Source organism: Clostridium sp. TJA085 (assembly GCF_058310235.1).
The window spans coordinates 922,744-980,414 of the sequence record NZ_JBZEEZ010000001.1 but is presented as its reverse complement, the minus strand read 5'-3'; the positions used below and the strand labels follow the sequence as shown (position 1 = coordinate 980,414).

The 57,671-nt window shown below is 26.9% G+C and carries 60 protein-coding genes and 1 other annotated feature (2 of these 61 only partly in view); of the genes, 47 read left to right on the top strand and 13 right to left on the bottom strand.

Annotated elements, in window-relative coordinates:
• The 9 genes from pyrB to pflA form a co-directional block, all read left to right on the top strand.
• Nucleotides 1-196, top strand: partial view of an aspartate carbamoyltransferase gene (gene pyrB / locus AC4FQW_RS05090; protein ID WP_491147629.1) — the 3' portion only. 728 nt of this gene lie to the left of the window's left edge; only the last 196 of its 924 coding nucleotides appear in the window; its start codon lies beyond the left edge, outside the window; it ends in the stop codon at nt 194-196.
• Between the two features lies 1 nt (nt 197).
• A complete protein-coding gene (locus tag AC4FQW_RS05085) occupies nt 198-623 on the top strand; it encodes an aspartate carbamoyltransferase regulatory subunit (protein ID WP_303128893.1) in 426 nt (141 codons plus the stop codon).
• A gap of 15 nt (nt 624-638) precedes the next feature.
• Nucleotides 639-1,835, top strand: a complete 1,197-nt coding sequence (locus AC4FQW_RS05080) for a dihydroorotase (protein ID WP_303128889.1) — start codon at nt 639-641, stop codon at nt 1,833-1,835.
• 13 nt (nt 1,836-1,848) lie between these two features.
• Nucleotides 1,849-2,721 (top strand): orotidine-5'-phosphate decarboxylase, encoded by an 873-nt coding sequence (gene pyrF / locus AC4FQW_RS05075; protein ID WP_491147626.1) that lies wholly within the window; start codon nt 1,849-1,851, stop codon nt 2,719-2,721.
• An 11-nt stretch (nt 2,722-2,732) separates the two neighbouring features.
• Nucleotides 2,733-3,473: a dihydroorotate dehydrogenase electron transfer subunit gene (locus AC4FQW_RS05070; RefSeq protein ID WP_303128886.1), complete on the top strand. Its 741-nt coding sequence runs from the start codon at nt 2,733-2,735 to the stop codon at nt 3,471-3,473.
• Between the two features lie 14 nt (nt 3,474-3,487).
• Nucleotides 3,488-4,384: a dihydroorotate dehydrogenase gene (locus AC4FQW_RS05065; RefSeq protein WP_303128885.1), complete on the top strand. Its 897-nt coding sequence runs from the start codon at nt 3,488-3,490 to the stop codon at nt 4,382-4,384.
• Nucleotides 4,385-4,413: 29 nt separating this feature from the next.
• Nucleotides 4,414-5,097, top strand: a complete 684-nt coding sequence (gene pyrE, locus AC4FQW_RS05060; protein WP_491147623.1) for an orotate phosphoribosyltransferase — start codon at nt 4,414-4,416, stop codon at nt 5,095-5,097.
• Nucleotides 5,098-5,312: 215 nt separating this feature from the next.
• Nucleotides 5,313-7,541, top strand: coding sequence for a formate C-acetyltransferase (gene pflB / locus AC4FQW_RS05055; protein ID WP_303128882.1), 2,229 nt, complete (start codon nt 5,313-5,315; stop codon nt 7,539-7,541).
• Nucleotides 7,542-7,665: 124 nt separating this feature from the next.
• Nucleotides 7,666-8,373 carry a pyruvate formate-lyase-activating protein gene (gene pflA / locus AC4FQW_RS05050; protein ID WP_303128880.1) on the top strand — a complete coding sequence of 236 codons (708 nt, stop codon included), beginning with the start codon at nt 7,666-7,668 and terminating at the stop codon, nt 8,371-8,373.
• A 53-nt stretch (nt 8,374-8,426) separates the two neighbouring features.
• On the opposite strand, the gene AC4FQW_RS05045 is transcribed toward pflA, so the two are convergent.
• Nucleotides 8,427-9,041, bottom strand: a complete 615-nt coding sequence (locus AC4FQW_RS05045) for a 3'-5' exonuclease (RefSeq protein ID WP_491147621.1) — start codon at nt 9,039-9,041, stop codon at nt 8,427-8,429.
• Nucleotides 9,042-9,245: 204 nt separating this feature from the next.
• On the opposite strand from AC4FQW_RS05045, the gene AC4FQW_RS05040 reads away from it, so the two are divergent.
• Complete coding sequence (locus AC4FQW_RS05040; protein WP_303128878.1) at nt 9,246-10,196, top strand: L-lactate dehydrogenase; 951 nt, start codon at nt 9,246-9,248, stop codon at nt 10,194-10,196.
• 95 nt (nt 10,197-10,291) lie between these two features.
• A complete protein-coding gene (gene asnA / locus AC4FQW_RS05035; RefSeq protein WP_491147618.1) occupies nt 10,292-11,305 on the top strand; it encodes an aspartate--ammonia ligase in 1,014 nt (337 codons plus the stop codon).
• A 31-nt stretch (nt 11,306-11,336) separates the two neighbouring features.
• On the opposite strand, the gene AC4FQW_RS05030 is transcribed toward asnA, so the two are convergent.
• Nucleotides 11,337-12,299 (bottom strand): biotin--[acetyl-CoA-carboxylase] ligase, encoded by a 963-nt coding sequence (locus AC4FQW_RS05030; protein ID WP_491147616.1) that lies wholly within the window; start codon nt 12,297-12,299, stop codon nt 11,337-11,339.
• 250 nt (nt 12,300-12,549) lie between these two features.
• Between AC4FQW_RS05030 and AC4FQW_RS05025 the strand changes: the two genes are divergently transcribed.
• Nucleotides 12,550-14,064 carry an LCP family protein gene (locus AC4FQW_RS05025; protein WP_491147614.1) on the top strand — a complete coding sequence of 505 codons (1,515 nt, stop codon included), beginning with the start codon at nt 12,550-12,552 and terminating at the stop codon, nt 14,062-14,064.
• A 97-nt stretch (nt 14,065-14,161) separates the two neighbouring features.
• The gene (locus tag AC4FQW_RS05020) at nt 14,162-14,806 is read left to right on the top strand and encodes a site-2 protease family protein (RefSeq protein ID WP_303128871.1); all 645 of its coding nucleotides are present in this window, start codon (nt 14,162-14,164) and stop codon (nt 14,804-14,806) included.
• Between the two features lie 40 nt (nt 14,807-14,846).
• On the opposite strand, the gene AC4FQW_RS05015 is transcribed toward AC4FQW_RS05020, so the two are convergent.
• Nucleotides 14,847-16,358: a Ppx/GppA phosphatase family protein gene (locus tag AC4FQW_RS05015; protein WP_303128870.1), complete on the bottom strand. Its 1,512-nt coding sequence runs from the start codon at nt 16,356-16,358 to the stop codon at nt 14,847-14,849.
• A gap of 147 nt (nt 16,359-16,505) precedes the next feature.
• Nucleotides 16,506-16,730: a binding site (T-box leader), on the top strand.
• A 55-nt stretch (nt 16,731-16,785) separates the two neighbouring features.
• Between AC4FQW_RS05015 and argS the strand changes: the two genes are divergently transcribed.
• Nucleotides 16,786-18,480 (top strand): arginine--tRNA ligase, encoded by a 1,695-nt coding sequence (gene argS / locus AC4FQW_RS05010; protein WP_303128868.1) that lies wholly within the window; start codon nt 16,786-16,788, stop codon nt 18,478-18,480.
• Between the two features lie 190 nt (nt 18,481-18,670).
• Nucleotides 18,671-19,789, top strand: a complete 1,119-nt coding sequence (locus tag AC4FQW_RS05005) for an AI-2E family transporter (RefSeq protein WP_303128866.1) — start codon at nt 18,671-18,673, stop codon at nt 19,787-19,789.
• Between the two features lie 34 nt (nt 19,790-19,823).
• Here AC4FQW_RS05005 and AC4FQW_RS05000 read toward each other — a convergent pair whose 3' ends face one another.
• The 3 genes from AC4FQW_RS05000 to AC4FQW_RS04990 are packed head-to-tail and all read right to left on the bottom strand — an operon-like array spanning nt 19,824 to nt 21,987.
• Nucleotides 19,824-19,955, bottom strand: coding sequence for a FeoB-associated Cys-rich membrane protein (locus AC4FQW_RS05000; protein WP_491147611.1), 132 nt, complete (start codon nt 19,953-19,955; stop codon nt 19,824-19,826).
• Between the two features lie 16 nt (nt 19,956-19,971).
• The gene (gene feoB / locus AC4FQW_RS04995; protein ID WP_491147609.1) at nt 19,972-21,735 is read right to left on the bottom strand and encodes a ferrous iron transport protein B; all 1,764 of its coding nucleotides are present in this window, start codon (nt 21,733-21,735) and stop codon (nt 19,972-19,974) included.
• A 30-nt stretch (nt 21,736-21,765) separates the two neighbouring features.
• Entirely contained in the window at nt 21,766-21,987 is a 222-nt protein-coding gene (locus tag AC4FQW_RS04990) for a FeoA family protein (protein ID WP_303128860.1), read from the bottom strand.
• A 206-nt stretch (nt 21,988-22,193) separates the two neighbouring features.
• Here AC4FQW_RS04990 and AC4FQW_RS04985 point away from each other — a divergent pair, with 206 nt between their 5' ends.
• Both AC4FQW_RS04985 and AC4FQW_RS04980 read left to right on the top strand, forming a co-directional pair.
• A complete protein-coding gene (locus tag AC4FQW_RS04985; protein WP_303128859.1) occupies nt 22,194-22,925 on the top strand; it encodes an HAD-IB family hydrolase in 732 nt (243 codons plus the stop codon).
• Nucleotides 22,926-22,939: 14 nt separating this feature from the next.
• Complete coding sequence (locus tag AC4FQW_RS04980; RefSeq protein ID WP_491147606.1) at nt 22,940-23,683, top strand: ribonuclease H-like domain-containing protein; 744 nt, start codon at nt 22,940-22,942, stop codon at nt 23,681-23,683.
• Between the two features lie 32 nt (nt 23,684-23,715).
• Here the strand turns inward: AC4FQW_RS04980 and AC4FQW_RS04975 are convergent, their stop codons facing one another.
• Nucleotides 23,716-24,585: a ComEC/Rec2 family competence protein gene (locus AC4FQW_RS04975; protein WP_491147605.1), complete on the bottom strand. Its 870-nt coding sequence runs from the start codon at nt 24,583-24,585 to the stop codon at nt 23,716-23,718.
• Between the two features lie 135 nt (nt 24,586-24,720).
• On the opposite strand from AC4FQW_RS04975, the gene AC4FQW_RS04970 reads away from it, so the two are divergent.
• The 6 genes from AC4FQW_RS04970 (at nt 24,721) to feoB (AC4FQW_RS04945) (ending at nt 30,417) form a co-directional block, all read left to right on the top strand.
• Entirely contained in the window at nt 24,721-25,434 is a 714-nt protein-coding gene (locus tag AC4FQW_RS04970; protein ID WP_303128854.1) for a lysophospholipid acyltransferase family protein, read from the top strand.
• A gap of 267 nt (nt 25,435-25,701) precedes the next feature.
• Nucleotides 25,702-27,447 (top strand): phosphoenolpyruvate carboxykinase, encoded by a 1,746-nt coding sequence (locus AC4FQW_RS04965; protein ID WP_303128853.1) that lies wholly within the window; start codon nt 25,702-25,704, stop codon nt 27,445-27,447.
• A gap of 228 nt (nt 27,448-27,675) precedes the next feature.
• Nucleotides 27,676-27,927 carry a FeoC-like transcriptional regulator gene (locus AC4FQW_RS04960; protein WP_491147602.1) on the top strand — a complete coding sequence of 84 codons (252 nt, stop codon included), beginning with the start codon at nt 27,676-27,678 and terminating at the stop codon, nt 27,925-27,927.
• Nucleotides 27,928-27,946: 19 nt separating this feature from the next.
• Nucleotides 27,947-28,165, top strand: coding sequence for a FeoA family protein (locus AC4FQW_RS04955; protein ID WP_303128851.1), 219 nt, complete (start codon nt 27,947-27,949; stop codon nt 28,163-28,165).
• 12 nt (nt 28,166-28,177) lie between these two features.
• Nucleotides 28,178-28,393, top strand: coding sequence for a FeoA family protein (locus AC4FQW_RS04950; protein ID WP_491147599.1), 216 nt, complete (start codon nt 28,178-28,180; stop codon nt 28,391-28,393).
• Between the two features lie 17 nt (nt 28,394-28,410).
• On the top strand, nt 28,411-30,417 hold the full coding sequence (gene feoB, locus AC4FQW_RS04945; protein ID WP_491148159.1) for a ferrous iron transport protein B: 2,007 nt from the start codon (nt 28,411-28,413) through the stop codon (nt 30,415-30,417).
• A gap of 42 nt (nt 30,418-30,459) precedes the next feature.
• On the opposite strand, the gene AC4FQW_RS04940 is transcribed toward feoB (AC4FQW_RS04945), so the two are convergent.
• A complete protein-coding gene (locus tag AC4FQW_RS04940) occupies nt 30,460-30,663 on the bottom strand; it encodes a DUF378 domain-containing protein (protein ID WP_303128846.1) in 204 nt (67 codons plus the stop codon).
• 72 nt (nt 30,664-30,735) lie between these two features.
• Nucleotides 30,736-31,203, bottom strand: coding sequence for an Lrp/AsnC ligand binding domain-containing protein (locus AC4FQW_RS04935; RefSeq protein ID WP_303128844.1), 468 nt, complete (start codon nt 31,201-31,203; stop codon nt 30,736-30,738).
• 267 nt (nt 31,204-31,470) lie between these two features.
• Here AC4FQW_RS04935 and AC4FQW_RS04930 point away from each other — a divergent pair, with 267 nt between their 5' ends.
• Nucleotides 31,471-31,794, top strand: coding sequence for a hypothetical protein (locus AC4FQW_RS04930; RefSeq protein ID WP_491147596.1), 324 nt, complete (start codon nt 31,471-31,473; stop codon nt 31,792-31,794).
• Between the two features lie 28 nt (nt 31,795-31,822).
• On the opposite strand, the gene AC4FQW_RS04925 is transcribed toward AC4FQW_RS04930, so the two are convergent.
• The gene (locus tag AC4FQW_RS04925; RefSeq protein ID WP_491147594.1) at nt 31,823-32,809 is read right to left on the bottom strand and encodes a histidinol phosphatase; all 987 of its coding nucleotides are present in this window, start codon (nt 32,807-32,809) and stop codon (nt 31,823-31,825) included.
• A 119-nt stretch (nt 32,810-32,928) separates the two neighbouring features.
• Between AC4FQW_RS04925 and AC4FQW_RS04920 the strand changes: the two genes are divergently transcribed.
• Complete coding sequence (locus AC4FQW_RS04920) at nt 32,929-33,429, top strand: gamma carbonic anhydrase family protein (RefSeq protein ID WP_303128840.1); 501 nt, start codon at nt 32,929-32,931, stop codon at nt 33,427-33,429.
• A gap of 13 nt (nt 33,430-33,442) precedes the next feature.
• Nucleotides 33,443-34,276: a CvfB family protein gene (locus AC4FQW_RS04915; RefSeq protein WP_491147592.1), complete on the top strand. Its 834-nt coding sequence runs from the start codon at nt 33,443-33,445 to the stop codon at nt 34,274-34,276.
• 29 nt (nt 34,277-34,305) lie between these two features.
• On the opposite strand, the gene AC4FQW_RS04910 is transcribed toward AC4FQW_RS04915, so the two are convergent.
• The gene (locus AC4FQW_RS04910) at nt 34,306-36,918 is read right to left on the bottom strand and encodes a calcium-translocating P-type ATPase, PMCA-type (RefSeq protein ID WP_491147590.1); all 2,613 of its coding nucleotides are present in this window, start codon (nt 36,916-36,918) and stop codon (nt 34,306-34,308) included.
• A gap of 205 nt (nt 36,919-37,123) precedes the next feature.
• On the opposite strand from AC4FQW_RS04910, the gene AC4FQW_RS04905 reads away from it, so the two are divergent.
• From AC4FQW_RS04905 to AC4FQW_RS04880, 6 genes are all read left to right on the top strand, one after another.
• On the top strand, nt 37,124-38,116 hold the full coding sequence (locus AC4FQW_RS04905) for an ABC transporter substrate-binding protein (protein ID WP_491147588.1): 993 nt from the start codon (nt 37,124-37,126) through the stop codon (nt 38,114-38,116).
• Nucleotides 38,091-38,852: an ABC transporter permease gene (locus tag AC4FQW_RS04900; protein WP_303128833.1), complete on the top strand. Its 762-nt coding sequence runs from the start codon at nt 38,091-38,093 to the stop codon at nt 38,850-38,852. Before AC4FQW_RS04905 ends, AC4FQW_RS04900 begins: the two co-directional genes overlap by 26 nt.
• Nucleotides 38,845-39,516 (top strand): ATP-binding cassette domain-containing protein, encoded by a 672-nt coding sequence (locus tag AC4FQW_RS04895; protein WP_491147585.1) that lies wholly within the window; start codon nt 38,845-38,847, stop codon nt 39,514-39,516. Before AC4FQW_RS04900 ends, AC4FQW_RS04895 begins: the two co-directional genes overlap by 8 nt.
• 152 nt (nt 39,517-39,668) lie before the next feature.
• Complete coding sequence (gene trxA, locus AC4FQW_RS04890) at nt 39,669-39,983, top strand: thioredoxin (RefSeq protein ID WP_303128829.1); 315 nt, start codon at nt 39,669-39,671, stop codon at nt 39,981-39,983.
• A gap of 10 nt (nt 39,984-39,993) precedes the next feature.
• Nucleotides 39,994-40,848, top strand: a complete 855-nt coding sequence (locus AC4FQW_RS04885; RefSeq protein ID WP_491147583.1) for an NAD(P)/FAD-dependent oxidoreductase — start codon at nt 39,994-39,996, stop codon at nt 40,846-40,848.
• A gap of 96 nt (nt 40,849-40,944) precedes the next feature.
• On the top strand, nt 40,945-41,079 hold the full coding sequence (locus AC4FQW_RS04880) for a hypothetical protein (protein WP_303128827.1): 135 nt from the start codon (nt 40,945-40,947) through the stop codon (nt 41,077-41,079).
• Between the two features lie 319 nt (nt 41,080-41,398).
• On the opposite strand, the gene AC4FQW_RS04875 is transcribed toward AC4FQW_RS04880, so the two are convergent.
• Nucleotides 41,399-42,970, bottom strand: coding sequence for a DEAD/DEAH box helicase (locus AC4FQW_RS04875; RefSeq protein ID WP_303128825.1), 1,572 nt, complete (start codon nt 42,968-42,970; stop codon nt 41,399-41,401).
• Between the two features lie 273 nt (nt 42,971-43,243).
• Here AC4FQW_RS04875 and AC4FQW_RS04870 point away from each other — a divergent pair, with 273 nt between their 5' ends.
• Both AC4FQW_RS04870 and AC4FQW_RS04865 read left to right on the top strand, forming a co-directional pair.
• Nucleotides 43,244-43,900, top strand: coding sequence for a deoxynucleoside kinase (locus AC4FQW_RS04870; protein ID WP_491147580.1), 657 nt, complete (start codon nt 43,244-43,246; stop codon nt 43,898-43,900).
• Between the two features lie 28 nt (nt 43,901-43,928).
• Nucleotides 43,929-44,306, top strand: a complete 378-nt coding sequence (locus AC4FQW_RS04865) for a PH domain-containing protein (RefSeq protein WP_491147578.1) — start codon at nt 43,929-43,931, stop codon at nt 44,304-44,306.
• A 138-nt stretch (nt 44,307-44,444) separates the two neighbouring features.
• Here the strand turns inward: AC4FQW_RS04865 and AC4FQW_RS04860 are convergent, their stop codons facing one another.
• Entirely contained in the window at nt 44,445-46,352 is a 1,908-nt protein-coding gene (locus tag AC4FQW_RS04860; protein WP_491147577.1) for an NAD(+) synthase, read from the bottom strand.
• Nucleotides 46,353-46,626: 274 nt separating this feature from the next.
• Between AC4FQW_RS04860 and AC4FQW_RS04855 the strand changes: the two genes are divergently transcribed.
• From AC4FQW_RS04855 to AC4FQW_RS04795, 13 genes are all read left to right on the top strand, one after another.
• Nucleotides 46,627-47,058: an NfeD family protein gene (locus tag AC4FQW_RS04855; RefSeq protein WP_303128818.1), complete on the top strand. Its 432-nt coding sequence runs from the start codon at nt 46,627-46,629 to the stop codon at nt 47,056-47,058.
• Between the two features lie 2 nt (nt 47,059-47,060).
• The gene (locus tag AC4FQW_RS04850; RefSeq protein WP_491147574.1) at nt 47,061-48,005 is read left to right on the top strand and encodes an SPFH domain-containing protein; all 945 of its coding nucleotides are present in this window, start codon (nt 47,061-47,063) and stop codon (nt 48,003-48,005) included.
• A 144-nt stretch (nt 48,006-48,149) separates the two neighbouring features.
• A complete protein-coding gene (locus AC4FQW_RS04845; RefSeq protein WP_491147572.1) occupies nt 48,150-48,482 on the top strand; it encodes a hypothetical protein in 333 nt (110 codons plus the stop codon).
• A 98-nt stretch (nt 48,483-48,580) separates the two neighbouring features.
• Entirely contained in the window at nt 48,581-49,390 is an 810-nt protein-coding gene (locus tag AC4FQW_RS04840) for an amino acid ABC transporter substrate-binding protein (RefSeq protein WP_491147570.1), read from the top strand.
• Nucleotide 49,391: 1 nt separating this feature from the next.
• Nucleotides 49,392-50,030, top strand: coding sequence for an amino acid ABC transporter permease (locus AC4FQW_RS04835; protein ID WP_491147568.1), 639 nt, complete (start codon nt 49,392-49,394; stop codon nt 50,028-50,030).
• A gap of 12 nt (nt 50,031-50,042) precedes the next feature.
• Nucleotides 50,043-50,705 carry an amino acid ABC transporter ATP-binding protein gene (locus AC4FQW_RS04830; protein WP_491147566.1) on the top strand — a complete coding sequence of 221 codons (663 nt, stop codon included), beginning with the start codon at nt 50,043-50,045 and terminating at the stop codon, nt 50,703-50,705.
• A 106-nt stretch (nt 50,706-50,811) separates the two neighbouring features.
• Entirely contained in the window at nt 50,812-51,234 is a 423-nt protein-coding gene (locus AC4FQW_RS04825; RefSeq protein ID WP_491147564.1) for a flavodoxin, read from the top strand.
• 146 nt (nt 51,235-51,380) lie between these two features.
• A complete protein-coding gene (locus AC4FQW_RS04820; RefSeq protein ID WP_491147562.1) occupies nt 51,381-51,806 on the top strand; it encodes a flavodoxin in 426 nt (141 codons plus the stop codon).
• 18 nt (nt 51,807-51,824) lie between these two features.
• A complete protein-coding gene (locus tag AC4FQW_RS04815; protein ID WP_491147560.1) occupies nt 51,825-52,460 on the top strand; it encodes a DUF3793 family protein in 636 nt (211 codons plus the stop codon).
• 271 nt (nt 52,461-52,731) lie between these two features.
• On the top strand, nt 52,732-54,321 hold the full coding sequence (locus tag AC4FQW_RS04810; protein ID WP_303129297.1) for a ClC family H(+)/Cl(-) exchange transporter: 1,590 nt from the start codon (nt 52,732-52,734) through the stop codon (nt 54,319-54,321).
• A 101-nt stretch (nt 54,322-54,422) separates the two neighbouring features.
• Nucleotides 54,423-55,196 (top strand): nuclease-related domain-containing protein, encoded by a 774-nt coding sequence (locus AC4FQW_RS04805; protein WP_491147557.1) that lies wholly within the window; start codon nt 54,423-54,425, stop codon nt 55,194-55,196.
• Between the two features lie 563 nt (nt 55,197-55,759).
• Nucleotides 55,760-57,130 carry a peptide MFS transporter gene (locus AC4FQW_RS04800; RefSeq protein WP_303129294.1) on the top strand — a complete coding sequence of 457 codons (1,371 nt, stop codon included), beginning with the start codon at nt 55,760-55,762 and terminating at the stop codon, nt 57,128-57,130.
• 164 nt (nt 57,131-57,294) lie between these two features.
• On the top strand, nt 57,295-57,671 hold the 5' portion of the coding sequence (locus AC4FQW_RS04795) for an ECF transporter S component (protein ID WP_303129292.1). The gene runs 151 nt beyond the window's last position; only the first 377 of its 528 coding nucleotides appear in the window; the start codon lies at nt 57,295-57,297; its stop codon lies beyond the right edge, outside the window.

Sequence of the window (57,671 nt, the reverse complement as noted above, 5' to 3'; positions counted from 1 at the left end):
TAAAGATAGTTATATTTTAGATATGGAAAAAATGGACCTTGCAAAAGAGGATATGATAGTTATGCATCCACTTCCAAGAGTGAATGAAATTGCTGTAGAAGTTGACGGTGATAAAAGAGCAGCTTATTTTAAGCAAGCTGAGTATGGAATGTATGCAAGAATGGCATTAATATGTAAACTTTTGGGGGTATGTTAATATGTTAGAAATTACAAGTATAAAAAATGGATTAGTTATAGATCACATAAAAGCTGGAGTTGGAATTAAAATATTTAATCATTTAAACCTAGAAAAATCAGATTTAAGTGTAGCCTTAATAATGAATGTCCCAAGTAATAGATCAGGAAAAAAAGATATTATAAAGATTGAAGATATAGAAAAAATAAATTACGAAGTTTTAGCTATGCTTTCTCCTAATGTTACAGTAAATGAAATTAGAAATGAAAAAATAGTTAATAAGATAATACCAGAATTACCTCAAACAGTTGAAGGAATAATAACTTGTGATAATGTAAGATGTATAACAAGTGATGAAAAGTATGTTCCTCAAATATTCAATTTAGTAGATAGAAGCGAAGCTACTTATAAATGTGAATATTGTGATCATATAATGACACTTAAATAAGATGAGGTGTTTAATTTGAATATATTAATAAAAAATGCAAATATAATAGATTCATGTCAAAACTTTTATGGAGATATTTATATAGAAAAAGGGAAAATAAAGGAAATAGGAACAGAAATAAATATAGATGGAGTAGAAGTTATTGATGCTAAAGAATTAACATTAATGCCAGCGTTTATAGATACACATGCACATTTTAGAGATCCAGGACTTACTTATAAAGAAGATTTAGAAACTGGATCAAAGGCTGCATTGAGAGGAGGATATACAGGGGTTTGCCTTATGGGAAATACAAATCCTGTATGTTCTACTAAAGAAGTATTAGATTATGTAAAAGATAAAGAAAAAACTTTAAATCTTATAGACTTACATCAATGTGTAACTATAACAAAAAATTTTGATGGCAAAACAATATCACATCTAGAGTGTTTTAAAAATGATGATAGAGTGAAGGCTATCTCAGATGATGGTGTTGGAGTGTCAGATTCGAGAGTTATGATGGAAGCTATGAAAATTGCAAAAGAAAATAATTGGGTAGTTATGTCTCACGCAGAATCAGGTGAATTTTCAGATATAGATATGAGACTTGCTGAGAATATGATGACTTGGAGAGATATAACATTAGCAAAAGTTACAGGTGCAAAACTTCATATGGCTCATGTAAGTACAAAAGAAGCTATGAAGTATATAATTGATGGAAAATGTGAAGGTGTGAATGTAACTTGCGAGGTAACACCACATCATATAGCGCTTACTAATGATGTAAATAATTATAGAGTTAATCCACCTATAAGAGAACATGAAGATGTAGAATTTTTATTAAAGGCTATAAAGCATGGAGATGTTGATTGTATAGGTACAGATCATGCACCGCATACAAAGAAAGATAAGGAAAATGGATCTCCAGGAATGGTAGGGCTTGAAACTGCATTTCCTATATGTTATACAAAATTAGTTAAGGATGGAATTATTTCGATAAACAAGTTATCAGAAATGATGTCAAGAAATCCAGCTAATATTTTAGGGATGAATAAAGGAAATATTAGTATAGGATTAGATGGAGATGTTGTTTTATTAGATTTAAATAAAGAGATAGTAGTAAATTCAGATGACTTTCAATCAAAGGGGAAAAATACTCCATTTGAAGGAATGAATTTTTATGGAGAAGTTGTAATGACTATAAAAGGTGGAAAAGTTTTATATAAAAAGTAGTGAGGGTCAAATTATGAAAAGTAAGATTATAGATAAATTATATGATAGAGTTTTAGAAAGAGGAGTAGTTTGTGTTGGGCTTGATACAGCACTTGATTATATACCCTCATTTATAAGAGAAGGGAAAAGTGATAAAGAGGCGATTGTTGAATTTAATAAAGCTATCATAGATTCAACAAGAGATGTTGTTGCATGCTTTAAAGTTCAAATAGCATATTATGAAGCTTTAGGTATAGAAGGTTTAAAAGCATACAAAGAAACATTAGAATATCTTAGAAGTTTAGATGAGATAATAATTGCAGATATAAAAAGAGGGGATATAGAAGCAACAGCAAAAATGTATGCTAAAGCTCATTTTGAAGGAGAGTTTGAAGCAGACTTTATAACATTAAATCCTTATATGGGAATGGATAGTATAGCACCATATATTCCATATATAGAAAGTGGAAACAAAGGTATATTTAGTTTAGTAAGAACTTCTAATGAGGGAGCATTTGATATAGAGTATATAAAAGCTAAATCAGGAAGAAATGTTTATGATATAGTTGGAGAAAAAGTCTTACAATTAGGAGAGCCTTTTAAAGGAGAATGTGGATATACACCTATAGGAGGAGTTATAGGTTGTACTCATATAGAAGAAGGTGCAAAAATTAGAGAAAATCTAAAAGATATGTTCTTTTTAATACCGGGATATGGAGCACAAGGTGGAAAAGCTAAAGATGTTGCCATGTATTTAAATAATGGTAATGGAGGAGTTGTAAATTCATCAAGAGGAATTCTTTTAGCATACAAAAATAAAGGTGAAGATGAAAGAAATTTTGCTAAATGTGCAAGAGAAGAAGCGATGAAAATGAGAGATGAGATAAGATTAGCTTGCAACAGATAGGAGGAAATTTAATGGGCATAAACTACAAAAAAGCTAAAGTAATAAGCAATGATGAAATATCAAAAGGGATATTTAAATTAGTAATAGAAGAAAACCAAGATATAAAATGTGGTCAATTCTATATGCTTAAGGTTGACTGTGCATTACTTCCAAGACCTATAAGTATATGTGAAAAGAGTGAAAATAATTTAACTTTTCTTTATTCAGTAGTTGGAAAGGGAACAAAAGAAATAAGTAAATTAAAAAAGAATGAAGAAATAAATATTACAGGTCCCCTTGGAAATGGATTCAATGTAAATGAAAAGCTTGGAAAAGTTGCATTAGTTACGGGAGGAATAGGAATAGCACCTATGCTTCAAGTTGCTAAGGAATTAAAACAAAATGGAAATAGTGAAGTTATAGATTTATATGCAGGATTTAGAGATGAAGTATACTTAATAAATGATTTTGAAAAGTATGTTGATAATATAAATTTAGCAACTAATACAGGAAAGCATGGGATAAAAGGGGTTGTAACGGATATTTTAGATGCTAAAAAATATGATGTAGTATTATGCTGTGGTCCTGAAATAATGATGAAAAAGGTTATAGAATTATGTAAAGATGCAGGTATTAAAGTATATGTATCAATGGAAAAACATATGGCCTGTGGAGTTGGGGCATGTCTTGTTTGCACTTGTAAAACGAAAGATGGTCATAAAAGAACTTGTAAAGATGGTCCTGTCTTTGATGGATATTATGTGGAGCTTTAAGGAGGAAAATCATTATGTTGAATGTAAATATAAATGGAGTAGATTTTAAAAATCCTGTTATAGCAGCCTCAGGCACATTTGGATTTGGACAAGAGTACAATAATTTTTATGATGTTAGTATTTTGGGGGGGATATCTACTAAGGGTTTAACTTTAAGGAAAAAGGATGGAAATACTGGAATAAGAGTTTATGAAACAAAAGGTGGAATGATGAATTCAGTTGGCCTTCAAAATCCTGGGGTAGATCATTTCATAGAGTATGAATTAAAAGATATGAAAAAATTAAATACAAATATAATTGCAAATGTTGGTGGCGGTTGTATAGAAGATTATGAAACAGCAGTAAGCAAGTTAAATGAAACTGATATAGATATGATAGAACTTAATATATCATGTCCTAATGTAAAATCTGGTGGGATGGCATTTGGAATAAAATCTAATGTAGCATTTGAAGTTGTGGATAAAATAAAAAAGATAACAAATAAGCCTTTAATGGTTAAACTATCTCCAAATGCTGAAAATATAGTGGATATGGCTTTGCAATGTGAAAAAGCAGGTGCAGATTCTATTTCATTAATAAATACTATAAAAGGTATGGCTATTGATATAAATAAGAGAAAGCCTGTATTTGATAATATATATGCAGGACTTTCAGGACCAGCAGTAAAGCCAATAGCTTTAAGAATGGTTCATGAAGTATCAAAAGCTGTAAATATACCTGTTATAGGGCTTGGTGGAATAAGTACTGCAGAGGATGCGATAGAATTTATGATGGCTGGTGCAAGGGCCATACAAATAGGAACGGTTAATTTTAATAATCCATTAGCTGGAAAAGAAATAGTTCAAGGAATAGAAGATTTTCTTTTAAAAGAAGGTATAAAGGATATAAATGAAATTATCGGAATTGTCTAAAAATTAACGAAATTTTGGAGGTTTTCAATATGAAAGAATATAAAAAAGAGTTTATTGAATTTATGGTAGAGTGCGGTGTGCTTACTTTTGGAGATTTTGTAACTAAAAGCGGAAGAAAAACTCCATTTTTTGTTAACACTGGAAACTATAAAAAAGGAAGTCAATTAAAACGACTTGGAGAGTTTTATGCAAAGGCTATAAAGGAAAATTTTGATAATGATTATACTGTTTTATTTGGACCTGCTTATAAAGGAATTCCTTTAACAGTAACAACATCAATAGCTTTATCAGAGCTTTACAATATAGACGTAGATTATTGTTCAAATAGAAAAGAAGTGAAAGATCATGGAGATAAGGGAATACTTCTTGGAGCAAAATTAAAAGATGGAGATAAAGTTTTAATAGTAGAAGATGTAACAACAGCAGGTACGTCAATATATGAAACAATGCCTATTTTAAAGGAACAAGGTAATATAAAAGTAGAGGGACTTATAATTTCTGTAGACAGAATGGAAAGAGGGCAAGGAGAAGCATCTGCTTTAAAAGAGATTAGAGAAAAATTTAATTTTAAAACATGTGCAATAGTTACTATGGAGGAAGTTATAAAATATTTATATAATCGAGAGATAAATGGAAATATATTAATTGATGATGAGATGTTAGAACGAATAAATGATTATTATAAGAAGTATGGCGCTAATAATAAAAAATAAATAATAAATAATAAATAACAAAATACTAAAATTTGTTAATCAAAAGGACTTTATGTTAAAAAAAAATTTACATTTAGTCCTTTTTAATTTAAAATAATAAGTGGAAGAAGAAATATATTATGAGAATTTATATCAGTTGAAAATAATTATTGACTGTTAAATTTTTATCATATATAATCTAAATATATTATTAATTGAAAGGGAGGCGACGTATAGTGTTTAATCAATGGGAAGGCTTTAAAGATGGAAGCTGGAAAGAACAAATAGACGTTAGAAATTTCATACAAAATAACTACACTCCATATGAAGGAGATTCTTCATTCTTAGCAGGAGCTACAGAAAATACTAAAAAATTATGGAATGAAGTTAGTGAATTATTTAAAAAAGAAAGAGAAAATGGGGTTTTAGACGTTGACACTAAAACAGTATCAGGTATCGATGCTTACGAGCCAGGATATATAGATAAAGCAATCGAAAAGATTGTTGGAGTACAAACAGATTCTCCTCTTAAAAGAGCTGTTATGCCACAAGGTGGTATAAGAATGGCTGAAAATGCAGCTAAAGCTTATGGATATGAAGTAGATCCAAAAATATCTGAAATATTTACAAAGTATAGAAAGACACATAATCAAGGTGTGTTTGATGTATATACAGATGAAATGAAATTAGCTAGAAAATATGGTATAGTTACTGGACTTCCAGATGCTTATGGTAGAGGAAGAATTATAGGGGATTACAGAAGAGTTGCGCTATACGGTGTTGATAGATTAATAGAAGACAAGCTAGAACAAAAAAAGAGTTTAGAAGTAGGAACAATTGATTCTGATATTATTCAACTAAGAGAAGAAATAACAGATCAAATAAATGCATTAAAAGAGCTTAAATCTATGGCTTTAAGTTATGGATTAGACATATCAGTACCAGCTAGTAATGCAAGAGAAGCTGTTCAATGGTTATACTTTGGATACTTAGCAGCAATTAAGCAACAAAATGGTGCAGCAATGTCACTTGGAAGAACATCAACATTTTTAGATATATATATAGAAAGAGATTTAAACTCAGGAGTTATAACAGAAGAAGAAGCTCAAGAGATTATGGATCATTTCGTTATGAAGCTAAGATTAGTTAAGTTCCTAAGAACTCCAGAATATAATGATTTATTTTCAGGAGATCCAACTTGGGTTACTGAATCAATTGCAGGTATGGGTATAGATGGAAGAACATTAGTTACTAAAAACTCATTTAGAGTACTTAATACACTTTATACTTTAGGACCATCACCAGAGCCAAATTTAACAGTTTTATGGTCAACTAAACTACCACAAAACTTTAAAGATTTCTGTTCAAAAGTTTCAATTGATACAAGTTCAGTGCAATATGAAAATGATGATTTAATGAGAGAGTATTGGGGAGATGATTATGCTATAGCTTGTTGTGTATCAGCAATGAGAGTTGGAAAGCAAATGCAATTCTTTGGTGCTAGAGTTAACTTAGCTAAGACTTTACTTTACACAATAAATGGAGGTAAAGATGAGAAATCAGGAGTACAAGTAGGACCTAAATTAGAGCCAATAACTAGTGAATATTTAGATTATAATGAAGTAATGGAAAAGTTTGATGTAATGACAGAGTGGCTTGCAAATCTTTATGTAAATACATTAAATTGTATTCACTATATGCATGATAAGTATTCATATGAATCATTACAAATGGCTTTACATGACAGAGATGTATTTAGAACAATGGCTTGTGGTATAGCTGGTTTATCAGTATGTGCTGATTCATTGTCAGCTATTAAATATGCTAAGGTAAAACCAATAAGAAATGAAGAAGGAATAGCTGTAGATTTTGAAGTTGAAGGAGATTTCCCTAAATACGGTAATGATGATGATAGAGTTGATGAAATAGCTGTATATCTTGTTAAGAATATGATGGATAAAATCAGAAAGAACAAAACTTATAGAAATGCATATCACACTCAATCAATTTTAACTATAACATCAAACGTAGTATATGGTAAGAAAACAGGTACAACTCCATGTGGAAGAAAAGCTGGTGAGCCATTTGCACCAGGAGCTAATCCAATGCATGGAAGAGATTCAAGTGGATCACTTGCATCATTAAATTCAGTTGCTAAACTTCCATATGAGCATTCACAAGATGGAATTTCAAATACTTTCTCAATAATTCCAGATGCTTTAGGAAAATCACCTGAAGAAAGAATATCAAATTTAAGTAACTTAATGGATGGATATTTTGGACAAAGAGCTCATCACTTAAATGTTAATGTATTTAATAGAGAAACTTTATTAGATGCAATGGAAAGACCAGAAGAGTATCCACAATTAACTATAAGAGTATCAGGATATGCTGTAAACTTCATTAAGCTTACTAGAGAGCAACAATTAGATGTTATAAACAGAACATTCCATTCAAAAATGTAATGTAATTTAACTTAAAAGTATCCTCTGCTAATATATTTAGCAGAGGATATGTATTATAATTTTAAATAAATAAGTTAGTATAATAAATTGTTTATTTAAAATTATAAATTAGGAGGTACACATAATGACAACAGGATTAATTCACTCAATGGAAACTATGGGGCTTGTTGATGGACCAGGAATAAGAGTTGTTGTATTTATGCAAGGATGTTCATTAAGATGTAAGTATTGTCATAATCCTGATACTTGGGAATATGGAGTAGGAGAAAAGGTTACACCAGAAGAATTAGTTAAAAAGATAAAAAGGTATAAAGCATATTTTGATACATCAAATGGTGGAGTAACTTTTTCAGGGGGAGAACCTTTAAGACAACCAGAATTTCTAATAGAAGCCTTAAAACTTTGTAAGAAAGAAGGTATTCATACATGTATTGATACTGCAGGATCTGGTATTGGAATGTATGATGAGATATTAAAATATACTGATTTAGTTCTTTTTGATGTAAAAGATATTACTGAGGAAGGATATAAAAATGTAACATTAGTTAATATAGACGAGTCACTTAAGTTTATAGAAGCCATGAAAAGAAATAGAACAAAAATATGGTTAAGACATGTAGTTGTACCTGGACTTACTGATGGAGAAGAACATATAAGACGATTTAAAGAATTTATTAAAGAATTTAATAATGTTGAAAAAGTAGAGCTTTTACCTTATCACTTACTTGGAGTAAATAAGTATGAGAAACTTAATATTAAATATCCATTAGAAGGTGTAGAAGCAATGGATAAAGAATTAATAAAAAAATATTATGATATAATAAATGAATAAATTAGTTAAAGGTATATAGAAATACAAATATTACTATATACCTTTAAATTTTATTAATTAGAATCTGCTATTTTAGTAAAATAACCATGAGGAATAAGTTTTTTCTTTAATCCTTCAATAACTACTAAATAAGTTGCTGCTGTATCAAATCTAGCATCATGATAGTCTCCACTTCCTCCAAATAGTTGTTTAGCTTTAGCTTCTATTTGATCTTTTGTTATATTTAAGTAAGAAATAACCTCTTCAAGTTTTGGATTTTTATATGCTCCATTAGGTTTTAAAATTTTACATATATCTCTATAATAATCCATTGTGCAGAACGTTCTTTTAGGTTCATAATTAGCACCTAAAAATATAAGTTCGCTGTGTAAAAATTTTACATCGAAATTAACATTATGGCCTATTACAAAGTCAGCATCCATAAAATCGTCTATAAACTCTCCAACAACATCTTCAAAATACATTCCATTTGATAGTTCATATAATTTTTCTAAAGAAAAACCATGAACTGCTTCTGCATTTGGATCCATTTCATCTACTGTAAAGAAAAAGTTTTTACCTTCTGTTTTTTGAGGTTTTGTACTTGTATCAACGATTATATAGCTTAGCTGACATATATGTCCTGGGCGTATGCTAGTTGTTTCTGTATCGAAAAATAACAGTTTCATTTTAAGATATCCTCCTAAGTCTCTTTGAGTATAATAATTATTATATAACATATCTATTAACAATAAAATAAAAAATAAATCATATTAAAATACTAAGAATTAATTGAAAGTGATTATTAATTATAGTATAATATGGAATATAAAGAGTAGAAAAAGAGAAAGATAATATGAGATTAAATATAAATTAATTAGGAGTGATAAAACATGCTAGTAGAAGGAAAAAGAAAAGTATCTATAATCGGAGCTGGATTTGTAGGAGCTACAACAGCATATGCACTAATGAATAGTGGTATAGCAACAGATATTTGTATTTATGATATAAATATGGATAAGGCAATGGGAGAAGTAATGGATTTAGTTCATGGTACATCCTTTGTTAAGCCAGTTAATATATATGCAGGTTCATTAGAAGAAACAAAAAATTCAGATATAGTTATAATTACTGCAGGAGTTGGACCAAAAGAAGGAGAAACTAGATTAGATATTATAGATAAAAATTACAAAATATTTAAAGGGTTTGTTCCAGAACTAGCTAAGCTTAGTCCAAATGCCATACTTTTAGTAGTGTCAAATCCAGTTGATGTATTAACTTATATAACTTATAAGTTATCAGGATTCCCAAAAGAAAGAGTAATTGGTTCAGGTACAGTTTTAGATACATCAAGATTAAAGTATGTTTTAGGTAAATATTTTAGTGTAAATAACAGCAATATTCATTGTTATGTAGTTGGTGAGCATGGTGACAGTGAAGTTGTAACTTGGAGTAATGGAAGAATTGGTGGAGAAGACTTTGATATTTATGCTAAACAAACAGATCTTGCTTGGGATGAAGATACAAAGAAGGTAATAGAAGAAGATGTTAAAAATGCTGCTTATGAAATAATAAATAGAAAAAAGGCAACATATTTTGCAGTAGCACTTGCAGTAAACAGAATAGTTGAGGCTATATTTAGAGATGAAAATAGTATATTAACAGTTGGTTCATTGTTTGAAGGACAATATGGAATAGATGATATGTATTTAGCTATACCAACTATAGTTAATAGAAAAGGGGCTAAAGAAATAATAGAAATACCTTTAGCTAAATCCGAAGAAGAAAAGCTTAAAAAGTCTGCTGAAATATTAAAATCACACTTAAATAAGTGTCACATTTAAAAATTAACAATAAAGTACTCTTTAATTTAAAAGAGTACTTTATTTTTTTGTTTTTTTTGTATATAATAATATTTAAAATCAAAGGAGGGCTATTCATGAAAGTAGAAGGAGTAATAATTCCAGAAGATTATAGAAGTAAAACAACACTAATTGAAACAGAAGTACATATAAAAAGTATTAAGGATTTCTTTGAAAAAAATTTAGCTGATAAGTTAAATTTAATAAGGGTTTCTGCACCACTTTTTGTTGATGTAAAGTCAGGATTAAATGATAATTTAAATGGAGTAGAAAGACCAGTTAAATTTGATGTTTTAGCAACTAATCAAGATGTTGAAATAGTACATTCACTTGCTAAATGGAAAAGAATGAGCTTACATAGATATAAATTTCCAGTTGGAAAAGGTCTATATGCAGATATGAATGCTATAAGAAGAGATGAAGATTTAGATAATATACATTCAATTTATGTAGACCAATGGGATTGGGAACTTATAATTAATAAAGAAGATAGAAATTTAGACTTTTTAAAAGGTATAGTTAAAAAAATATATAGTGTATTTAAAGATACAGAAAAGTATGTTAAGGAAAATCTTTTAGACATTGAAGAAGAATTACCAGAAGAAATATTTTTTGTAACATCACAAGAATTAGAAGATATGTATAAAGATTTATCACCTAAAGAAAGAGAAAATGCTATATGTAAGGATAAAGGGGCAGTCTTTATAATGCAAATAGGAGATAAGTTAAATTCTGGTGAAAAGCATGATGGTAGAGCACCAGATTATGATGATTGGAAATTAAATGGTGATATATTATTTTGGAATAATGTATTAGATAGTGCTATTGAATTATCATCAATGGGAATAAGAGTAAATGAAGAGTCTTTAGAACGTCAGTTAAATGAAGCAGGATGCGAAGAAAGAAAAGAACTAGATTTTCATAAATCATTATTAAATGGGGAATTACCTCAAACTATTGGTGGAGGAATTGGACAGTCAAGAATATGTATGTACTTTTTAAGAAAAGCGCATATTGGTGAAGTTCAATCATCAGTTTGGGATGATAAAAATTATAGAATTTGTAGTGAAAATGGAATAGACTTATTATAAATAAAAAAGATTGCTATTATAGCAATCTTTTTTATTTATTAAATGTTATTTCTCCACTTAAAACTTTTTTTATGTTTCCTTTAGAATCTTTTATTATAAGTTCACCTAAGTCATCTATTCCAAGACATGTTACGGTCTCTTCTTTTCTTAATGTTATTAAAGTTGCCTTTTTATTAATTAGCATAGAATAATTTTTACATATATAAATTACTTCAGATAAATCATCATCATCTACAAATTTATTATAATAGTATTCAAAAGTATTTAAGAAATATGCTAATATTTCAGATTTATTAAATTCATTACCTGTTTCTAATAATAAAGATGTAGCGGTATTTAAATCATTTATAAAATCTTTTTTATCAATATTTATATTAAGTCCTAGTCCAACTATAATATAATTTACTTTATCCATATCAGCATTCATTGTAGTCAATATTCCACAAAGCTTTTTATTATTTATATAAATATCATTTGGCCATTTTATTTTACAATTTATATTAAGGTTATTTAAAACTTTTATCATGGAAGCAACAGCTATTAATGTTATTTTATTTCCGTCATTTGGAGAGATGTTTGGTTTAAGTATCATTGAGAACCAAAGTCCTCCTAATGGAGATTGCCAACTTCTATTAAATCTGCCAATACCATTAGTTTGAGTTTCAGCTACAATAACTGTTCCATCTTTGCAATTTTCTTGTATTAGTTTTTTTGCAACTAAATTTGTAGAGGTCGTTTCTTTATAGTGTAATAAATTCTTACCTAAAAAATTTGTTTCTAGTAGCTTATTTATAGTTTTAATATCTAATATATCAGGAGATTTTATTAATTTATATCCTTTATTTCTTATAGCATCTATTAAGTAGCCTTCTTTTTTTAGAGCATTTATATGTTTCCATATAGAATTTCTAGATACACCTAAAAGGTTACTTATATATTCACCAGACATATATTCATTATTAGACATTAATAAATCTAATATTTTTTTCTTCATAATTTCCTCCAAGAAAATTTTATTAATAATCTATATTATAGACAAAAAGTGGCCAAAATAATAAAAAATAACTTAAAATGTAATAAAAATATATAAAATGTAATGAATTTGTAATTTTATAAGTTCGAATATACTGGTTTTATGTCAAAAAGTCTATTATAATGTTATTAGTTAACTGAATTTAACAAAATGTTAATTTAATAAAAATTATGTTTAATAAAAATTCTTAAATTTATTAGGGAGGTAAAATATGCAACAAAAGGGAGATAAGAAAAAAACAAATTCTACTGAAAAAAAGAAAATGCCTAAAAAGAAAAAAATATTGCTTTCAGTTGGAATTGTCTTTCTTCTTATTATTCTAGGTATTGGTGGAACTTATATGTATATAAGAGGTCATATATATCAAGGAAATACTAGTGGAGAAGAAGTGACTTATGAGGAGCAACCAGGAATAACAAATATATTACTTATAGGAACTGATGCTCGTAAATTAAATGAGGCTGCAAGAGCAGATGCTATTATTATTGCAACAATTGATAATAATAATAAAAAATTAAAACTTACTTCAATTATGAGAGATACTTTAGTAAACATACCGGGACATGGAGAGCAAAAAATAAATGCTGCATTAGCATTTGGTGGACCAGATTTACTAATGAAGACAATAAAGGAAAATTTTAATTTATCATTAAATAAATATGTAATGGTTAACTTTAATGGTTTTACATCAATAATTAACGCTGTTGGAGGTATTGATGTAGATGTACACGATTATGAAATAAAAGAATTAAATAAGTTTATTGGAGAATACGAAAAGGTTAAATCTCCAAAAATAGAAAAACCAGGAATGCAACATTTAGATGGTCAACAGGCTTTAGCTTATGCTAGAATAAGAAAAGTTGGAGATGGGGACTATGAAAGAACAGAAAGGCAAAGAAGGGTAATAGATTTAGTAACACAGAAATTTAAGGATTTAAGTGTTATTAAATATCCATCAGTTATGGGTGAGTTATTACCATATGTAAAAACAAATATAGAACCAGCGATGATATTAAATTATGCATACACTGTTTCTAAGTTTCCAAGCCTTACATTTGAACAATTAAGAATCCCTGTAAGTGATGATATTTCATGGGGAGGACTTTATAAAGATAAAGGTTGGGTTTTAATTATAGATAAAGAACAATGTTCAAAGATTATGGATGATTTTATATTTAATAATAAAAAGCCAACAAAAGATAGTTATAATATAGAAAAGTGGAAATCTAAACTTGAACAATATATGGGAGCTAATGAAGAGCATATTAAAGATAATGGACCACTTCAAGAAAAAGATGAAGATTACATTCCACCTATTAGTAATTCAAAAACAGAAATAAAACCAAATAATAATACTGGTAGTGGAAGTGGAAATTCAAATAGTTCAATAAATCACAACAAAAAGCCAAGTACAAATTCAAATACAAATAAGAAACCATCAAGTGGTTCAACTTCAGGAAATACTAATTCCGAAACAACTCCAAATAAGAAACCATCAAGTGGTTCAACTTCAGGAAGTGGTAATACTAATAGTAATAATCAAACAAATACAGATAAGAATCCTGGAAATAATACAAATCATAATAATAATAATAATAACAATACAGGATCAGGTAGTAATGTAGAATCAGGAAATAAGCCTAATTCAGGAAACGAATCAGGCTTAGGAAATGGAACAAACGATCAGAATTCAGATAAAGTATCAAATACACAAAAACATATATAAAATTAATAAAATAACTTTATAATAAACAAAACACAGCTTATTTTTAAAAGCTGTGTTTTATGTTATAATACTATAAAATGGAAAAGGAGAATTTTAAATGGAATTTTTATTAGGTAAAATATTAATGTTACCTGCTATACTTATAGGATTTACTTTTCATGAATATGCTCATGCTAAAATGGCAGATAGACTTGGAGATAAAACACCAAGATTTCAGGGGAGACTTACTTTAAATCCAATTGCTCACTTAGATCCTATAGGTACTTTATGTATATTATTTTTCGGAATAGGTTGGGCTAAACCTGTACAAGTTAATCCATCAGCTTTTAAAAATTATTATAAAGATGATTTGAAGGTAAGCTTAGCTGGTCCTATTGCAAATTTAATAGTAGCATTCTTTGGAATGGTCCTTTATACGTTAATATTTATTTTAGGAACTTCAGGAGTATTAGAAGGAACATTATTTTCAGTTTTATTTAGTATGGCATCACAAATAGTAGGAATAAATGTAATATTATTTGTTTTTAATTTATTGCCATTACCAGGTTTAGATGGATTTAGTATACTTAGAGATATAAGTCCTAAACATTTTTATAAAATATCAGATAGTATATATAGATATCAATTTGTAATATTTTTAGCAGTAATATTTTTAGCTGGCCCTATAATTAAAATACCAGCAAATCTAATAATGAATTTATTATCAAGTATTGTAGGAAGTATATTTGGATTATTTTTTTAAAAAAACAGTTAGCAATGTTTTAATTGCTAACTGTTTTTCATTAATCTATTTTTTCAATTGATAAATCTTTTCCATATATTTGTTTGAATGAATATGAGCTTCTCATTGCTTGTCGAATTTCTAATTCTAAATCTAATGGTGATTTTAATTTAATTACAACTGTTTCAGGTAAAATATCTACGATTAATTCTTTAACAGCCCCACCTAAGCTTCTATCTAAACTTTCAGAAATTTTTATTATAGAACCTAAATATTCTATTGCATTAATATCTATTCTATTTATAATAGAACTAAATTGTGGATAAGGAATATGATAAGAATTATTTCTATGAGATGCAGCAACAGTAGCACTTATCAATAAATCTTTATGGCTTAGACCATTTATAGATGAATTTAATATAACATAAAAGCTATGCTTATGATGATTATAATAATCTATGCTTATACCACAATCATGTAATAATGCTGCAGTTTTTAATATTTTTTTATAATTATCATTTAGTTTATGAATTGGTCTTAAATTTTCGAATAAATTCATTGCAAGGTTATAAACATTTTTTGCATGATTTTTATTTATATTAAGTTTATTCATTATTCCTTTTAAACTAAATGTAAGCATATCTTTTTCATAGTCATAATGTTCATCTATATATTTATACATAATACCTTCGCTAAGTCCTTTAGATGAAGTTACTAGATTTGTAATTCCACTATACTTTTGTATATTATTTAATATACAAAGTCCTGCAACCATTATATCAGCACGTTCGTTAGGTAATCCATAAACTTGATAACGTTGCTTTAGACATTTGCATTTTAATAAGTTATATATTTCTTGAACATCTATATCATTTAAATTATAATTATGTTCTATATCAAGGGGATAGCGTTTTCTAGACCTGTCTATTTTACTAAGGCATTTAATAGTACCACCTACACCAACTATAGAAGGGGAATCGCAATATTTAATCCAAGTACATTCTTTTAAGCATGATATAATTTTACTTTTTGCATTTTCAATATTATTATTTAATATTCTATCTTGTAATTCATATTCATATGTAAGGTTTAAAGTACCTACAGGAAGTGAATAACAATTTTTAATTTCGCCATCTTTAACCCAAGCTAAATGAGTTGATAATCCTTCTATATCAACTAAAAGATAATTATCGAAGTAAGTTGTATTTGAAACACCTAAGAAATTAAAATATATTTCTTTTTCTATATCTAATACAGTTATATCTATACCTAATTCATCCTTTATTAATTTAAATAACATAGAGCTATTTGAAGCATTTCTATAATCTTCAGTAGCAATAGCAATTATTTTTTCGGCACATGATATTTTGCACATAGACTTAAATGTTCTTAAAGTTGATAAAGCAGTATTTAATTTATCAGGTGATAACTTATCTCCATATACTAAATCTTGGCACAGTCTAATTGATGTATTTAGTTCATCAATCGGTCTAAAATAACCATCGTCTTCAACTTCGTTTAATGTTAAAGTAACTGAGTTAGCGCCTATTTCAATAACACCAATTCTTCTCATAATAAACTCCTTAAAAATAAGATTTAAATATTTATATAGTATACATTATACAACATTTTTTTATTATATGTTATATATAATAATATTTAACTATTTGTTGACATTATTATAATTATATATGTATAATATAATGAAAGAAAGTAAAATATAAATTCTATGAAGAGGAGAGTAGGGTAATTAATTCTTTTTAGCGAATAAGGAGTTTGGTGTAAGCCTTATAGATAGATTACTTGAAGAGAGCCTTGGAGAAGCGCCTGAAATGAGTAGGGAGTGCCGCAAATTTAAATCATTTGCGTTAACAAAAAAGAGTGGCATTACTTTGTGCAAAAAGAGTGGTACCGCGGAAATTTATGATATTATTCCGTCTCTTATTTTATATAAGAGGCGGTTTTTATATTTTACGGAAAATATTAAGGAGGATTAGAAAATGGATTACAAACAAATAATAGCAGAATTAATTAGCAAACATGTAGATTTAGATGTAGAAACAATAAAAAAACTTATAGAAACACCACCAAAGCCAGAAATGGGAGATTATGCTTTTCCTTGCTTTCAATTAGCAAAGGTTATGAGAAAAGCTCCAAATATGATAGCTGAAGAATTAGCTTCAAATTTAGATAAAGAAGGTTTTGAAAAAATAACAAATTTAGGACCATATGTTAACTTCTTTGTAGATAAGGCTGCATTCACTAAATCTACAATTGAAACTGTATTAAAAGAAGGCGATAAATATGGAAGTTCAAAGATTGGAGAAGGAAAAACTGTATGTGTTGAATATTCATCACCAAATATAGCAAAACCTTTCCACGTAGGACACCTTTTTTCAACTTCAATAGGTAATTCACTTTATAAGTTATTCCAAGAAGAAGGCTACAATGTAGTTGGAATAAATCACTTAGGAGACTGGGGTACTCAGTTTGGTAAACTTATAGCTGCTTATAATAGATGGGTTGATGAAGAAGCTTTAGAAAAAGATCCAATAGGAGAATTATTAAGAATATATGTTAAATTCCATGATGAAGCAGAAAAAAATCCAGCATTAGTTGACGAAGGAAGAATGCACTTTAAGAGACTAGAAGATGGTGAACCAGAAGAAACAGCACTTTGGGAAAGATTTAGAGAATTAAGCTTAAAAGAGTTTAATAGAGTATACGATCTTTTAGGAATAAAATTTGATTCATTAGCAGGTGAAGCATTCTATAATGATAAGATGCAAGTTATAATCGATGAATTAAGAGATAAAAATTTACTTACTGAGAGTAATGGAGCTCAAGTTGTTATGCTTGATGAATATAATATGCCACCATGTATAATATTAAAAGGTGATGGAGCTACTATATATGCAACAAGAGACTTAGCAGCTGCAAACTATAGAAAGAATACTTATGACTTCTATAAATCAATATATGTAGTTGGAACACCACAAGCATTACACTTTAAACAATTCTTTAAAGTATTAGAACTTGCTGGAAAGGATTGGGCTAATGACTGCGTGCATGTAGGCTTTGGATTAGTTAAGTTTAAAGATGGTGGAATGTCAACAAGAAAAGGTAAAGTAATTCTTTTAGATGAATTATTAAATGAAGCTGTAGCTAAAACTTTAGAAGTTATAAATGAAAAAAATCCAGATTTAGAAAATAAAGAAGAAGTTGCTAAGAAAATTGGTATTGGAGCAGTTGTATTTACTTATCTTAAAAATTCAAGAGAAAAAGATATTATATTTGATTGGAAAGAAATACTTTCATTTGAAGGGGAAACTGGTCCATATGTTCAATATTCATATGCAAGAGGAAATAGCATATTAGAAAGAGCTGGGGATATTGATTTAACTAATGTTGATTATAGCAAATTAAATTCAAAAGAAGAATTTGAATTAATAAAAGCATTAGAAAACTTTAAGAAAAATATACACTCAGCAGTAGAAAAACTTGAACCATCAGTTATTACAAGATATGTAATAGATGTAGCGAAATTATTTAACAAATTCTATAATGCTCATTCAGTATTAAATTTAGAAGATGAAGAGCTTAAGAAAGCAAGACTTAGCTTAGTTAAAGCAAGTTTACAAGTTATTAAAAATGGCTTAGCTCTATTAGGTATAGATGTTGTAGATAAAATGTAATAAATATTAAGAAACTAGGATTCATTATGTGTTTCCTAGTTTTTTTATAAAAGTATTTAAAATAGTTTTAATAATGTTTTCTATATATGTAAAGTTTCTTTTTATTTAAGAATTTTAAATATAAAATGTGATATAATTTAAAATATTTAATGTTAGTAATTTAATATTAGTAAAAATGGAGGTGAAGTAGATGAATAGAAGAAACTCTATATATAAAAATGTATTGATAATAGCTATTATAGCTATTATAGGTTATAAGATTGTTGATAATTATGATGTTTATTTATCAATTTTTAAGAAGTTATTATCTGTATTGGCACCGTTTTTCTATGCAATAATATTTGCCTATATTTTAAATCCTTTAATGAAGTTTTTTCAAAAGAAATTAAAATTAAAAAAAGGTGCAGCTGTAGGACTTACTTATTTATGTATATTAATTGTACTTTTTTTAATAGGGTTTTACGGAATACCAGCTTTAGTAGATAGTATAATATCAATAACAAAAGAAATACCTGACTATGTTAATACTGTACAAGGTTGGGTTAATAATGCACTTCAAAATGATAAGTTTTATGCACTTATGCAAGATGCAGGAGTATTGAAAACTTTAACTAGTATTTCATCCAAGGTAGGTGGAGTTGCAATTACAGCATTGGAAGGTGCAGTAGGTTCTCTTTTAAGTATAACAACAGGAGTAATTCAAATTGGATTTGGACTTTTAATATCAATTTACTTGTTATTAGATAAAGAAAACTTTATAAAACAAATAAAATTAATAGTTATCATGGTATTAAAAGAAAAATGGGGAATAACTGTAATTAACTTATTTAAGACATATAATCAAATGATTGGAACATATATAGGTGTAAAAGCAATAGATTCAACAATAATAGGATTTATTTCTCTTATTGGTCTTATGATAATAAAAGTTCCATATGCAATATTACTTGCAATATTTGTTGGATTTACTAACATGATTCCTTATTTTGGACCATTTGTTGGTATGGTTGTATGTGCTTTAGTAGAAGTTTTTGTATCTCCAATGAAAGCTATAATAGTATTTATATTTTTATTAGCAGTTCAACAATTTGATGCTTGGTATTTAGAGCCTAAATTAGTTGGTAATAAGGTTGGTATAGGCCCTTTTTGGATAATACTTGGTGTAACTATTGGAGGCGGATTTTTTGGAGCTTTAGGAATGCTTTTAGCATCACCAACAGTAGCAACAATAACTATATACTATGATAGATTAGTTAATAAGTTTAAATCAAAGCATGAAGATGTAGATGATTTAATAGATTCTTTATAGAAAATAAAAAAGCTGCTTATATAAGCAGCTTTTTTTAATTTTTCCTAGAAGGGCATTTCTTATGGCAAGAACCACAATTACATTCACCCTTTGAGGATTTTTTTACATTTTTATATATTATATATGCAGCTACAGCTACAATTCCTATTGTTACAATAATTTCCATTTATATCACCTTACCTTTAAACAAATAGGGAAGCCACATTGTAGAATATAAATGCTACAACCCAAGCAAGAACTAATTGATATATAACAGAGAAGATAGTAAATTTAGTACCATATTCTTTTTTCATAGTACCTACAGTTGATACACAAGGTACATATAATAAAGTAAATATTAAGAATGAATATGCTGAAATTGCTGTAAAGAATTGAGGTAAAATAAGCTTTAAGTCACCATTGAATATTACTTCCATTGAAGAAACAACAGTTTCTTTTGCTAAAAGTCCACTAAGTAATGATACTGATGATTGCCAATTTCCAAATCCTAAAGGAGCAAAAATTGGTGCTATAAATGAACCTATAGCTTCAAGTATACTTTGATCAACACTTTCAACCATTCCATGTAAATTGAAGTTTGATAAGAACCAAATAACTACACTCATAGCAAAAATTATAGTACCAGCTTTCTTTATAAAGCCTTTACCTTTATCATAAGTTTGTTTTGCAATTGATGAAAGTTGAGGAACCTTATAATTAGGTAACTCGATTATAAATGGCTCTTCATCTTTTTTAAATATAGTATTTTTAAATAGCATACCAATTAAGAATGCTATAATAACTCCAAGCAAGTATAATGAAGCAACAACTAATCCTCTATGTTCAGTGAAAAATACTGAAGCAAATAATGCATATACAGGAAGTCTAGCATTACATGACATAAGAGGTACAAGAAGTGCTGTAAGTTTTCTATCTTTTTCGCTTTCAAGAGTTCTTGCAGACATTATAGCAGGAACTGAACATCCAAATCCAACTATCATTGGAATAAATGCCTTACCTGAAAGCCCCATTTTTCTCATGAATTTATCCATTAAGAAAGCAACTCTTGCCATGTAACCACTGTCTTCTAAAAATGTTATACATATAAATAATGCAAGTATTACTGGAAGAAGAACTAGTATTCCACCAACACCACCAACAATTCCGTCTACTAATAAAGATTGGAACCATGGAGATGTAGAAGCTAAAACTGTATGCAACCATGGAATAAGTGAGTCATTTAAAAATCCATCTAGCAAATCTGAAATAGGTTGTCCAACCCATGAAAATGTGAATTGGAACATGAACGCCATTATTAATATAAAAAGTGGATAAGCTAAAAATGGATTTAAGAATATTTTATCTAATTTTTCAGTTAAATCTTTTTTATTTGTATCTTTCTTTTTAACACATTTATGTAAAATATTTTCTATAAAAGTATATGTTTCTTTTTCATTTTCAAATTTGAACTTAGAATTATCAGTAGTTTTTATAAAGTCGTTACTATTTAATGTTTCTTTTATTAAACCAATACCTTCACCTTTAGCGGCTATAATTGGTATTACAGTAACTCCTAATTCTTTTGATAAAATTTTATAATCAATTTCATATCCTTTATTATTAACTACATCAATCATATTTATAGCAAGTACAATTGGCTTGTTAAATTGCTTAAGTTGAGTCGTTAAATAAAGATTTCTGGATAAATTAGATCCATCTACAATGTTTAATATAACATCAACATTATCTTCTTCTAAAAATTTTTTTGCAACTTTTTCTTCGTGAGAAAAAGTATCCATTGCATAAATACCTGGTAAATCTACTATTTTTAAGTCATCAAAATAACCTTCTTTTTTTTCAACAGTAACACCTGGCCAGTTACCAACGTATTGTTTTGAGCCTGTTAGTGCATTAAAAAGAGTAGTTTTACCGACATTTGGGTTCCCTAGCAATGCTATAGTTTTCATGTTTGTCCCTCCTAAAGTCAATAAACCATATTAAGCTGATAAAATTATGTTTTTAGCGTCTTTTTTTCTAATAGCTAAATCAAATCCTCTAAAATTAATAACTAATGGATCGCCAAGAGGAGCAACAGTTTTTAAAGTTACTTCAGTTCCTTCTATACAACCTAAAGCTAATAATCTTTTTGTTAATTTATTATCACCTAAAATATTTTCTATAATACCATGTTCACCTGGTTTTAAATTTATTAATTCCATAAAATAACACCTCGCAATGAAAATCATTATCATATAATTATAATATCATTATATGGATTTAGAAGTCAATGTTTAATGTAAAAATAATATACATAAAAATTTTGGTAAGACAAAAAATAAATGATTAATAGGAGATGTTTTGCAAAAGATACAATTATATGTATAATATAAAGAAATATATAACTTAAGAAAAAGGAGGTCTTATTATGGCTAAAAATATAGCAGCTTTTTTTGATATTGATGGAACATTATATAGAGAAGGTTTAATAACAGAAGTATTTAAGAAGATGATAAGATATGAGATTATTGAACCTGAAAAATGGTATAATGATGTTAGAAAAGATTTTGAAAAATGGGATAGAAGACAGGGAGATTATGATACATATTTATTAAAAATGATAGATGTATATATGGATGCTATAAAAGGATTAAGTAAGCATCAGATAGAATTTATAGCTAAAAAAGTTATAAAGCAAAAAGGTGATAGAGTATATACTTTTACAAGAGATAGAATTAAGTGGCATAAAGAACAAGGACATATTCTTATAACAGTTTCTGGTTCACCTATTGAATTAGTTAAAGAGATGTCATTAAAGCATGGTTTTAATGATTATAGAGGTGCAGAATATACATTGGATAAAAGAGGTAAATATACTGGTGATGTTATTCCAATGTGGGATAGTGAAAGTAAAGAAAAAGCAATAAGAGAATTACAAGAAAAATATGATATAGATTTAGAAAAAAGTTATGCATACGGAGATACTGCAGGAGACTATACTATGCTTAGTAAAGTAGGTAATCCATATTGTATGAATCCAACAAAAGAACTTTTAAGAAAGGTTACATCAGATAAAGAGTTATCAGAAAGGATAAATGTTATTGTAGAAAGAAAAGATGTAACGTATAATCTTAATGTAGGGAATATACAATTTGAATAAGAAAGAGTGATACTGTGATTATAAAGGAAAACATTATACCTGTAGATAAAATTGAAAAAGAATATTTTTTATATGAAGAAGGAGAGATTTTACCAGAAGAAATTATTTTCTTTGATTTAGAACATTATGTTTATAAGAAGCCTAAATGCATAGGTGTTTTTGGAGCTTGTGTATATAATAAACAAAATAATGCTCTTTATGTAACTCAATATATGATAGAAAATAAGAGAGAAAGTATTGATATATTGAATCTAGCATTAAGATATTTTGAAGAGATGAAGAAAAATGGTAAAAAAGCAATATCTACTTTTTCAGGTAATAATGATTTTACAGTTATAAATTACTTATTCAATAAAAATAAAATATCATATAACTTTAAAGAAGAATTTATATCAATAGATCTTCAAAAAGCATATGAAAAGGAGATGAAAACCTCTATAGGACTTAAAAAGCTAGAAAAGATATTTAATATAGATAGACAAGGAGAGGTTATAAGTGGATCTAACTTAGCTAAGACTTTCCATAAAGTTATGAAAGATAGCGACTATGTTAAAAGAATGCCACAAGAAAAAATAGAAAAAATACTTCTTTATAATGAACAAGACGTTGTAAATCTTTATTACATATATACTAATTGGAAAAAGTATATAAAAATAGAAGATGAGGAATTAGATTTAGAAGAAGATATTACTAAACAAGATATAAAAATAGAGGAAAATTTAGAAATTATAAATATAGAAAATAAAGAAAACACTTAAAATAACATTAAGTGTTTTCTTTATTATTTTTATTAATTTATTTTTGTAATTTTATTTCCATTACTTTCTAATACTATAGTACCATCTTTATCTGTTCTGTAAATTTTAACCTTTAACTTCTTTAAATTTGCTAAAGTTTCTTTATGAGGATGACCGTATTTATTATCTATTCCACAGGATATTATTCCTATTGAAGGGTCAACCTTTTCTAAAAATTTATAAGATGTTGATGTTGAAGAACCGTGATGTCCTAATTTAAGAACGTCTGATTTTAAGTTGTAATTTTTATTTAAAACATAATTTTCTTCAAGTTTCTCAGCATCTCCAGTAAATAAGAATGAATTCTTACCATAAGTTATTTTCATTATAGGTGAGTAATTATTCATGCTAGTATCTTTTCCATACCCCCCACTTTTAGGAGAAAATATTTCAACCTTAGTATTTTTACCTAAGTCTATAGAATCGATACCTTCTTTAATTACATTTATTTTTAGATTTTTTTTCTTTAAAGAATTTATCATATTTTCAAAACTTTTTGTTGTATGAGTAATTTTTGGTGAATAAAAGCTACCAATTTCATATTTATCTATAACTTTATCCATATTTCCTATGTGATCTTCATGAGGATGAGTTGCAATTACATAATCTAATTTTTTAATTTTTAACTTATCTAAATAAGAAATTAAATCTTTTTCATTCGTTCTAGAACCAGAGTCAATAAGCATATTTTTGCCGTTTACTTGTATAAGTTCAGCATCTCCTTGCCCGATATTTATATAATGTACAGTCATATTAGATGTATTTGAAGTTTTATTGTTAGTATTAGAATCTTTACATCCAAACAGAATTAGTGATAACATAGAAATAATTATTAGAAGAGATGATTTTAATAATTTTTTCATTTTGTTCCTCCAATCTTAATATTTACTGTATCAGTTTATCATCATATTGTATAATGATAAAGGATAAGTTTATTAAATAATATAAAAATTTTAATAAACATGTATATTTTTATAAATTTTATAAGAGGTGAAATTATGCAAATATTTAAATTTATTAAATATGGTATATATATGCTTTTTGTTAGATTAAAAGGAATTAAGTTTAAGCATATATATAAAACAAAAGGTGAGGAAGAAGCTTTTAAATATGGACAAGAGGTATTTAGAAAATGGAGTGAATTTACTATAAAAATGACAGGAATGAATATAGAAGTAAAGGGATATGAAAACATACCAAAAGAAACATGTACCTTTATAGGAAATCATAAAAGTATTTTAGATATACCTGTACTTAAACATGCAAGTAAAAGAGATGTTGGTTTTATTGCCAAAAAAGAAGTTTTAAAGGTTCCTGTATTAGGATTTTGGGTTGCAAATATGAATTGCGTTGCTTTAGATAGGTCTAATCCAAGAGATGCAATAAAAGTTATAGCAAAAGGAGTAGAATATTTAAAAAAAGGACATAATATGGCTATATTTCCAGAAGGAACAAGATCAAAAGATGGTGAAGTTCATGAATTTAAAAAAGGAAGTATGAAACTTGCTGTTAAGGCAAAATCACCTATAGTTCCATTTTCAATTGATGGAACATCAAAATGTTTTGAAGATAATAGAAAGTTTATTCCAGGAAAAGTTACTATTGTTTTTGGTAAACCAATATATACAGATTCATTAACTAAAGAGGAAGAAAAAAGTTTAACAGAAAAAGTTAGAAATGAAGTTATAAAAAATATGATAAAAGTAGGTTAAGAGTTGTTTTAAACAACTCTTTTTTTAACAAAATTTTAAATAATGCATAATTTATGTAGTATTAGTTAATATAATAAGTGAATAAAAACACACGAAAAATATTGCTTGAAATTTAGAAAAAATCTGTATTTTGTCGAATTTAAATAAAAAATGAAAAATTTTTATTCCCAAAATTTCAAAAAGTATGTTATAATGAGTTTAAATTAATGGAATTTATAAAAAAATGCAATTTTTATGTAGATAAAATTGCATAAAGGGGGCAATTATATGCAAAAAGAATTTTCGATAAGCAATGATAAAGTTATTATTAATTTTACTGCTAAATATTGTAAGACGTTTGAAGACTTATTGGAAAGTGAAGGCTTCAGAAGAGTATTAGAATCTTATTTAAGAGTAGCTAAAAGAAAAAATTCATTAAGTTATAGATATTTAAAGACAGAGTTAAATAGTGGAGAAACTAGCGTATTAAGAGATAATTTATCTAAAATACTAAAATTTCTAACTGTTATGAGTGTAGAAGAAATATATGAATTTAAATGTGAATATAAAGGGCTATTAGAAAAGAAAGAAGAATTTATAAGATTTGTAGAAGAATTTTATTTATTTTGGAGAAGACTTGAAAGATATACATTAATTCATGGAGGAAAAGTGGAGAATGGATTAGCTCAAGTAAGTTTTACTGAAGCCAATGATGGATTATCAAAATTAATATTGCGTTTCTATAGAAAGGTAGAAAAAAATGTTTTAGGAGTTCAACCTAAAGTATTTAGACAAATACCAGCAGGTGGAAACTCTTGTATTATGATAAATGATATAATATGGCCAATTCCAAAAGGATATGAAGTTTTAGAAGATATACCATTTATAGATAGTATTTTATTAGAAACGCCATTTATAACTTATCCTAAGAGAAATACTAGAACAGGAATGTTTAGTGAGACAAAACAAAATCCATTGAAGTACTCTAGAATGAGTAAAGACCATTGGTTCTGTTATCCGGCAAAGGTTGGAGAACTTTTAGCTTATATATATTTTCATAGAGATTTTATGGAACATGGAGTTACTTTATGTAACCTTTTTGAAATGGCAAGAAAAGAAGAATGCAGAGGAAGAAAGCCTGATATGATTTATATATTTGGTGGAAAAGGTGAAGACAAGAAGCCTAAAACTGTATTTTATGATGATGAGAAAAATGATATAATGCTTGGATATGTAAGCTATTCAGATGAAATTGATTATTTTGGCTATATGAAAAAGATGACATTAACTCTTCATAATTTAATAATGATAAAAAGAGGAAATCTTCCAATACATGGAGCTATGGTAAATATAGTATTAAAAGATGGAAAAACAGCTAATGTAGCAATAATGGGAGATAGTGGTGCAGGAAAATCAGAAAGCTTAGAAGCATTTAGAACTTTAAGTGAGGAATATATATCAGATATGACTATAATATTTGATGATATGGGAACATTTAAGCTTAAAGACGGAGATATATATGGTTATGGAACAGAAATAGGTGCTTTCGTTAGACTTGATGACTTAGATCAAGGTTATGCATTTAAAGAAATGGATAGAAGTATATTTATGAATCCAGATAAAATAAATGCAAGATTAGTTGTTCCTGTAGCTCCATATAATGCTATTATTGAAGGATATAAAGTTGATTTATTCTATTATGCTAATAATTACGAAAAGGTAGAAGATGATAAAAAATCAATAAGCTATTTCAAAACACCTAAAGAAGCTATAAATGTATTTAGATCTGGTGCAAGAATGGCAAAAGGAACTACATCAGAAACAGGATTGGTTGAATCATATTTTGCAAATCCATTTGGACCAGCTCAAAAACAAGATGAAACTAATGAATTATTAGATAAATATTTTGATGCAATGTTTAAATCAAATGTTAAAGTAGGTCAAATAAGAACTTGTCTTGGTGTTAAAGGACAAGAAAAAGAGGGTCCTAGAAAAGCAGCTTTAGAACTATTTGAAGAAATTAAAAAATTATAAATTATAAATTATAAGAAAAAACTTAGGCTATTTTATATAGTCTAAGTTTTTTTATTTGAATGAATGATAATAAATTTCAATTGATATAAATTATAAAGTATTTATAGTTTAACAGGAGTATTTAAAGGATAATTAAAATATACTGGTAATTTTAGAAATTGACAAATAAATGGAAGATAAATATATTATAAATAGTGATAATCATTATCAAAATAAGGAGGTGTTTTTTTGATTAAAGAGATAATTAATTATATGTATAAAAATAATGATTTTTCAGTTGAAGGAATATCTAAAGCATTGGATATAAGTGAAGAAATTATAAGTGAATATAAAAAGAAATTAGAAAGTGGAGGATACATAAAAAGAGAAAGTTGTACAACTGAGAAATGTAAAGGTTGTAGTTGTGGATGCAATGAAAAGACACTTAATCCAATAATAAAATGGGAAGTTACAGATAAGGGTTTAAAACTAATAATATAAGGTTAAATGAGGTGGATTTATGGATAAGATAAGAAATTTAAATGTAGGAGATAAAATAATAGTTAAAGGTATCAACAAAGATAGTTCAATAAAAAGAAGGCTTATGGATATGGGAGTAACACCTGGAGTTTCTATAGAAGTAACAGGAAAGGCTCCACTTGGGGATCCTATTGAGGTATCACTTAGGGGATATAAGTTAACTTTAAGGAAAGAAGAAGCTGATGCTATTTTAATATAAGGGGGAATATATATGATTCCAATAACATTTATGGAAGAAGGAAAAAAAGTAAAAGTAAAAGATGTTAAACTTAATGATAAATTTAGTAAAAGAATTAATGAAATGGGAATAAATAAAGGAAGTTTAATAGAAATAATAAAAAATGATGGAGAATATATGATTTTAGGAGTAAATGAATCAAGATTTGCAGTAAGTAAGATAATGGCACAAAAGATAATTGTAGAATAATTTTTAGGGGGATATAAATAATGAAAATAGCTTTAGCGGGAAATCCTAATTGTGGTAAAAGCAGTATATTTAATATTTTAACAAAATCAAGACAACATATAGGAAATTGGCCAGGAGTAACTGTAGAAAAGAAAGAGGGTATATTAAAATATAAAAATAAGGAATATACTGTTGTTGATTTACCAGGAACATATAGTTTAGGTGCATATTCAGAAGATGAAATAGTTGCAAGAGATTATATTATAAAAGAGAAACCGGATGTGGTTATTAATGTTGTAGATGCATCGAATTTAGAAAGAAATCTATATTTAACAGTTCAATTATTAGAACTTGGAGCAAATGTAGTATTAGCTCTTAATATGATGGACAATGCAAAAGAAAAGGGAATAAATATAGATTCAAAAGAATTATCTAAAAGATTAGGTATACCAGTAGTGGAAACTGTTGCAACTAAAAAAATAGGGATAGAGGAATTAATAGAGAGTTCAGTAAATTTAAATAAAGATAAAAAAAATATTTTAAAGTTAAATGATAAATTATCAAATAAGGTAAATATTATAAAAGATAAAATTAGTTTTAATGATATTAAATTTGATTATGAATCAGATTGGATAGCTTTAAAATTATTAGAAAACGATAATTATATAAAAGATTATATAGAAGATAAGGGATATAAGGATATTATTACTTTATCAGATAAGTTGATTGATGAATATACAGAATTAGAGGGAATAGATCCAGAAATGGCTATCGTAGATGATAGATATAGTTATATAAGCAACATAACTAAAGGTATCTTAAATAAACCAAAAAATTCTAAAAAAACATTATCAGATAAAATTGATAAGATAGTTACAAATAAATTTTTAGGAATACCTATATTTGCTGTAATTATGTATATTTTATATGCTATTACTTTTAAAGTTGGAGGGTTTTTACAAGAGTGGGTTGGAGGTTTAATAGGAGATTTAGGAGAAATTGTTGTAGGAAAACTTGAAGCTTTGGGGGCACCAGAATTTTTAACAGGATTTGTTAATGATGGTGTATTTGCAGGAGTTGGAGCAGTTCTTAGTTTTTTACCACTAATTATGGTTATGTATTTATTAATGGGGCTTTTAGAAGACAGTGGTTATATGGCGAGAGCTGCATATATAATGGATAGAATTATGAAATCATTAGGACTTCACGGTAAAACATTTATATCAATGATAATTGGATTTGGATGTAATGTTCCAGGAATTATGGCAACTAGGACTTTAGAAAGTAAGAAAGATAGAATGATTGCGATACTTATAAATCCATTTGTATCTTGTGGAGCTAGACTTCCAATATATTTAGTATTTATTGATGCTTTTTTTCAAACACATGCAGCACTTATACTTGTAAGTCTTTATATATTAGGAATTATTATAGCATTAATTTGTGGAAAAATATTAAGTAAAACTATTTTTAAAGGTGAGTCATCATATTTTGTTATGGAACTTCCAAGTTATAGAGTTCCCTCAATTAATAATGTACTTACTTTAACATGGGAAAAAGGTGGTGCTTTTGCTAAAAAGGCAGGAGTAATAATTTTTCCAGCAGTTATAGTTATTTGGGTATTATCTGTACTTCCATTTGGAGTTGAACAATATGGAGAAGCTTCAATTTTAGGTAGAATAGGAACTTTTATAGCACCGATTTATACATTTGCAGGCTTTGCAACTTGGCAGGCTTCAGTAGCACTTTTTTCAGGAATAATTGCTAAGGAAACAGTTGTTGCGACACTAGGAATGTTATATGCTGGAGTTTCAGAAGGAGCAGAACTTACATCAGCAATAGCAGCACATTTTACACCACTTTCAGCAATGTCATATATGGTAATGACACTTTTATTTACACCGTGTCTTGCAGCACTTGGAGCAATAAAGAGAGAGACAAATTCATTGAAATGGACTATATTTGCAGCTGTAGGAACGTTTTTAGTTGCACTTATAGTATCAACTATAGTTTATCAGTTTGGTTTGATTTTAGGATTTAGATAAAAAATATATGAGAGGCTTTAAAGCCTCTCATATATTTTTTTATTAATCATTTATATATCTGCTTTTTGCAAAGAAAGAAATAGCATAAAGTCCTGCAATACCTACTAAAGAATATATAATTCTACTTATAGCAGACATATCTCCAAATAATGCAGCTACTAAATCAAATTGAAAGAATCCAATTAGTCCCCAGTTAATTGCACCTATTATAACTAATAAAAGTGCTAACCTATCAAGAAATTTCATAATAAACACTTCCTTCAAAATAAATTTTGTCTATAATATTTTGACCTATTTAAGGAAGTATTATACTAAAATTTAAAGAGTTATATTTCTATCTATAGGTTGTGATAGAGAAATAAATGTATCAGTTCTTTGAATACCTGATATATTATTAATTTTATTTAATAATATATTTTGTAAATCTTCGATATTCTTACATGATAATTTTGCGAACATTGAATAATTACCAGTAGTTAAATGAAGTTCAACAACTTCTGTTATGCTTTGTATTTGATCTATAACTGTATCGAATGAAGATGTTTTATCAACATATATACCAACAAAACAACAAACATCATAACCAAGTTTTGGAAGATTAAGTATTATACGAGTTCCCTTTATTATACCCATGTCTTCCATTTTCTTCATTCTGACGTGTATAGTACCACCACTTACATGACATATTCTAGCTATTTCTAAGTATGGTGTTCTGCAATCTTTTATTAATAAATCTAATATTTGTAAGTCTAAATCATCTAATTGTAAATGTGTATTTACAGCCATTAAACCACCTCATTGGATAATAATCTATAAATTTTTATTTGCTCTATAGTCACACTATATTTTATCAAAAAACATTTAATTCAGAAAGGCAAAAATGATAAATGTTTAAAATTTTAAAGGAATATTATTATTTTAATAAGAAAATACCTGTTTATAAATAGATTAAATATAAAATTGAAAAAAGGCAATCTTTTAACCTTTATACTTGAAAAGATTTGCAAATTAAATTAAGATATTTATATAGTTAAAAATAGGAGGGCAAGCAAAATGCTAAATATAGTTTTACAAATATTATATATTGTAGTAATGATAGCAATAATACTTGGTGTATACGCTCTTTGTAAGAAATTTTTATTTCCAAAAATTCGTATAAACAAGTTTATACCATTAGCTGTAGCAATTGTATTATTTATTGTACAAATGTTAGGTGTTGTGAAAAACCAATGGGTAGGTTTAGGTATAACAGTTATTATAATAGTAGCTTTCTTATGGTTTATGGACATACATCAAACTGGTGGTCCTAAAATAGAAAAGAAAATAGTTATTAAATCAAAGGCTAAGCCAAATAGAGCTAAACATTTAAAAAAATAAAAATCCAAAGTTAGGGCTTTGGATTTTTTTATTGTATAAATATAGGGGAACTTATAGCAACCCTATTATTTTCTTGATATATTTTTATTAAGAACCAGCTTTGAGAGTTTTCAATAATATGTTCATAAAGATATTTAACTTTATGAAGTTTTATATTATCTATTGAATGAAGAGTAGTACCTTTGTTTGTTATTATTTCTATCTTTTCTATTTTAAAATATTGGTCTTCTAAAATTATAGAAAACTTTAAAGAAGAAATTGGTTTATTTATTATTCCACCCATAAAAGTATTATTTGCAAAAAAATAAAGTTTTAGGCTTCGACTTTCTGAGGAAAATGTATGTCTTTTTCTAAAAGCATTTATTAAATTTTCTTTATTAAATTTTGTACACACAACTCCAGTTAAATTATCAAAGTCTCCAAAATTTAAAGTTTTATTATTTTGACTATTTACAGCCCCGAGCTTCCATCCTTTATCTAAAAGCATAAAATAATATTTTTCTCTTCTTATATATCTTTTACCAAATTCACCATTACAAACTTCGACTGAAGTTATTATGCTATTTAAAATAGAATTATAAGGCAATGAAACAGTTGTTTTTATAGGATTTTTCATTATTAAAAATGCATCATGATTTCTAAGCATCCATAATATTAGTAAATTTATATTTTTTACTTCACCTAAAAAATAGGAATTAGAATTAACAATGTACATATCGCCGTAAGTAAGGGTTTTAGCTTCAAAACCTATTAATGGTATAAAACTTTCATGTTTTTTATAAAATTTATTACTTATTTTTTGAAGGGATAGCCATTTGTTAGAATTTTTAAGTTCATCTTTAAAAAAGCTATTTTGATCTGTAGTAATTAAAAAATTTAGTTTATTATGATAACAATAATTAAATGCTTCATAAGGTGATACTTTACCAGTAGAGTAAGATGTATAAGCATTTGGTATGCCATAAAATATATTAATCTGTTTTGGATTTAAAATATTATATGATTTTTTTCCCATTATTTAATACCTTTAAAATTGATTATAGTTATATATAGTGATATAGATGATAAAATAATGACAATAATTTATTTAAATGATAAAATAAAATAAATGTTTAAAATGGAGATGAGAATATTATGATAAAAAGTTTTAAAGGAATTGAACCTAAAATAAATGAAAGTGCTTATTTATCAGAAAGCACTGATATAATAGGAGATGTTACTATCGGAGAAGATTGTAATATTTGGTTTGGAGCTAGATTAAGAGGAGATATGAGTAAAATAGAAATTGGAAATAGAACTAATATTCAAGAAAATTGCGTTTTACATGGGGATCCAGGCTATTCAATTACTATTGGTAATGGTGTAACTGTTGGTCATGGAGCCATAGTACATGGCTGTAATATAGAAGATAATGTTTTAATTGGAATGCATTCTATAATTTTAAATGGAGCTAAAATATCTAAGAATTCTATTGTTGGAGCAGGCTCACTTGTAACTCAAAATAAAACTTTTGAAGAAGGTGTTCTTATTATGGGAAGACCAGCAAAGGCAGTAAGAAAATTAACAGAAGAAGAAATAGAAAGTATAAGAAAATCAGCCAAACATTATATTGAAATTAGTAAAGAATATATTTAACTTAGGAGGAAAAATGATAAAAATAGGAGAATATAATAAGCTTGAAGTTGCAAAGGAAAGAGATTTTGGATTTTTCTTAAAAGATGAAAAAGGAAATGAAATATTATTACCTAAGGCACTATTAAATGGTGTAGAAGTTAATTTAGGAGATGAAGTAGAAGTATTTACATATATGGATTCTAATAATAGACCTGTTGCAACTATGAAAAAACCATTAATTGAAGTTGGGAAAGTTGCTTATTTAGAAGTAGTTCATCAAAATGATTTTGGAGCTTTTTGTAATATGGGATTAGAAAGAGATTTATTTATTCCAATGAAGGAGCAAAGATTTAAGCTATTAGTTGGAAAGAAGTATCTTTTTTATGCATATATAGATAAGACAGGAAGACTTGCAGCAACTACAGATGTTGATGATTATTTAGATCAAGGAGAAGGATTTAATGTTGATGATGAAGTAGAAGTTATATCATATGGTAAAGGATCATCAACAACTATAAAAGTTGCTGTAGATGGAAAGTATAGGGGAATAATATTAGGAAATGAGCATATAGAAACAATATATCCAGGTCAAGTTCTTAAGGCTAGAGTTAAAAGAATATATGAAGATGGAACAATTGGACTTACAACTAGAAAAAAAAGATTAGATGCTAGATCAGAAATTAAAGAATTAATATTAGACTACTTAAATGAAAATGGTGGAGTTATGCCATACAATGATAAGTCTAATCCAGAAGAAATTAGAGAAATATTTAAGACAAGTAAAAATTATTTCAAGATGGCGTTAGGTGGATTAATGAAAGAAGGTCTAATAGAACAAACTCCAGAAGGAACTAAGTTAAAGAATTAAAAAAAGTGAGCAAAATTTTGCTCACTTTTTTATTTAGTTGTAATACGTAAAATTAATTTTCCAATTTCATTAATTACTAAAGGTACAAGAGAAATTAAAAATACAAAAATAAAGTCATTAATAGACAAAGAATATACTTTAAATACAGAAGCTAGGAAAGGAATTGATATTATGGCTATTTGAAGAACTATTCCTAGAAGTATAGAAAGCAATAAATATTTATTTTTAAATAATCCAATTTCAAATATAGACTTTCTGCTATTTCTCATTGAAAGAGATAAGAAAAGTTGTGATACGCTAAGTACAACAAATGCCATTGTTTGAGCATGAACTATTGAATTTTTATAGTAATTAAGTCCCATTTTAAAAGCTATTAATGTAACTAAACCTATTGATAATCCATTTATAATTAAAGAAATTATTGTATCTTTTGTAAAAATACTTTCTTTTGGATTTCGTGGCGAATCTTTCATTACATCATCATCTAAAGGATCTACTCCAAGTGATAGGGCAGGGAAACTATCAGTTATTAAATTAACCCACAAAATATGAATAGGTTGAAGTGGAGCTATCCAATTTAACAGAATAGCAATAAATAATGCTATAATTTCTCCAAAGTTACAAGATAGTAAGAATGATATAGATTTTTTTATATTTGCATATATATTTCTACCTTCTTCTACTGCATTTACTATAGTAGTAAAATTATCATCTGTTAATATCATATCAGCAGCACCTTTAGCAACATCAGTTCCTGTAATTCCCATAGCAACGCCTATATCAGCAGCTTTTAACGATGGTGCATCATTTACTCCATCACCAGTCATTGAAACTATATTACCATGTGCTTTAAAAGCTTTAACTATTTTTACTTTATGTTCTGGTGATACTCTAGCAAATATTCTGTACTTATTTATATTAGATTCAAGTTCCTTATCAGACATAGTATCTAATTCACTACCCATAATGCACTCATTAAAATCATTTGATATTCCAAGTTCTTTTCCTATGGCATAAGCTGTGTTTTTATGGTCTCCTGTAATCATTACTGTCCTTATACCAGCAGTTTTACATAGAGAAATTGAATCTTTAACTTCTTCTCTAGGAGGATCAATCATACCCATTAGCCCTAAAAATATTAAATCTTTTTCTATACTATCAATTTCTATACTTTTAGAAGGAATATCCTTATAAGCAGCACCCAAAACTCTCAAGGCCTCATCTGACATTTGATTTGATTTATTTAGTAATTCATTTTTAAGTTCATCAGTTAAGTTTCTAATTTCACCGTTTAATAGAATTTTATTACAAACTTTAAATAAAGAATCTATTGCTCCTTTTGTATGAACTCTATAATTATCTTCATATTTATTAATTGTACTCATAAGTTTTCTGTCAGAATCAAAAGGAACTTCATCAACTCTAGTATATTTTGAGTTTAAATCATCTTTAAAAATATTAAATTTTAATCCTACATCTAAAAGAGCTATTTCAGTAGGGTCACCTGTTGCTCCTTTATCTGATGATGTTGCATCATTACATAAAATCATTGCTTCAAATAATAGATTTAAGTTATCATTTAAATTATTCATTGATGAAACATCCATTAATGTGGAATTATCAAATATTTTTCTTACAGTCATTTTATTTAATGTTAAAGTACCAGTTTTATCTGAGCAAATAATATTTACAGAACCTAATGTTTCAACGGCTGGTAACTTTTTTATTATTGCATTTTGCTTAATCATTCGTTGAACTCCAAGTGCAAGAACTATTGCTACAATTGCAGGAAGACCTTCAGGTATTGCTGCAACAGCTAAGCTTATTGCTGTTAAAGACATTTCAAATAAATCTCTTCCTTGAATTATTCCAATTCCAAAAATCAGTAAACAAATAATAATAGCAGCAATTCCAAGTACTTTACCAAGACCAGATAATTTTTTTTGAAGAGGAGTTAATTCTTCATCTTCATCATCTATCATTTTAGCAATCTTACCAATTTCAGTATTCATTCCTGTAGATACACAAACACCAATACCTCTTCCGTATGTAGCAAGAGTAGACATATAAGCCATATTAGTTCTATCGCCAATAGGTATATCTTCAGAAAATAATTTATCGGCATTTTTATTAGATGGTAATGATTCACCGGTAAAAGCTGAGTCTTCTATTTTTAAGTTAGCAGTTTGAATTAACCTTAAATCACAAGGGATATATCTCCCTGCATCTATTATTACAATATCACCAACTACAACTTCTTCTGATGGGATTTCGATTATATTGCCATCACGTTTAACTAGTGCTTTAGGAGTAGATAATTGCTTAAGTGCAGAAAGGGCTTTCTCAGCTTTAGATTCTTGTATTACACCAATAATTGCATTAATAAATATAACTATAAGTATTATTATAGAATCGCTATATTCTCCCATTAAGCTAGAAATTATTGCGGCTCCTATAAGGATATATATCATTGCATCTTTTATTTGTGAGAGAAAAATATTAAAAATTGTCTTGGGTTTTTTAGAAGATAGTTTATTAGGTCCATTTTTCTCTAAACGTCTTTTAGCTTCTTCATCTGATAAACCATTATTTTTATCAGTAGAGAATTCCTTTAATATGGAATCAATACTTTTTTTATACATTTTATCACCTCAATACAGACTATGATTTTAAATAAAAATAGCTACTAAATATATGGTAATCAAAATAATGAAAATAAATACATGGTAATTTTATAGAGTAAACAATAAAACTTTGATATAATTTAACTTAAAGTGAAAAGTTTTCTAAAATATAAGCATATTATTTATATTAAAAACAAATAATATTAAGTGAGGAGGAGATAATATGAAAAATAAAATTACAGCATTGTTATTAGCAGTATTATCAATTTTTGTATTAGTTGGATGTGGAAAAAGTGAGAATAGTGCTAAAGATGAAAAGCCAATACAAACTAAAGAAATAAAAGTTGCTATTCCTGATGGATTACCAGCTATTAGCGCAGCTAAACTTATAAAAGATAATCCAAAAATAAAAGATGGGTATAATGTTACTTATACTATAGAGAAGACACCAGAAACTTTATCAACATCAGTTATGAAAGGGGAACCAGATATAGCAATAGTTCCTTCAAATCTTGCAGCAATACAATATAATAAAGAAAAAGGTTACAAAATTGCAGCAACAACAGGATGGGGCTCTTTTTATTTAGTTTCAACAGAAAATATTAAAAATATAAAAGATCTAAAAGGAAAAAATATATACAATATAGGAAAAGGTCTTACTCCTGATATAGTAACTAGAGATATATTAAAAGGATTAGGCTTTAACTTAGATAAGGACTTAGAATTTACTTATTTAAATGGTGTTCAGGAACTTGCACCAACTATTTTATCAGGAAAAGCTAAGTTTGCAGTAATTACAGAACCAGCCTTAAGCAGTGTTTTAGCTAAGAAAAAATTAAACATAATTCTTAATTTAAATGAAGAATGGGAAAAACAAAACAATTCAAAATATGGATTTCCTCAAGCTACTGTAATAGTAAAAGAAGATTTAATAAATAATAATAAAGAATTTGTAGAGGAATTTTTAGACAAATTAGATGATAGTGTTGAGTATGCAGTAGAAAATAAAAATTCAATAGGTCAAATTGCATCAGAAGTAGGAGTATCAACTAACAAAGATGTAATAGGAAAAGCTATGGAAAAATCTAATTTAAAATATGTATCAATTGATGATTCAAAAAATGAATATAATATATTCTTTAAAAAATTATATGAATTTGATAAAAAATCAGTAGGTGGAAAAGCTATAAATGAAGGAATTTACATGGAAGACTAAATTACAAGTTATATTAGGTGGAGTATTATTAGTAATAATATGGCAATTAGTTGCAACTTATATTAATAATGAAATTTATCTTCCAAAACTTCAGAAAGTTATTAAATCACTAAAAGAAATTATAATTCAAAAAGATTTTATTTTAATTGTTGCTTCAAGCTTTTATAGAACTATAATAAGTTTTATTGTAGCACTTTTAGCAGCTATTATAATAGGGGTACTGTCTAGTATGTACCCCTTTATAAATAATATGTTAAAGCCACTAAATTCTATAGGAAAAACAATACCAACTTTAGTGTTAGTAGTTTTAGTTCTTATATGGTTTGATAAAGATAATGCGCCATTTATTGTTGGAATAGCCATAGTTTTTCCTATACTTTATGATGGTATAGTTAATACATTAATTAAGAATGATAAAAAGTTAGAAGAAATGATGACAATATATGAAATTCCTAAAATATATAGAATAAGAAAGGTATATATACCTAATATAATATTCTATATATTAAAAATATTAGTACCAACTATATCTTTGGCTTTTAAAGTTGTAATAGCTGGAGAAGTTCATGGACAACCTAAATATGGAATAGGTTCTGCTGTTCAATTAGAAAAAGTTAATTTTAATACTCCAGGTATATTTGCTTGGATAATTATTATAGCTATAATATCAATTTTATTTGAGCTTTTTAATAGGTTTTTGACAGGAAAATTTTATAGGTGGCAAAGAGATGGATAAAGTTATATTAAAAAATATAAGTAAAAAGTTTAGTGATAAAGTAGTTTTAGATAATTTTAATTTTTGCTTTGATAATAGTAAAATTAATTGTTTAATTGGAGAATCTGGAAAAGGAAAAAGTACAGTTTTAAATATAATTTCAGGTCTTTTAAATGCTGATAAAGGAGAAGTTATTGGATCAAATATAGAAAATGTAAGCTATATATTTCAAGAAGATAGATTAATACCATGGCTTACAGTATATGAGAATTTAAAATTATCACTTATAAATTATTATAATGGAAAAGAGCTTGATGAAAAAATAAATGAAATACTGAAAAAAATTGATGGATTAGAGTGGAAAAATTTATATCCAGATAATTTAAGTGGTGGTATGAAACAAAGGATAAATATAGGACGAGCGCTTGGTAAGCCTTCAGATTTAATACTTATGGATGAACCCTTTAAATCTTTAGATTATAAAACTAAATATTTAATAATGCATGAGTTTAAGGAAATATTTAAAAATGATAAAAGAATTATAATATTTGTAACTCATGATGTTGATGAGTGTATTTATTTCCAAGGGAAAATTATAGTGGTAGGTGAATCCCCATTAAAAGTAAAAGGGGTATTTGAAGAAGATTTAGAAAACTATAAAGAAAAGATAATAAAATTATTATAGAACTAGTCATAATTCTGGCTAGTTTTTTTATAAATTTTATTTGGAATAATAAATAATAAATAGCTAAAAATAGTATTGACTATTGTAGAAAAAAAGAGTATTATAAGAAAAAAAGATGATACCCCTTAGGGGTATGATGAGGAGGAAAAAGTATGCCAAAACATATAGGAGATAATAATTTTAATGAAGAAGTTTTAAACTCAAAAGAATTAGTTTTAGTTGACTTTTTTGCAACTTGGTGTGGACCATGTAAAATGGTAGCTCCAATATTAGAAGATTTAGAATCAGAAATGATAGATATAAAATTTGTAAAAGTAGATGTAGATGAAAGTCCATCAGTAGCTAATCAATATGGAATTCAAAGTATTCCAACATTAAAAGTATTTAAAGATGGAAAAGTTGTAGATACTGTTGTTGGATTTTTACCAAAAGAGCAAATTAAATCTTTAATAGAAAGAAATAAATAAGAGGCTTAAGATGAGCGAAAGATATGATATCGCAATAATAGGTAGTGGACCAGCCGGGTTATCAGCAGCATTAAATGCTAAAATAAGAAATAAATCATTTATAATATTTGGTAATGATAACTTAAGTGATAAATTAGAAAAAGCACCAAAAGTAAATAATTATTTAGGATTTTCTAAGGGAACTGGAAAAGATCTTTTAAATGAATTTAAAAATCATTTAGAGAAAATGGAAATTTGTATAACTAATGAAAGAGTAAATAATATTTATGCTATGGGTGATTATTTCACTTTAATGGTTAATCAAAAGATGTATGAGGCTAAAAGTATAATATTAGCAACTGGTATTGAATATACTAGACCTTTAAAAGGAGAAACTGAATTTTTAGGAAGAGGAGTAGGTTATTGTGCAACGTGCGATGCACCTCTTTATAAAGGTAAAAAGGTAACTATTATAAGTTATACAAAAGAAGGCGAAGAGGAAGCTAATTTTGTAAGTGAATTAGCAAGTGAAGTATTCTTTATACCTATGTATAAAGGGGAATATAATCTTAATGATAATATAACAATAGTAGATGATAGACCAGTTGAAATTGTTGGAGATAATAAAGTTTCTAAAGTTATTTTAAATGGAGATAAAGAAATAGAAACAGATGGTGTGTTTGTATTAAAAAATGCAGTACCACCAGCTCAACTTGTACCAGGACTTGAGATTGAAGATGGACATATAAAGGTTGATAGACTTATGAAAACAAATATAAAAGGCTGTTTTGCAGCTGGAGATTGTGTAGGAAAGCCTTATCAATATATAAAGTCAGCTGGAGAAGGTAATATAGCAGCACTTAGTGCTGCAGCATATTTAGGCTAGAAAAAAGTGTCAGAATTTCTGGCGCTTTTTTTATTGACGATAATATATTAGTATGTATAATATATTTTATAATGGGTTTAGAAGGGAGGAAGATAAATGAATTATAGAGAAAAATTTATTTCAAAAATAAAACAAGCTACAAATAATAATATGTATAGTAGAAGAAACCTTTCAAAATTAAGTTTGTTTGAACTTAAAGAATTATCAGAAAAATTATCTACAAAAGGATAAATTGAAAAAGAAAGGGTTTACTTATGATTGAATATCAGAGTTGAAAGAGAGTAGTTAGATTTTTAAGAACTACTCTTTTTTTATTTTAATAATGAATATGGAAAAATGATTCAATAAAATTCTAATATTTAATTATATTAAATAAATGGATTAAGTAAAAACAAAATATAAGACTAAGAAAAGTAACTAGATAAATATATTATAAAAATCAGTATATAGTTAGGTTATAAAAATAAGTTTAAAAAGTTAAATATATAATTATTTATAAATACTTTAATAAAATTAAAAAAGCGATGATTAAAAATCACCGCTTAAAATATTATTTTCTTTTTGTAGCAACTTCGATATTAACTCTTCTACCGTTAAGTTTTATACCAGAACATTTAGTAATAACTTTTTTTGATATATCAGGCTCAACAGATACAAATGAGAAGTTTTCAAGTATATCTATTTTATTTATTTTAGAACCGTTAACTTTAGCTCTATCAACAATAAATTTAACTAATGTTTTAGCATTTAATTTATCTCTTTTACCAATTGAGAAGAATAATCTAACATCTTCTGATTTTGGAGTAGATAAAGCATTTTCTTTATAATCAAATGACATTTCATTATCAAATTGCATTTTAAGTAATGCTGCTATTGCATCTACAGGATTAAAGTTTTCTGCTATTTGCTCAGCTAAAGGTAAATACTTCTTATAAGCTTTATTTTGTAATATTCCCTCTATATTTGAGAACTTATTAAATAATTTTTTCTCTACTATTTGATCAACAGTAGGGATAGTACCTTCAATAAGATTAGCTTTAGTTACTCTTTTTATATCTCTCATCATTCTAGATTCTCTTGGAGTAACAAATGAATAAGCAGTACCTTCTCTGTTTGCTCTACCAGTTCTTCCGATTCTATGAACATAGCTTTCAACATCTTGAGTAAGGTCATAGTTTATAACGTGTGTAACACCTTCAACATCTATTCCTCTTGCAGCTACATCAGTTGCAACTAAGTAGTTTAATGAACCTTCTTTAAATCTCTTTAAAGTTTTCATTCTATGTGCTTGAGACATATCACCGTGCATTCCTTCAACAACATAGTTCTTAGATTGCATTTCTTGAACTAATTCATCAACACCTTTTTTTGTTTTACAGAAAACTATAGCTATTTCAGGTGTATCGAAATCTAATACTCTACATAATGCTTCAAATTTATTTTTAGGACTAACTTCAAAATAATGTTGCTTAATTTTAGATACTGTCATAGCAACTTTTTTGATTTCTATGTGTTTAGCATCTTTTTTCATATATTTATTAGCTAGTTTTTTTATTTGAGGTGGCATTGTAGCTGAGAATAATAGTGTTTGACGATCTTCTGGAAGTTCATTTATAACACTTTCAATATCATCTATGAATCCCATATTAAGCATTTCATCAGCTTCATCTAAAACTAAGTAATTAGCTTTACTTAAGTTAAGTTTCTTTCTTCTAATTAAGTCAAGAACTCTACCTGGAGTACCAACAACTATATCAACATGTTGGCTTAAAGCTTTTATTTGCTTAGTTATTGAGTCACCACCATATACAGGTAATACTTTTATCTTATCATATTTAGTAAGCTTGTTAAGTTCCTCGTAAACTTGTATAGCAAGCTCTCTTGTAGGAGTAAGAATTAAAGCTCCAACATTTTTAGTTTTTTCGAAAGTATTAAGTATTGAACAAGCAAAAGCAGCAGTTTTTCCAGTTCCTGTTTGAGCTTGCCCGATTAAATCATATCCTTCCGTAGCTAGTGGTATACTCTGAGCCTGTATTGGTGATGGTGATTCGTATCCTAAATCATCTATAGCCTTTAGTATACTTTCTTTTAAGTTTAAATCTTTAAATTTTAAATCGTTCATTTAAATTTCCCTTCGTTTGTAAATTTGAATATTTATATTTGTACCGTACAATTTTTATCAACCTACTAAGTATATCTTATAAAACATACAATTGTAAAGGAAGTTTAGAATATTTAAATAAGTAATCTATTACATAATATCCATGGATAAAAATGTATGAAAATAATACATTAAAGATATATAATATGAAAAACATTGACTTAAAAAGATAAAATTTGTATTCTTAATAACATAGAGAATTTGTAAGGATAAATTTATAAGGACAGGTGAGATATGTTGATAGTTGTTGGAGGAATGATAGGACTTGGAAAAAGTTCAGTATCAAAAATATTAGGAGAACATTTTAATTCAGATGTATTTTATGAAAGTGTAGATGATAACCCTATATTACCTTTATTTTATAGTGAAAGTGAAGAAGAAATTCAAAAGAAAAGGTATCCATTTCTTTTACAATTATATTTTTTAAATACTAGGTTTAAAAGTATAAAGGATGCATTAGTTCATAATAATAATGTTTTAGATAGATCAATATATGAAGATTGGTATTTTGCTAAGAAAAACATGGAACTTGGTAGAATATCAGATCTTGAAATGTCAATATATGAAAATCTTTTACATAATATGATGCAAGAATTAGAGGAGTTACCAAAAAAGGCTCCTGATATAATGGTATATTTAAAGGGTTCATTTGAAACAGTGTTAAATAGAATTAAGCTTAGGGGAAGAGAATTTGAAATAGATGATGATTTAAAGGAATACTATGAGTTCTTGTGGAAAGATTATGATGGCTGGGTTAAAAATTACTATAAGGCTTCTGATGTATTGATTATAGACATGGATAAGATGGATGTAGTTAATAATGAAGAAGATAGAAAAGAACTTATAAGATTAGTAGATGCTAAGTTAAAAGAAGTTAGAGAAAAAGAATAAATTTATTATTTAAAGGGGATGAATTAATATGGGATTATTAGGTGGAATATTAGGAAATGCTTCAGAGATTTCAAGTGAAAGTGTTATAAAAGATTTTGGAAAGTTATTTTGGAATGGTGAAACTGTACAAAAAGCATATAAACTCATAAGAGATACACTTATATTTACTGATAAAAGGCTTATAATGATAGATATTCAAGGAGCTACTGGGAAAAAGATAGAATATCATAGTATACCTTATAAAAGTATAACTCATTTTTCAGTAGAATCATCAGGTCATTTTGATTTAGATTCTGAATTGAAAATTTGGATTTCTGGTATTGCAGAACCTATAGAAAAACAATTTAGTAAGGGAGTTAATATATATGAAATACAAGCTCTTTTAGCAGAAGTAGTTTGTAGATAATAAATATATGTATAAAAATAAATAGTAATAAATTAATTTAAGAAAATATAATAAAATAAACTTATAATTTAAATAAACCTCTAAAAGTTATTTTTTTGAATAACTTTTAGAGGTTAAATAATTTAAAAATATATTTTTTTATTTAAAAGAATTAACTGACGCATCAGATGGCATTCTCCAGTCTCCACGAGGACTTAAAGAAATTGTCCCAACCTTTGGACCGTCAGGAAGTGCACTTCTTTTGAATTGTTGTGAGAAAAATCTCCATAAGAATTTATCAAGCCATTTTTCTATAGTTTCTTTTGAATAATCATCTTTAAATGCATGTTCAGCTAAAAATAATATTCTTTCTTTAGATGAGCCATGTTTTATAAAGTGATAAAGGAAGAAATCGTGTAATTCATATGGACCAACTATATCTTCTGTTTTTTGTGTTATTTCACCAGTAGTTTTATCCTTTGGAAGAAGTTCAGGGCTAACTGGTGTATTTAATATGTCAATCAATGTTTCTTTAACTTTTTCAGTTGATTCATTATTAGCAACATAATTTACTAAGTATCTAACTAATGTTTTTGGAATTGATGGATTAACAGAGTACATTGACATATGATCTCCATTATATGTACACCAACCAAGGGCAAGTTCTGAAAGGTCTCCAGTACCAACTAAAATAGCACCTTCTTTATTAGCTAAATCCATAAGTATTTGAGTTCTTTCTCTTGCTTGAACATTTTCGTAAGTAACATCATGGATAGCTTTATCATGACCTATATCTTCAAAATGTTGAAGGCTAGCTTTAACTATATTTATTTCACGTAAATCACATCCAAGTTCTTTACATAAAGTTAAAGCATTATTATATGTTCTATCTGTAGTACCAAATCCTGGCATCGTAATAGCTATAATATTTTTATTATCAATATTTAAAAGTCTAAAAGTTTTAACAATAACAAGTAATGCAAGTGTTGAATCTAATCCACCAGAAATACCTATAACTGTTTTAGTTGAATTAACATGTTCTAGTCGTTTAGCTAAAGCTGCTGACTGAATATTAAATATTTCTTTGCATCTAGCTTCCATCTCAGACTCTTTTGAAGGAACAAATGGATGTTTATCAATAAATCTATTGAAATTATTATTTTCTATTGAATCAAAATCAAAATAAATTTTTCTTGCTTTAAATGGAGTAAATTTTGAAGAATCTCTAAAGCTTAAATTTTTCATTCTTTCTGATTTTAATCTAAAAGTATCTATATCTGCATAAATAATTTCATTATCTCTTTGGAATCTATTATTTTCTTTTAATAAAGTTCCGTTTTCAGATATTAATAAGTGACCACTAAATAAAAGGTCAGTTGTTGATTCAAATACTCCAGCTGATGAGTATACATATGCGCAAATTGAACGAGCACTTTGATTTTTGATTAAATCTTTTCTGTAATCTGCCTTAGAAACTAATTCATTTGAAGCTGAAAGATTAAATATTACATTTGCTCCTAACAAAGAAAGGTATGAGCTTGGTGGTATAGTTACCCATAAGTCTTCACATATTTCACATCCAAAACTAAGATTATCACAAGTAAATATAAGATCTGTACCAAATGGTATATCTTGTTGAAATGGTAGACTTATAGTTCTATTTATAATAGAAACACCTTCAGTAAACCATCTTTTTTCGTAAAATTCGCTATAGTTTGGTATATATGATTTTGGCACTATTCCAAGAATTTTACCTTTAAATAAAACCACAGCACAATTATAAAGAGTACAATTATCTAAAATAGGAGCACCAACTATAGTAATCATATCTGTATTAGAAGTTTCAAGCATTATTTCAACGAGTCCTTTTAAAGATTCATTTATTAATCTATCTTGAAGAAAAAGATCTCCACATGTATATGAAGTTATGCTAAGTTCAGGGAAAACAATAGCTTTAGCAGAATTCTCTTTAGCAAGTTTCATACATTTTATAATTTGACTAACATTATAATCAACATCAGCAACTTTAGTCTTAGGACATGCTGATGCTATTTTTATAAAATCCACATTTATCATCTCCGTTATATATTTTATATTCAATATTTAATATTAGTTTTTACTTTACATATAACAATAATAAGATGAAAATATTAGAAAATCAATGAAAATAGAAGATATGATTTAGAATTATATTTTAAATAGTATTTAATAACCTTTAAAGAGGTTTGTTATAAATTGAAAAAACGTAATAAGGAATATATAATTTAATTATAATTAAATTATATATTCCTAAGGATATTTAACTTTAAAAAACATATAATTAAAAAAAGGAGGGATATTAATGGCTTTGACTATATTTTGGATAATAATTGCTATTATTATGGTGGGAATAGACTTAGCAACTAGTGCTTTTTTATTTTCATGGATAGGACTTGGAGCAATAGTAGCTATGTTTGCTAATCTTTTTAGTATAAGTTTTTTAGCACAAATAATTATATTTGGTATAGTTAGTGTTATAGCAATTGGAATTGGATATCCTTGGGCTAAGAAAAAATTTAAAGTTTGTTTAACTAAAAATCAAACTATGGAGGAAACTTATATTGGAATGAAATTTGAAGCAGAAAAAAATATAGCAGAAACAGCAATGATAAAAGTTGGGGGAGTATATTGGTCTGCTATAAATGAAGGAAATGAAATAAAAAAGGGTGAAAAATTTATAATTACAGGTATTGAGGGAAATAAATTTAAAATAAAAGGATTTAAGGAGGAATAATTATGGGAATTATAATAGTTTCTATAATATTAGTATTATTAATACTAACAGTTATTTTATCATCAATAAAGATTGTAAACACAGGTTATTTATACGTAGTAGAAAGATTCGGGCAATTCCATAGAGTATTAGAACCAGGTTGGCATGTTACTATTCCTTTTGCTGATTTTGTAAGAAAGAAAGTTTCAACTAAACAACAAATAATTGATGTACCACCTCAAAATGTTATAACAAAAGACAATGTTAATATTTCAGTAGATAATGTTATTTTCTATAAACTTTTAAATGCTAAAGATGCAGTTTATAATATAGAAGATTTTAAAGCTGGTATAATTTATTCAGCAACAACAAATATAAGAAATTTAATAGGTAATATGTCATTAGATGAAGTTTTATCAGGAAGAGATAAAATAAATCAAGAATTACTTACTATAATAGATGAAATTACAGATGCATATGGTATTAAAATATTATCAGTAGAAATAAAAAATATAATTCCACCAGCAGAAATTCAAAATGCTATGGAAAAACAAATGAAGGCTGAAAGAGATAAGAGGGCTATGATACTTCAAGCTGAAGGGTTAAGACAATCACAGATTGCTAAGGCTGAAGGAGAAAAGCAAGCTAAAATATTACAAGCTGAAGCTGAAAAGGAAGCTCAAATAAGAAGAGCAGAAGGTTTAAAAGAATCTCAATTATTAGAAGCTGAAGGTAAAGCAAAAGCAATAGAAGAAATAGCAAAGGCAGAATCAGAAGCTGTTAGAAAAATAAACTCTGCTATTATAGAGTCAGGAACTGATGAAAGAGTAATTGCTTTAAAACAAGTTGAAGCTCTTAAAGAGATGGCCAATAATCCAGCTAATAAACTTATTTTACCAAATGAAACTTTATCATCACTTGGAAGTATAGCTGCAATAGGAGAAATGTTAAAAGATAGTAATAATTAGAATAAAATCCCTAGAAATATGAATTTCTAGGGATTTTATATTAACATTGTGTAAAACTTAATTAAATGTTATTGAAAACTTATTAAATATAATCATAAAATTAAAATATCTCAAATTAAGAACATCTTAAGCGAGGAGGACACAATGAAAAAATTTATAATAGTTATGGTCTTAACATTATCTGTTTTTATGTTAGCAGGGTGTGCTGGAGATAATAAAATAAAAACAGATGTAGCTCAAAATGAAGAAATTAACGTAGAAGAAATAGGCAAAGACATATCTTTAAAATTAGAATTACCAGAAACATTAGAAATTAAAAGTAAAATAGATGAATCTAAAAAGGTATCAACTCAATATAAAGATATAAAAGAAGAATTAGAGAAAGATACAAAAGATATAGAAAAAAAAGTTAATGATACAGTTGTTGGGCATACGGAACAAGTTAGTGGCACTTTAAAAGAATTACTTAATAAATAAACTTCTAGAAAAATAACTCTAGGAGTTTATTTTTATATATTGACTTTAATAATTTAGCGTGATAAAGTATTAAATAATAAAAGTTTTAGGAGGAGTTTATGAGGAAATTTTTTATAGAAATATTTATTTGGATATTAGTAATTATAAGTATAATTTTTATAGTTAACTTATTAAATAAAGAGGATAAAACAGAATATAATAACAAAATTATAATTGGATATGATGATACTTTTGTACCAATGGGATTTAAAGATGATAGTGGAAAAGTTGTTGGTTTTGATATAGATCTTGCAAAAGCTGTAGGAGAAAAAATAAATAAACAAATAATCTTTCAACCTATAGATTGGACTACTAAGGAAACAGAACTTAGAAATAAAGATATAGATTTAATATGGAGTGGGTATTCAATAACTAAAGAAAGAGAAAAGCAAGTTGATTTTTCCATTCCTTATATATCAGATAAACAAGTAATAATAGTTAGAAAAAATAGTAATATAGAAGACAAAAAGGATTTAAAAGATAAAAATGTTGGGGTTCAATCAGCTTCAAGTGCAGCAGACGCAATATTAAAAGATAAGAAATTTTTAAATAGTTTAAATAGAAAAAATTATATAGCATATCAATCTAATAATGATGCGCTTATGGATTTAGATGCAAAGAGAATTGATGCTGTAGTTGCTGATGAGATTCTGGCTAGGTATTATATTAATGCTAGAGGAGCAAATAAATATAGAGTATTAAATGAAAATTTTGGTGAAGAATATTTTGCTGTTGGAATTAGGAAAAATGATGAAAATTTAAAAGAAGAAATAAACAAAGGTTTAAAAGAAGTTATTAAAGATGGAACAGCAAGTGCAATATCAAAAAAATGGTTTGGAAAAGATATTATATTAAAGGGAGAATTTTAAGATGAATATAGAAGTATTATTACCACAGTTATTAAATGGATTGAAAATTACATTAAGTATATTTATTTTAACAGCTTTAATTTCGATTCCTTTTGGTATTTTAATATCAATTTTTAGAGAGAAAGCAACAAAAGTTAGTAGATATATTATAGATACTTATATATTACTTATGAGAGGAACACCACTTCTTTTACAGATTATATTTGTATTTTTTGGACTACCTTTAATAGGAATAAAATTTAATAGATTTGATGCAGCAGTAGTTGCTTTTATTTTAAATTATGCAGCATATTTTGCAGAAATATTTAGAGCTGGAATTGAATCAATAGATGAAGGACAAATTGAAGCTTCAAGTATATTAGGACTTTCAGAATTTAATATATATAAAAGAATAATTTTACCACAGGCATTTAAAAGGGTTATTCCAGCCATAGGAAATGAAATTATAACCCTTATAAAAGATACATCATTAGTTTATATAGTAGGGCTTCAAGATATATTAATGGTAGGAAAAATTGCTACAAATAGATATGCATCATTATTACCATTGTTGCTTGTAGGAATAGTATATATTTTATTAGTTTTAATCTTAACTAACATATTTAAAGTTTTAGAAAAAAAGTACAATTATTATAAGTAAGGAGAAGATTTTATGTTAAAGGTTGAAAGAATAAAAAAGAGCTTTGGAAATAATAATATTTTTGAAAATTTAGACTTAAATATAAAAAAAGGTGAAACAGTTGTTGTAGTTGGAAAATCAGGAGAAGGAAAAACAACATTATTAAGATGTGTAACAGGTCTTGAAAAGTGTGATAATGGAAAAATTATTATAAATGATAAAACTTTCTTTGCTGATGGAAAATATTCAGAAGGTAAATTATTGAAAGAAATAAGAAAGGACATAGGAGTTGTGTTTCAAAATTTCAATCTATTTCCACATATGACTGTTATTGAAAATATAATTGAAGCTCCTATTAAAGTTTTAAAAATGGACAAAGATAAAGCTAAAGCAATGGCTTTAAAACTTCTTGATAATTTATCAATGAATGGAAAAGAAGATAGTTATCCAAATGAACTTTCAGGAGGCCAAAAACAAAGAGTTGCTATTGCAAGAGCATTAGCTATGAGCCCTAAAATATTATGCTTTGATGAGCCAACATCTGCATTAGATCCTGAAACAACAATAGAAGTATCTAAGATAATAAAAAAATTAAATGAAGATGGAATATCAATAATGATAATTACACATGATATTGATTTTGCAAACAACGTTGCAGATAGGATTTTAATTATGGAAAATGGTAAGTTAAAATAAATCAGAGTAAAATGATAAGAAATTTTCCAAAATCTATTGACTGAAATGGATAATTAATGTATATTATTAGTAGATAATTATTATTAATTAGAAAGAGGTAGATATTATGAAAATTAATGTTATATATTATTCATCAACAGGAAACACTAAGAAAATGGCTGAATTAATAGCTAGTGGAGCAAAAGAAAATGGGGCAGAAGTAAATTTATTTACTATGGATTCTGCATCAGAAAATGAAATTAAAGATTGCGATATAGTTCTTTTAGGCTCACCAGCTATGGGAGCTGAAAATTTAGAAGAAACAGAAGTTGAACCATTTATCGAATCAATAGAAGGAGAAGTATCAGGAAAGAAAATGATTCTTTTTGGTTCATATGGATGGGGAGGCGGAGCCTTCATGGATGAATGGGAACAAAGGATGGAAGATAATGGAGCAGAACTTTTAGAAAAAAGTGTAGTTGTAAAGGGAGAACCAGAAGGAGAAGATTCAGACAAGCTAGTTGAGTTAGGAAGAAGAATATCAAAATAATAAATATTATTACTTATATAAAAATCACTTTCATGTTTATGGAAGTGATTTTTTATTTTTAAAATTAAACTATTGACAATATATAAAGGATAGAATAAAATATCATTAAATAATGATAATCAATATCAATTAGGAGGTAGAATTATATGAAAGCAAATATAATTTATTGGTCAGGAACAGGAAATACAGAAGAAATGGCAAAATTAATTGCAGAAGGATTAAATGATTCAGGAGCAAGTGTAGAGTTAAAAACTGTTGATAATGCATCAATAGATGATGTTAAAAATTGTGATGTTTTAATTTTAGGTTCACCATCAATGGGAGTTGAAGTTATAGAAGAATGCGAAATGGAACCATTTGTAGAATCAATAGAAGGCGAAGTATCAGGAAAGAAGATGGTTCTTTTTGGTTCATACGGATGGGGAAATGGAGAGTTTATGACAAATTGGGAAGAAAGAATGGAAAGTTCAGGAGCTGAGTTATTAGAAAGAGAAGTAATAGTTAAAGAATTTCCAGAAGGTGACGACAGGGATAAATTAATAGAAATTGGAAAAAGAATAGGTAAAATGTAAGTAAAAGGAGAGTTGAAGATGGGGAATAAAGTTAAATTATTTATGGATAAATTAAATTATGTTAGTGATATTGAATACTTTGATAAATATATGTTATTTTTGTTAGCACCAGTAGTAAGTGGCTTTAAGCCATCTTCAACTATAACTTTAAAAAAGAAAAGTAAAGAATATTTAATTTGGAGAAATTATAAAAAAACTTTTATGAATAAGATAGACTTAGATTATATTGTATTAAGAGAAGATGAAAACGCTATTATATTACTTATATATTCAGAGGAAAAATTAAAAAAAGTTATAAGTTCAAAAAAGATAAAAATGTTTTTAATTAAATTAGGATATACAATTAATTTAAATTTTAATATCAAAGATATATTAAATGTTTTAGTTTATAGATATGAAAAGATTCATTGTCCTCATGAACTTGGAATATTTTTAGGGATACCATTAGATGATGTTATTGATTTTATGGAATGTAATAAAAAGAAATGTTTAATATGTGGTTATTGGAAGGTTTTTAATGATTTTGATAATGCAGTAGAAATTTTTAATAATTATAATAAATCAAAAGAAATTGTTTTGAATTGTGGAATATTAGAAATGAAATCAAATAAGATAATAGAAATTCTTAAAAGTAAAGAAGAAATAGCCATATAAATTTTAAAAAATGGTTATAAAATATAAAGAGAGAGGTAAATACTCTCTCTTTATATTTTAGTTTACAAAAAATTAAATTATATATATTAGAAATTAGAGGATAATAATAGATATTAAGAGATATTTAAAGAAATATATGTTAATTTAGATTTAATTAAATTAAATCAAATAAAATGATACCAAGTAGCAATTTAAGAGATTAATATAATTTTCTATTATTATAAATAAAATATATAATTAAAAATAGACTGTATTTAAGGGGGAATTATTAATGAAAAAAAATAAAGATGGAGTAGAAGAAATTTTTCCCCATAGAAATAATTTGAAAATTAGATTAATATGGGAATCTGCACTTATTGGATTAATTGCAGGATTAGTAATTGTTGCAAATAGAGTGCTAGTTGAAAAATTATCTCCTCTACTAATTAAATTTTACGTTTATGCAAAAGGAAATCCATTAGACATAATTTTAGTTTTTGTAGTTTTAGGAATTATGGGATTTATAGTTGGATGTTTAGTTAAAAAGGATCCTATGATATCAGGTAGTGGTATACCGCAGGTAGAAGGCATACTTATGAAAAGGCTTGAGGCTAATTGGTTAAGAGTTTTAGTTTTTAAATTTGTTGGTGGAACTATGGCATTAGTTGCTGGATTATCAGTAGGTCGTGAAGGTCCATCAGTTCAAATGGGGGCATCAATAGGGCAAGGTTTCTCAAAGGTATGTAAAAGAATAAATATTGAAGATAAGTTTTTAATAACAAGTGGTGCAAGTGCAGGTCTTGCTGGAGCTTTTAATGCTCCTTTATCAGGAGTTATATTTGCATTAGAAGAAGTACATAAAAATTTTTCTCCGTTGGTTTTACTTTCAGCTATGTCAGCCTCTATAGCAGCAGATTTTATGTGTAAAAATTTTTTAGGAATTGAACCTGCTCTAGGTTTTTCAGATGTAAAAGTATTTCCATTAAAATATTATTGGGCGTTAATATTATTAGGAATTATATTAGGAATTACTGGTGCGATTTTTAGCAAAGGAATACTTAAAACACAAGATATATATGGTAAGTTTAAAAATGTTCCAGTTCAAATAAAAGTAATGATTCCTTTCATATGTGCAGGAATAATTGGACTTACAGCACCACTTCTTTTAGGTGGGGGACATATTCTTATTATGAGTCTTGTAAATGGAGGATTCACTATTTGGATGTTACTTTTATTTTTAATTGTTAAATACTTATTTACATTTATAAGTTTCGGTTCTAATTCTCCTGGAGGAATATTCTTTCCATTGTTAGTATTAGGAGCAATAGTTGGAAATATATTTGGAATAGTTGTTTGTAAGGCAGCTAATATACCGGTAATATATATAATTAATTTTATAATACTTGCTATGGCAGGACACTTTGCATCAATAGTTAAAGCTCCTATAACAGGAATTGTTTTGATTACTGAAATGTCAGGATCATTTGAACATTTATTAGCACTTACTGTAGTTGTAATTGCTTCATATGTTACTTCTGATATATTAAAATCAGAACCTATATATGAAAGTCTTTTAGAAAGACGACTTAAAAAATGTGGTAACTTAGATTGTGATAGTGAAGAATGTAAGGCTTATGTTAATAAAACATTATTAGAGGTTTCAGTATTTATGGGAAGTAAAGTTGAAGGTAAATTTATAAAAGATATAGAATGGCCAAATAGATGTCTTTTAGTTGCTATAAAGAGAGGTGGAAAAGAAATTATACCAAAAGGAAATACAAAAATTCTTTCTGGAGATTTTTTAGTTGTTCTTGTAGATGATGATGAAAGAGCAGCATTAGCACTGGAAAAACTTCAAGATTTAGCATCTCATGTTGAATAATTAAAATAGTATAATTTTATATAATAATTTTAATATTGGTACATAATAATAAGGGCTAGAAATAATTTCTAGCCTTTAATTTATGTAATGAGGTGAAATAAATGGCTATACTAATAGATGTTACTAATATTAAAGAAGAAAAATTAGTTAGAAAAGTAGAACTTAATAAATTTTCAATTATAATTACTTTTATAATATTTATATTTATAGTTAAATTATTATTTGAAGTAATAGATAGCTTTTTTTATGTTTATAAAATTTTAGATGAATATTATGATTTTACTATAATACTAATATCTTTAGTATTAACATATAGTTATTCCAAAAATAAATATTTAAAAAAACAACAGTTTAAAAATGGGTTTATTGATTTAAATAAACGGAAAAATAAAGATATTAAAATAGAACCTGCTGTTTTAAGGCGATTAGATAATAAGAATTATATATTAAATAATGTAAAAATATCTTTAAAAAGTGGAATAAATTATATTGATACATTATGTATAAATGATAAAGGGATTTTTATAATATATAGTAGGAATGATAATGGAATTATAAGAGGAAATGATTTTGATAATAAGTGGGAACTAGAAAATAAATTTGGTTTCAAAAAAATAAATAATCCTATATTTATATTAAAAAAGCAAATGAATAATATTAATGAGTACATAAAAGAAATAGGATATAATATTAAGGTAAGGGGTATAATTTATTATTTTGAGGATACAAAGTTAAATATAAAATTAAATAATGAGGATATAAAAATCTTTAATAAAAATACAGATGAAGAATTAATAAAATATATAGAAAAGACAAATTCAAAACATAAAATAAGTTTGAGTGATATTTTAAGAATAGTATCAAAAATAAAATGATTTTACGAATATTAAATTACAAGTATATTCTAATTTATAGTTTATACTTGTAATTTTTTATTTGAAATAAATTTATATTTTATTAAAAAGACAATTAAATTTATTAATACAAAATTATATATTCTTTTGTAAATATTCTAAAATAATTATTTTTATTATTTTAAGAAAATTTCAGGTATAACAGAAGAATTTAAATTAAATTTATGTTTGAATTTTTATTTATTATTAATAAAGTGTCAATTATCAACTCTAAAATGAATCTTATATTATTATAACTTGCAAGTGTATTACATAAAAAATCAAATGTACTGTATGGAAATACAATAAAAAAATTAAAGGATTAATAAAGGAAAATTAAAAAAATGATATTTTATTATTAAATTAATAAAAAATACCCTTATAAAATATATAAATTTCACAAAAAAGTTAATTGAATTAAATAAAAGCAAGAAATAACTTGAATTATTTTTCAGTAAATGCTATAATTTTATCATCGATTAAAGAAAGTTTTCAAAAACAAATTGCAAAATTGAAGCAAAAGATAAATGAAAAGGGGAATTTTTATGACAACATTAGATGTACCTGCTACAAAAAGTAGATTAAAACATCCAGCAGGTCTTTACTTATTATTCCTAACTGAAATGTGGGAAAGATTTAGTTATTACGGATTAAGATCACTTTTAATGCTTTACTTAACAGTAAGTCTTGTACAAGGTGGTTTAGGTTATAGTGTAAGTTCAGGGGCTTTTATATATGCTATTTATACTGGATGCACATATTTTACTCCAATTATTGGAGGATGGCTTGCAGATAATTTCTTAGGACAAAAGAAAGCTATATTAATTGGAGCAATTATTATGGCCATAGGTAACTTCTCATTATTTGTTAATGGAAGTAGAGTAGGGCTTTACATAGGATTAGCGTTATTAATTGCTGGTAATGGATTCTTTAAACCTAATATATCAACTGTTGTTGGTCAACTTTATGATAAAGGTGATAAGCGTAAGGATTCAGCATTTACAATATTTTATATGGGAATAAACTTAGGTTCATTAATAGCACCTTTAATATGTGGATTATTAGCAGAAAATATCTTCGCAACAACTTCAAATGGTGTTATGCATTATGGATTTAAATATGGATTTTTAGCAGCTGCTATTGGTATGGTTCTAGGTGCGATTATATTTATGGTATTTTCACCAAAATATTTATCTCATGTTGGGGGAATTAATAAGGAAGAAGCTAAAAATGAAAATAAAAAGGCAAGTAATGAACCTTTAACTAAGCAAGAAAAAAGAAGAGTATTATCTATAATAATATTAGCAGCATTTGTTATTTTCTTCTGGACAGGCTTTGAGCAAGCAGGAAGTTCATTAACAATGTTTACTCAAAAATTAACTAATAGAGAACTTTTTGGAATGACAATACCAGTTTCATGGTTCCAATCATGTAACCCAATCTTTGTTTTAATACTTTCACCAATATTAGCTAAGTTATGGATTAGATTAGCAAATAGAGATAAAGGTGATTTATCAATACCAGTTAAAATGGGAATGGGTATGATAATATTAGGAATTGGTTTCTTATTTATGGTAGGAGCAGTTATGTCAATTGGAGGCGCTGAAAATCCAGTAGCCAAAGCAAGTATGTGGTGGGTTGTATTAACATATTTCTGTAATACTGTTGGAGAGTTATGTTTATCACCAATTGGTTTATCAATGGTATCAAAACTTGCACCAATTAAGTATGCTTCATTATTAATGGGATTATGGCTTGCTGCAACAGGAGTAGCAAATTTATTAGCTGGTGTTATAGCATCAAGATTAGAAACATTAGGACCTTTAGAAATATTTGGTTCAATATCAGGAGTATGTATAGTACTTGGAATAGTATTATTATTACTTAGCAAGAAGATTACAAAATTAATGAAATAATATTAAAATATAAGGGCTGTTTTACAGCCCTATTTTTTTTGAAATAAATAAGTTTATAGGTAATTATAATATTTATTTATTATAATGTATCGTTACATTTGACAGTTGATACTTTAAAAGCATAACATAAAAGAAGATTAAAAAATAAATGGGGGGAAGTTAAAATGAAAAAAATGAGCACTAAAAAGCTTGTTATGTTATCAATGTTTTCAGCTTTAGTATTTTTAGGAACTTATATTCATATTGAAATTCCAATAGGTGCTGGGATGTCAATGATACATCTAGGAACAACAGTTATATTTATAGTTGCAGTATTAATTGGAGAAAAAGCTTTTATTCCTGCAGCTATAGGTAGTGCACTTATGGATGCATTAAATCCTGCATTTGTACTTTGGACAATTCCTACGTTTATAATTAAAGGGTTAACAGGATATGTTGCAGGTAAGATTTGTTTTATGAATGGTAAAGAGGGGAAAAATATAGTACAAAATATGATTGGTTTTATATCTGGAGGTATAGTATCATTAGTTGGATATTTTAT

Bases quoted from the DNA above. Each gene is read 5' to 3' on its own strand.
- AC4FQW_RS05085 (WP_303128893.1), top strand. From the start codon at position 198: ATGTTAGAAATTACAAGTATAAAAAATGGATTAGTTATAGATCACATA.
- pyrF (WP_491147626.1), top strand. From the start codon at position 1,849: ATGAAAAGTAAGATTATAGATAAATTATATGATAGAGTTTTAGAAAGA.
- AC4FQW_RS05070 (WP_303128886.1), top strand. From the start codon at position 2,733: ATGGGCATAAACTACAAAAAAGCTAAAGTAATAAGCAATGATGAAATA.
- AC4FQW_RS05065 (WP_303128885.1), top strand. From the start codon at position 3,488: ATGTTGAATGTAAATATAAATGGAGTAGATTTTAAAAATCCTGTTATA.
- pyrE (WP_491147623.1), top strand. From the start codon at position 4,414: ATGAAAGAATATAAAAAAGAGTTTATTGAATTTATGGTAGAGTGCGGT.
- pflA (WP_303128880.1), top strand. From the start codon at position 7,666: ATGACAACAGGATTAATTCACTCAATGGAAACTATGGGGCTTGTTGAT.
- AC4FQW_RS05045 (WP_491147621.1), bottom strand. From the start codon at position 9,041: ATGAAACTGTTATTTTTCGATACAGAAACAACTAGCATACGCCCAGGA.
- AC4FQW_RS05040 (WP_303128878.1), top strand. From the start codon at position 9,246: ATGCTAGTAGAAGGAAAAAGAAAAGTATCTATAATCGGAGCTGGATTT.
- asnA (WP_491147618.1), top strand. From the start codon at position 10,292: ATGAAAGTAGAAGGAGTAATAATTCCAGAAGATTATAGAAGTAAAACA.
- AC4FQW_RS05030 (WP_491147616.1), bottom strand. From the start codon at position 12,299: ATGAAGAAAAAAATATTAGATTTATTAATGTCTAATAATGAATATATG.
- AC4FQW_RS05025 (WP_491147614.1), top strand. From the start codon at position 12,550: ATGCAACAAAAGGGAGATAAGAAAAAAACAAATTCTACTGAAAAAAAG.
- AC4FQW_RS05020 (WP_303128871.1), top strand. From the start codon at position 14,162: ATGGAATTTTTATTAGGTAAAATATTAATGTTACCTGCTATACTTATA.
- AC4FQW_RS05015 (WP_303128870.1), bottom strand. From the start codon at position 16,358: ATGAGAAGAATTGGTGTTATTGAAATAGGCGCTAACTCAGTTACTTTA.
- argS (WP_303128868.1), top strand. From the start codon at position 16,786: ATGGATTACAAACAAATAATAGCAGAATTAATTAGCAAACATGTAGAT.
- AC4FQW_RS05005 (WP_303128866.1), top strand. From the start codon at position 18,671: ATGAATAGAAGAAACTCTATATATAAAAATGTATTGATAATAGCTATT.
- AC4FQW_RS05000 (WP_491147611.1), bottom strand. From the start codon at position 19,955: ATGGAAATTATTGTAACAATAGGAATTGTAGCTGTAGCTGCATATATA.
- feoB (WP_491147609.1), bottom strand. From the start codon at position 21,735: ATGAAAACTATAGCATTGCTAGGGAACCCAAATGTCGGTAAAACTACT.
- AC4FQW_RS04990 (WP_303128860.1), bottom strand. From the start codon at position 21,987: ATGGAATTAATAAATTTAAAACCAGGTGAACATGGTATTATAGAAAAT.
- AC4FQW_RS04985 (WP_303128859.1), top strand. From the start codon at position 22,194: ATGGCTAAAAATATAGCAGCTTTTTTTGATATTGATGGAACATTATAT.
- AC4FQW_RS04975 (WP_491147605.1), bottom strand. From the start codon at position 24,585: ATGAAAAAATTATTAAAATCATCTCTTCTAATAATTATTTCTATGTTA.
- AC4FQW_RS04970 (WP_303128854.1), top strand. From the start codon at position 24,721: ATGCAAATATTTAAATTTATTAAATATGGTATATATATGCTTTTTGTT.
- AC4FQW_RS04965 (WP_303128853.1), top strand. From the start codon at position 25,702: ATGCAAAAAGAATTTTCGATAAGCAATGATAAAGTTATTATTAATTTT.
- AC4FQW_RS04955 (WP_303128851.1), top strand. From the start codon at position 27,947: ATGGATAAGATAAGAAATTTAAATGTAGGAGATAAAATAATAGTTAAA.
- AC4FQW_RS04950 (WP_491147599.1), top strand. From the start codon at position 28,178: ATGATTCCAATAACATTTATGGAAGAAGGAAAAAAAGTAAAAGTAAAA.
- AC4FQW_RS04940 (WP_303128846.1), bottom strand. From the start codon at position 30,663: ATGAAATTTCTTGATAGGTTAGCACTTTTATTAGTTATAATAGGTGCA.
- AC4FQW_RS04935 (WP_303128844.1), bottom strand. From the start codon at position 31,203: ATGGCTGTAAATACACATTTACAATTAGATGATTTAGACTTACAAATA.
- AC4FQW_RS04930 (WP_491147596.1), top strand. From the start codon at position 31,471: ATGCTAAATATAGTTTTACAAATATTATATATTGTAGTAATGATAGCA.
- AC4FQW_RS04925 (WP_491147594.1), bottom strand. From the start codon at position 32,809: ATGGGAAAAAAATCATATAATATTTTAAATCCAAAACAGATTAATATA.
- AC4FQW_RS04920 (WP_303128840.1), top strand. From the start codon at position 32,929: ATGATAAAAAGTTTTAAAGGAATTGAACCTAAAATAAATGAAAGTGCT.
- AC4FQW_RS04915 (WP_491147592.1), top strand. From the start codon at position 33,443: ATGATAAAAATAGGAGAATATAATAAGCTTGAAGTTGCAAAGGAAAGA.
- AC4FQW_RS04910 (WP_491147590.1), bottom strand. From the start codon at position 36,918: ATGTATAAAAAAAGTATTGATTCCATATTAAAGGAATTCTCTACTGAT.
- AC4FQW_RS04905 (WP_491147588.1), top strand. From the start codon at position 37,124: ATGAAAAATAAAATTACAGCATTGTTATTAGCAGTATTATCAATTTTT.
- AC4FQW_RS04900 (WP_303128833.1), top strand. From the start codon at position 38,091: ATGAAGGAATTTACATGGAAGACTAAATTACAAGTTATATTAGGTGGA.
- AC4FQW_RS04895 (WP_491147585.1), top strand. From the start codon at position 38,845: ATGGATAAAGTTATATTAAAAAATATAAGTAAAAAGTTTAGTGATAAA.
- trxA (WP_303128829.1), top strand. From the start codon at position 39,669: ATGCCAAAACATATAGGAGATAATAATTTTAATGAAGAAGTTTTAAAC.
- AC4FQW_RS04885 (WP_491147583.1), top strand. From the start codon at position 39,994: ATGAGCGAAAGATATGATATCGCAATAATAGGTAGTGGACCAGCCGGG.
- AC4FQW_RS04880 (WP_303128827.1), top strand. From the start codon at position 40,945: ATGAATTATAGAGAAAAATTTATTTCAAAAATAAAACAAGCTACAAAT.
- AC4FQW_RS04875 (WP_303128825.1), bottom strand. From the start codon at position 42,970: ATGAACGATTTAAAATTTAAAGATTTAAACTTAAAAGAAAGTATACTA.
- AC4FQW_RS04870 (WP_491147580.1), top strand. From the start codon at position 43,244: ATGTTGATAGTTGTTGGAGGAATGATAGGACTTGGAAAAAGTTCAGTA.
- AC4FQW_RS04865 (WP_491147578.1), top strand. From the start codon at position 43,929: ATGGGATTATTAGGTGGAATATTAGGAAATGCTTCAGAGATTTCAAGT.
- AC4FQW_RS04855 (WP_303128818.1), top strand. From the start codon at position 46,627: ATGGCTTTGACTATATTTTGGATAATAATTGCTATTATTATGGTGGGA.
- AC4FQW_RS04850 (WP_491147574.1), top strand. From the start codon at position 47,061: ATGGGAATTATAATAGTTTCTATAATATTAGTATTATTAATACTAACA.
- AC4FQW_RS04845 (WP_491147572.1), top strand. From the start codon at position 48,150: ATGAAAAAATTTATAATAGTTATGGTCTTAACATTATCTGTTTTTATG.
- AC4FQW_RS04840 (WP_491147570.1), top strand. From the start codon at position 48,581: ATGAGGAAATTTTTTATAGAAATATTTATTTGGATATTAGTAATTATA.
- AC4FQW_RS04835 (WP_491147568.1), top strand. From the start codon at position 49,392: ATGAATATAGAAGTATTATTACCACAGTTATTAAATGGATTGAAAATT.
- AC4FQW_RS04830 (WP_491147566.1), top strand. From the start codon at position 50,043: ATGTTAAAGGTTGAAAGAATAAAAAAGAGCTTTGGAAATAATAATATT.
- AC4FQW_RS04825 (WP_491147564.1), top strand. From the start codon at position 50,812: ATGAAAATTAATGTTATATATTATTCATCAACAGGAAACACTAAGAAA.
- AC4FQW_RS04820 (WP_491147562.1), top strand. From the start codon at position 51,381: ATGAAAGCAAATATAATTTATTGGTCAGGAACAGGAAATACAGAAGAA.
- AC4FQW_RS04815 (WP_491147560.1), top strand. From the start codon at position 51,825: ATGGGGAATAAAGTTAAATTATTTATGGATAAATTAAATTATGTTAGT.
- AC4FQW_RS04810 (WP_303129297.1), top strand. From the start codon at position 52,732: ATGAAAAAAAATAAAGATGGAGTAGAAGAAATTTTTCCCCATAGAAAT.
- AC4FQW_RS04805 (WP_491147557.1), top strand. From the start codon at position 54,423: ATGGCTATACTAATAGATGTTACTAATATTAAAGAAGAAAAATTAGTT.
- AC4FQW_RS04800 (WP_303129294.1), top strand. From the start codon at position 55,760: ATGACAACATTAGATGTACCTGCTACAAAAAGTAGATTAAAACATCCA.